The sequence below is a fragment of the Streptomyces sp. NPDC001339 genome (assembly GCF_042895955.1).
Classification (GTDB): domain Bacteria; phylum Actinomycetota; class Actinomycetes; order Streptomycetales; family Streptomycetaceae; genus Streptomyces.
On sequence record NZ_JBIAWT010000005.1, the window covers coordinates 284346 to 342016 of the forward strand.

Sequence of the window (57671 nt, forward strand, 5' to 3'; positions counted from 1 at the left end):
CTACGCCGGCCCCGGCATCACCATCGGCGTCAACATCGGCATCAACAGGCGAACGATCGACGGAAGTGGCCTTGCGCCGGGGCAACTTGCCCTGGGTGACAGCCAGCGCAGCACCCGCGAGCAGGACCAACGCCCCTATGCCTGGCAGCAGCCCGAAGGACTCACCGAGGACGAGTGTGGCGCACAGGGTGTTGACCACCGGGACGGCCCGCGCACGGCGCGTACGTGGTGGCACGCAGCGGTTCGATGCCGGACAGGACCCGGGAGCCCGCCAGCGGCATCCCGCTGGCGCAGGCCGCTGTCTCCACCGGCTTCTCCGACCAGGCGCACTTCAACCGCTGGTTCAAGCGCACGTACGGCATTACCCCAGGCACCTTCCAACACGCTGCTGCGGGTATGTCGATGACGCCGTCGTAGGGCCGGGCATGTCAGGCGAGGGCCGACCAACGGGTCACCGTTCCCAGTACTTGGCCACCGCCTGCGCGTACGCGACCCGATGGTCGAGCCTGTCGCCCCGGACACGGAACCGGCCGCGCACGGACTCGGTCAGGGCCGCTCGGCCGACGAGCCTGCCCGGCCGCTTCCAGGCCGTTCGCAGAGGGGAGCCGATGCCGTCGAAGGGGACGTCGGAGAGCGCCAGGCCAACCAGGTAGAGCAGGACGAACGGCAGCAGCACCAGCCACAAGAGCAGGGATGGCACCGTCCCCTCCCGTCCGCGCAGCACCGTCCCATCGGGCAGGAGGATCTCGCACACGGGCCGCCACCGCTTCTTCCGCGGCGGCAGGAGCAGTTCAGCCAGGTGCTCGTGGTCAGGGGTGAGCACGGCGAGGCGCCCGCCGTGCTCACCCCTGACCACTACGGCGAGCGGCTCGGCGCCGGCAGGGTCGGCAGCGAGGGTGAAGCGTGGCTTGCACCCGTCGGGAAGGGGGTGGCCGTTGGGGGCGCCACGGTGCACGTGGACGGGGGCCGCGCCCCGGGGGCGCAGTTCGTAGCGCTTGGCGTCGGGGTGCCGGGTGAAGGTGAGCGTCATGGAGTGTCTCGTCTCGTCATGTCGGATCTCCTCACCGAACACCGCGCGCATGTCGCCGGCCGCCGGCGTCTCCGGAAGGTCGTCCGCCCGTATCAGGGCCCGATTTTCACTCCGACCGCGTCCAGGTTCAGTCCGGCGGTGACCGGGCGGCGGCCGGTGGCGATCAGCAGTTGCTCGGCGCTCAGTTCGACGTCCGGTCCGCCGCTGCCGTTGCCGTGGGTGGTGACGGTGCAGCCGGCCTGGTCACGGCGTACTGCTGTCAGGGAGGTGGATGTGTGCACGGTGATGTCCTCACCGTCGAGGACGGCTCCGAGGGCGGCGGAGATTTCGGGTTCCTCGAACGGGGCGAGGCGGTCCAGGACTTCGATCACGTGACGGTGGTGCCCAGGCGGGCGAAGAGCTGGGCCTGTTCCAGCCCGACCGCGTTGCCGCCCACCGCGATCATCGACTGGGGCAGGTGGTTCAGCTCCATCGCGGTGGTCGAGGTGAGGTACCCGGCTTCCGGCAGGCCGTCGACGGGGCGGAGCCGATGGTGATCAGGTAGTGGGCGGCCTCGATGCGCTGCCTCCCGCCGCCGTTCAGGGCTACTGTCAGGGCGGGCCCGGCAGACAGCCTGCTGGCCGTGCGGATCGCAGGTCAGCGGACCGCCGTATCGAGGACGGCGGCGAGCTTTGTGGGCGCCGAGAGCATCGGCCAGTGGCCGGTGGGCAGGTCGAAGCGGCGCCATGGTGCCTCGTTGAGGAAGGCCAGCATCGGCACGCCGCTGTCCAGCAGGGCTGTGAAGTCCTTGCAGGCCACCATGACGCGGTCCACCTCCGGGCCGGGCTCGACCGGCCCGGAGAGGCGCTGCTCGTACGTACCGAACGGCTGCGGGGTGGCGTTCTCGCGCATCAGCTTCCGCTGCTGCTCCCCGAGCCCGTCCAAGCTGCCGCCTGCGCCCAGCGCATCGAAAGACGGCATCGGCAGCCCCCACCCGTCACCGGATGAGGCCACTTGCCGGCGCAGCTCGTCCACCTCCTGCGGCGGCAACAGATCGAGCAGACACATGCCCTCGGTGAACGGGGCGCTGTCCACATAGACCACGCGTGCCAGCCGTTCGCCGAGGCGCCCGGCGGCGCCGGATACGGGGGCCGCCGCGTAGCTGTGCGCGACGAGCGTGACCTCGCGCAGATCGTGCTGTTCGACGAAGCGCGTGATGTCTGCGATGTGGGTGTCGAGGTCCGTGCCGGGGCCGCCCTGTTCCGTACGCTCGCCCAGCCCCGTCAGGGTCAGTGGCAGCGCCGTGTGGCCGTGCTCGCGCAGGGCGCGGGCGGTGTCCTCCCAGGCCCAGCTGCCCAGCCAGGCCCCGGGAACGAGTACGAAGACAGCCATGTGATCTCCCTGAATTGAGGTGTCGTAGGGAGCGTAGAATCGATACAGGACAGATTCCGCCCGGTATTGTGGCGGTGAGACCGGAAATGCCAAGTGATCCATGTCGCATCCCCTGACACGTGTGCTCACCCTCCTGGAACTCCTCCAGTCACACGCCGGGCTGACCGGTGCCGAGCTGGCCGACCAGCTGAGTACCGACGTCCGTACCATCCGCCGCTATACCGCCCACCTGCGCGAGCTCGGTATCCCCGTCGAGGCCGAACGGGGCCGCTATGGCGGCTACCGGCTGGCCCGCGGATATCGGATGCCCCCACTCGTCCTCAGCAACGATGAAGCCCTCGCCGTTGTCCTCGGTCTACTCGCCGGGGAGCAGCTGGGGATGAGTACGACCGCCCCCGCCGGCGCTGGTGCCCTGGCCAAGATCGAACGCGTGCTGCCGGACGCGTTGCGCGCACCGCTCGCCGCCATGCGCGAGGCCCTCTTCTTCACCGCCAGCGCGGTGACCGCGCAGGCACCCGAGACCGGCATCCTGCTGGCGCTGGCCCAGGCGTCCCGCGCGGGCACCACCATCGGCATCGGATACCGCTCCCGGCAGCAGGACGAGACCGAGCGTGATGTCGACCTGTACGGCGTGGTCTTCCACTCTGGTCGCTGGTACGCCGTCGGTTACGACCACCTCCGCGACGCCCTACGCACCTTCCGCATCGACCGCATTACTTCCGCCACGCCGCGGACCGGCACCTTCACTGTCCCCGACGGCTTCGACCCGGTTGCCCACCTCACGGCGAATCTCGGCCAGGGCCGCTACCACTGGCAGGTCGAGGTGCTCATCCACGGCCCCCTGGAGGAGGTCGCCCGCCGACTGCCACGCTCGGCCGTCACCCTCACCGCCCAGCCCTCCGGTGCCCTGATGCGGACCCAGGCCGACCGCCTGGATGGCACCGCCCATCTCCTTGCCTCCCTGGAGTGGCCGTTCACGATCCAACGGCCGGACGAGCTACGCGAGGCTGTCAAGGAGCTGGCCACGCGGCTCGTCACGGCAGCCGAACGGACGGCCGAACTCTCCTGAGGTGGCCCGGAATCATCGAGGCACGGCGGGCTCAGGCGCCGTCGCGTCCGGCAGGGACGGGACCTCGGCCGACCGGGCGGTACGCAGTAGACGCAGGGCGGGCGTCGTCACCACGGTGGTGACGAGGGCCATCAGCACCAAGACAGAGAACAGGTCCGGGCCGATGACCCCCAGTTGCAGGCCGACGTTCAAGATGACCAGCTCGGTGAGGCCACGGCAGTTCATCAGTGCGCCCAGCGACAGCGCATCCTGCCAGGATTGACCGCAGGCGCGGGCCGCGACGGCGCTGCCGCCCACCTTGCCGAGCATCGCCACAGCGAGTACGGCCGCCACCCACCACCACTGCCCGGACACGGCACCCAGAGCCCCGAAGTCGGTGTGCAACCCGGTGCGGACGAAGTACAGCGGAACGAACAAGGTCAGCACCACGGCTTGCAGCCGGGCGGCACAGCGCTCGATCGCGGGCACCCCACGTGGGGTGATGGCGCCGAAGGCGAACGCACCGAACAGGGCGTGCACGCCGATGTGGTCGCTGACCAGTGCGGACAGACACAGCCCGGAGAACAGCACGGTCAGCAGCAGCCCGTCCCGTTCGCCGTCGCGGTCGGGGGTGCGGCGCACCCAGCGGGCGAGCAGCGGGCGGACGACCACGATCAGTGCGGCGACGAAGGCGACCGTGAGGGCGCCGGTGGTGGCCGCGTCCAGCGGCGAGCCGCTGGACGCCAGGGCGACGACGGCGGCCAGCAGACACCAGGCGGTGACATCGTCGACGGCGGCGCACATCATGGCCAGCGTGCCGAGCCGGGTGCCGCTCAGGCCCTGGTCGGTGAGTACCCGGGCGAGGACGGGAAACGCGGTGATGCTCATGGCCACCGCGATGAACAGAACGAACGGCGGCCGCGCCACGCCGGGCGGGGCGAACGGCTCGTACATCGCCAGCGCGAGCAGCCCGCCCAGCAGCAGCGGCAGCACCACACCGGCCTGACTGACCACCGCGGCGGTACGGCCGGCGCGGCGCAGCGCACCGGTGTCCAGTTCCAGCCCGACCAGGAACATGAAGGCGACCAGCCCGAGTTGGCCCAGCGCGTCGATGGAACCGGTCACGCCCGGTGGAAACAGCGTGGCGTGCGCCTGAGGCCATAGCCAGCCCAGGAGTGTGGGGCCCATCAGGATGCTGACGATGATCTCCCCTACCACTGGCGGCTGGCCCAGACGCCTGAACAGCGTGGCACCAGCGCGGCACCCCAGGATCACCGCGGAGAGGGTCAGCAGTAGCTGCGGGAACGGAGCGAGGCCGGTCATCAGCGCTGCCCTTCCCTGACCCCGTCCGGCGCCGGGGCCGCCACGGCATCGCTCCAGCGGGCGTACCGGCGCTGCCCGTACAGCAGCGGCTGCCGCTCGTCGTGGAGGGTGACGTGGTGGACGGTTGCGAACAACGCGGTGTGGTCGCCGACGTGGACGGTATGGGACACCGCACAGTCGGCGATGGCGTGGGCGACATCGTTCAGATGCGGTCCCGCGGCACCCGGCGGCATCCCCCACGCCACCTTGTCGAAGCGGTCCGGGGCTCCGGAGGCGAACAGTTCCGAGACCCAACTGGCCTGATCATGCAGGAGGTTGAGGGTGAATCCGCCGTGCACCAGGACCGCCTCAAGGGTGGGGCTGACCGAGCGCAGGCACACCACGAGGGTAGCCGGACTGAGCGCGACGCTGCACAGCGAGCTGCACGTCATTCCGCGCGGCGCCGAGGTCTCGTCCAGGGTGGTGACGACGGCGACGCCGCTGGGAAACCCAGCCATCAACGGGCGCAGATCTGCGGGGGCCATGGGCGAGGCCGTATGGGCGGAGAGGGAAGGGAGTGGGGTGGCGCGGGACATGGGCGTTCCTGAGGTCGGTGGAGAGCGGGCAGGTGCGCGCTACGGCCCGGCTGCCGGTGGCGACGGGCAGCCGGGCCGTAGAGGGGTCCGCAGTGCAGCGGCGTCCGTGGCCGGGCCTCAGCCGTGCAGTTGCCGCAGGTAGTCGTAAGCGCTCGGCAGCGTCTCCAGCAGCTCCCGCTGGGTCCGCTTGACCTCCTCGAACAACGGCTCCGCGCCAGCCACGGACTCGGGCTTGTGAGCGAGCACCGGCAGTGGGGCATCCGGCTCCAGACCCAGGCCCGCGAAGATGCAGTAGTAGCTGCCGTTGGTCCAGAAGTTGCGGAATTCCGCCTCGAAGTTTCCGTAGTACGTGCTCTCGTCGGTAATCGGCGAGTTGATCGGCAGCCCGGCCTGGTACGCGGCGATCTTGTCCTGGATGTTTTTCGGAAGGGTCAGTTCCTTGTTGGCCCGCCAGAACGGGGTGTCGTTGCGCGGTGCGTAGTAGAAGTGCGCCTGAATGAAGTCCCGGGTGTCGTCGAACATCACCTCTATCTCGTGGTTGAAGCGGTCGATCAGTGCCGGGTTGAACGTACGGTCCGGGAAGTGCTTGGCCAGCTGGTAGATCGCGGCGGTGATGAAGTAGATGCCCGTCGACTCCAGCGGCTCCAGGAAGCAGGACGAAAGACCGATGCTGACCACGTTCTTCACCCACGCCCGGCGGTTGCGGCCTACCCGGAACCGCACGTGGTTGAACTGCGTCTGTTCCGGGTCCAGGTCCCACAGCTCACAGAATTCCGCGGTTGCCTCTTCCTGTGAGGCGAACTTGCTGGAGTAGACATAGCCGGTGCCGAAGCGTCCCAGCATCGGAATCTTCCAGGTCCAGCCCGACGACATGGCAATGGCGGAGGTGTACGGCTCCACACCGTTCTTCTCGTCGTCATGCGGTACGGCGGTGGCCACCGCGCTGTCACACAGCAGATGGTCGCTCATGTCGATGAACGGCTCGGCCATCGCCTTGTTGATCAACAGCCCGCGGAAGCCGGAGCAGTCCACGAACAGGTCGGCGTCCAATGTCGAGCCGCTCTTGGTGTGCAGCGCTGTCACATAGCCCCGCTCGTCCTGCTCGACGCGCACCATCTCGTCCTCGACGTGGCGCACCCCCTGCTTCTCAGTGGCGAAGCGGCGCAGGAAGTCGGCGACCAGCTGTGCGTCGAAGTGCCAGGCGTACCGGGTGGCCGGGCGGCCGTCCAGCCAGCGCGGCGCCTTCATGGCGTCCATCACCGGGGGCTCTCGGAAGCAGGCGTAGTCGAACGGCTCGGTGGTCAGTCCCTCGTGCTTGCGCTTGAACCAGTAATGGGACAGCGGTGTCTGGTCGTGGTCGGGCAGCAGCCCGAAGGGGTGGTAGAAGTGGTCCGGTCCGCCCTCGGGAAGCGTCCTCGCGCCCGCCTCGCCTGTGCCCTCGGTGCGCCAGTTGACGAACCGCACCGCCATTTTGAAGCTGGCGTTGCACTCGCGCATCCACTCTTCCTCAGGGATGCCGAGGTACTGGAAGAACGCTCGGTGCAGATTCGGCACGGTCGCCTCACCCACGCCGATCCGCGGAATGGACGGCGCCTCCAAGACGGTGATCTCCACTGAGTCCTGCAGCGCCTTGCCGAGATACGCAGCCGTCATCCAGCCGGCCGTACCGCCGCCGAGGATGACGACCTTGCGTACACGGTTGTCAGTGTTGGTCATTGACGGACCCTCATTTCAGACACGGCCGAGGCCGGGCACGGATACGTATGGCCCAGTGTCAGGCGGGCCGCCTATCGGGCACCTACAACCGCCAGGGGGCCGAACTATAGAAACGCGCAAGACGGAGCCGTGAGACTTTCCGGACGATGTGGTGCTCAGGATTCGGCCCACAGCCCCGGAATTGCAGGAGGCAGGAATGACCGCCACGGTGAACGAAGCGGTTCGACGCCGGGTGGAAATCCAGTTCCTCGGCGCGTTCTCCGTCACCGTGGACGGCGTCCCGGTGCGCCGCTGGCGGGCGGGAAAGGCCCGGCAGCTCTTTCAGTACCTGGCCCTGCACCAGGACCGTATCCTCACCCGCGAGCGGCTGTATGAGGTGCTGTGGCCCGAGGCGGAGTGGTCGGCCGGCCGCAGCTCCCTCAAGGTCGCCGCACACGCCTTGCGGCAGGTGCTTCAGGCCCGCCCGGAGCAGCAGGAAAGCTGTGGCATCCGCCTGGTGCACCGGGACTTCGGCTATGTGCTGCACATGGACGACGCCACCAACGACGTGGCGCGGTTCCAGCGGCTGGTGACCGCGGGCCTCGCCTCCGCCCGTGACGGCCGGGGCGCGGACGCCGCCGACGCGCTACGCGGCGCTCTCGCCCTTTACCGCGGGGAGTTCCTGCCCGGCGAGCAGGCCGACTGGATCATCGAACAACGCGAGTACCTCAAGTGCCTCGCCCTGCGCGCCCTCGCGGAGCTGCGGTGCCAGGCGCGCGCCCGCGAGGACTTCCCCGGGCTCATCGAGCTGTGCCGCCGCACGCTGGAGATCGACCGGCACCACGAGGAGACGTACCGGGAGTTGATGGCCGCGCACGGCAGCCGCGGCGAACTGGTGCAGGTGCGCAACTGGTACGAGCTGTGCGCACGCCGGCTCCGCGAGGAACTGGGCGTCCCTCCGGCCCGTGAGACACAGCGCCTACTGGGCTCTCTGCTGCAGTCCCCCGATCACCCCGCCCGGCCCGCTGCATCCGCCGGACCGGGCATGCACCGGGCCCGGCGGGCGTACCCCGCCGTACACGGCCCCGCCCTGGCCTCTCACACGCCTCACTCCTCCCTCGCCTACAGGTAAGGACCGCCCATGACCGAGCCGACTGCGCCCGCCGTTCCGTCCACTACCGGTCCCGTCTGCCACACCGACCAGTGGATCGGCGGCCGGTGGACCGCGTCCCTGGCCACCGAGCAACTGGCCGTCACCGACCCCAGCACCGGGCAGCTGCTGGCGACCGTGCCCAGCGGCTGCGCCGCCGACGCCGACCGGGCGGCCCGCGCCGCCGCTGACGCGTTTCCCGTCTGGTCCACCACCCCGATACGGCAGCGCCTGGCCGCGCTGGGTCGGATCACCGCCGGACTGGAGCGGCACGCCGAACAGCTCGCCGACACCATCACGGCCGAGGTCGGCGCCCCGGTGCGGCTGGCCCGGCACACTCAGGTCGGGCTCGCCATCGGCATGGCCGCGCACAGCGCCCAGGTCCTCGAAACCTTTGCGTTCGAGGAGCGCGTCGGGCACTCCCTCGTGGTACGCGAACCGGCCGGTGTGGCCGCCTGCATCACACCGTGGAACATGCCGTTGCTGCTGACCGTGCAGAAGGTGCTGCCTGCGCTCGCCGCTGGCTGCACCGTCATCCACAAGCCCAGCGAACTCACACCGCTGCACGCCCGGTTGTTCGCCCAGATCATGGCCGAGGCCGAACTTCCGCCCGGCGTGTTCAACATGGTGGTGGGCACCGGCCCTCAGGCGGGGGCGGCGTTGGCCGCGCACCCGGCCGTCGACCTGGTCTCGCTCACAGGTTCCGTCCGGGCGGGGCGCGAGGTTTCGGTCCTGGGCGCTGACACCGTCAAGCGCGTTCACCTGGAGCTCGGTGGCAAGGGCGCCAGCCTCGTCCTGGCCGACGCCGATCTGGAAGCGGCGGTGCGCGAGACCGTCGACCGTGTGTGTTTCAACTCGGGCCAGGCGTGCTTGCAGTGGAGCCGGCTGCTGGTGCCGCGCGAGCAGCACGACGAGGCGGTGCGCATCGCTGACGAGGCCATGGCCCAGTACGTGGTCGGCGACCCGCGGGATCCCGCGACCGACCTCGGGCCGCTGGTATCGGAGGCCGGGCGCGACCGCGTCGCCGGCTACCTCCGCGCAGGCGTGGACGGCGGCGCCGACCTCGTACGCGGTGGCACCGAGCGGCCCGTGGGCCTGGAACACGGCCACTACGTCACCCCCACCCTGTTCGCGGGGGTCGATCCGGCCTCCTGCATTGCCCAGGAAGAGATATTCGGCCCGGTGCTGTGCGTGATACCGCACGACGGGGAGGACGACGCGGTACACATCGCCAACGACACCCGTTACGGCTTGCACAGCGGTGTCTGGGCCGGTGACGACGCCCATGCCGTGCGTGTCGCCCGTCGGCTGCGTACCGGAGTCGTCGACATCAACGGGGCGGGCTTCAACCCGGCCGCGCCCTTCGGCGGCTTCAAGCAGTCCGGCATCGGCCGCGAATGCGGGGCCGCGGGCCTGGCCGGATACCTGGAGACCAAGTCGCTCCAGCTGCCCCAGGAGAACACCGGGCCGCTCACCGGCCCCCGTCTGAAGGACACCACCGCACCGGCGCCGGCGCGGGAAGCAGAGAGGAACGCTCGATGACCGACGAGGCATACCCCCTGGGCATCCTGCGTGCCGTGGACCGCGGGCGCCGCGAACGGCCCGCCGACACCGCGGTACAGGCCAGTGACACCACCCTCGACTTCGTCGGACTCGCCGAGCGCAGCGAGCAGCTGGCCGCGCTGCTTGCGGCGCACGGGGTGCGTGAGCACAGTCCCGTCGGGCTGCTGCTGGGCCGCACCGCAGACAGCGTGGCTGCCCTGCTGGCCGTCTGGCGGCTAGGCGCTACCGCCGTGCCGCTGGACCCCGGGCACCCGGTCGAGCGGCTGGCGTATGCGCTGCGAGACGCCGGGGTACGCACCCTGCTGGCCCCACAGGTCCCGCAGGAACTGGACATGGACGGGATCGAGCTGGTGCGCCCGGTGCAGGCGGTGCCGATTGCCGCCCCGGTGGCGCCCGTGATCCCCCACCCGGAAGCCTGCTCGTACATCATCTACACCTCCGGAACGACCGGTCGCCCCAAGGGAGTCGAGGTCACCTATCGCGGCCTGGATACCTTCACCGACGCCCTCGGCACCCTGGGCCTGGCGCCCGGCGGGCTTGGCCTGAACGCCGTCTCCCCGGCCTTCGACGGCTGGCTGTGGTGCACCCTGCTCTACCTCCTGCACGGCCAGGGTGTCGCCTTGGCCGACCTGTCACTGGAGGGGCTGCGCAGCGCCGACGGCGATGCCTCGCCGCTGCCGCCCGGGCTGCGCACCGTATCGCTGACTCCCTCGCTGCTGGCCGCGCACGGCGACGGCCTGGACGCCGCTGAGGTCGTGGTGGTGGCTGGCGAGGCATGCCCGCCTGCCCTCGCCGAGCGCTTTGCCGCCGGTCGGCGCTTCCTGAATGTTTACGGGCCCACCGAGGCCACCATCGCGGCAACCTGGGCGGACAGCGCCCAACAGGACGACGTGCGGACCATCGGCCGCCCGCTGCCCGGCTACCGCGCCTACGTCCTGGACGCCCGGCTGCGGCTCGTCGCCCGAGGCGAGGAAGGAGAGCTCTTCCTCGGCGGCCCGGCGCTGGCCCGCGGCTACCGTAACCAACCCGGCCTGACCTCGGCCCGCTTCGTCCCCGACCCGTTCGCGGGCGGCGGGGCACGCATGTACCGCACCGGCGATCTGGTGGCGCTGCGCGCGGACGGCACGCTGGAGTACCGCGGGCGCCGCGACGACCAGGTCAAGATCCGTGGACACCGGGTCGAACTGGGCGAGGTGGACCGCGTCGCCGCCGCGGTCCCCGGCGTCGAGGCGGCCGCCGCGTACGTCACCGGCTCCGGAGACACCCTCGGCCTGGCCGTCGTGGCGGCCCCAGGGGCCGGCGAGGTGTCCACGGCCGTGCTGGCCCGCTGCGCCGACCTGCTGCCCACCGCCGCCGTCCCGCACACCGTGCGCACGGTGCCGGTCCTGCCGACGCTGGCCACCGGCAAGGCCGACCGCGCCGCGCTCGCCCGCGATCTGGCCGACGCCGCACAGGTCGTCGACGCCCCCGCGGCGGACCTCACCGACCGGGAACGGCAGGTGCTACAGCTGTGGAACGAGCTGCTCGACCGCGAGATCACCGACCCCGACGCGGACTTCTTCGCGCTGGGCGGCCACTCCCTGCTCGCCGCCCGCGCCGTCGCCGAGCTGCGCCGCCGAACCGGGGGCCGGGTCACGCTGGCCCAGCTGCTGGCCCATCCGACCGCCGCCGGGCTGGCTGCCGAACTCGACCGGACCCTGTCGGCCGATGCCGGTGCCCCGGCCGCCGGACCTGTCACCGGAGGTGTGCGGTGACCGGCGGCGCATGGATCTCGACCTGGCCAGAGCCTGGCGGCACCCCTGTTCATGACTCCCGGCCGGTGCTGCTGTGCCTGCCGCCCGCCGGGGCAGGCTGCCACCAGTTCCGGGCCTGGCAGCGCCCGTTGGCAGACAGTGCGCAGGTCTGGGGTGTGCAACTGCCGGGCCGGGAGAACCGGTGGCGCGATCCCATGCCGGACACCTTCGACGAGGCCGTCGACGCCATCGCCGACGAGGTGCGTGCCCGGCTCGCCCCCGGGCACCCCCTGACGATCTTCGGGCACAGCTTCGGCGGCCTCATCGGCTACGAACTCGCCCGCCGCCTCGGGCCTGCCGCCCTCGTCGTCAGCGGCTGCCGCCCGCCCAGCCACTGGGACGGCGCGGGCCGCGGCATCGTCGAGGACGACGAGGAGCTCAACAAGCTGCTGGATGCGGGCGGCCCCGGTGCGGCCCTGCTGGATCCGGATACTCGCACCCTGATGCTCGACATGCTGCGCCGCGATGCCCAGCTGTCCAGCAGCTACGCCCACACGCCCGGTGCCCGCCTGGACATCGAGATCCACGCTTGGGGCGGCACCGCCGACGAGACCGTCACTGCTCACCAGCTCGACGGTTGGGCCGAGGCCACCACCCGCGCCGCTCACCGCATGGACTTTCCCGGCGGCCACCACGCCGTGCTGCGCAACCCGGAGCTGATCCTGCCCCGGCTCGCCGACGTGATCCGCGCCGCCTCCCGGCCGGCCGCCCCCACCCACCTGTAAGGACGCCACCAGCGATGCTCGCCGACCCCGCACCCCACTACCAGGTCCTGGTCAACCACGAGGAACAGTACGGGCTGTTCCCTGCCGGCCTTCAGATCCCGGACGGCTGGCAGGCCGTCGGACACCAGGACACCGAAGCTGCCTGCCGCGCCTATGTGGACACCGTCTGGCATGACACTCGCCCGCTGAGCCTGCGTCGGGCACTGGAGCACTGAGAGCGATGCACATCGACCTGCTGGACCCCGCGCCGTTCGCCCGCAACGACTTCTGGCCCACCTTCGCCTGGCTGCGTGCCAACGCCCCGGTGCACTGGCACCCCGAGCCGGACGGCGGCGGCTTCTGGGTGCTCAGCCGCCACCGCGACATCGTCAAGGTCTACGCCGACAGCGACACCTTCAGCTCTGCCCAGGGCATGCGGCTGGGCAGCGACCCGGCGGCGGTCGCGGCGGTGGCCAACCGCATGCTGATCGTGTCGGACGCGCCCCACCACACCCGCCTCAAGCGGGCCCTGCACCAGGCATTCGCCCCCGACCGGATGCCCCGCATCGAGCGGCTCGTCACCGAGGTCGTCCGCGACCTGGTCGAGGAGGCCGTCGAGCGCGGCGAACTCGACTTCATCGACCTCGCCAAGCAGCTGCCCAACCGCGTGGTGTGCGCCCTGATGGGTATTCCCCGCGCGGACTGGGCGTGGATCGGCCGACTGACCACAGAGGCATTCGACTCACCGGACGAGGAGGTGCGCTCCAGCGCGCACTCCGAGATCTTCCTGTACTTCATCGAGCTGCTGAGCCGGCGCCGCGCCGAGCCCGGCGACGACCTCGTCAGCGAAATCGCCCACCAGACCCGGGTCGACGAACGGGACGGCACGGGGCGCCCGCTGACCGACGAGGAGATCGTCTTCAACTGCAACGGTGTGCTGTCCGGCGCCAACGAGACCACCCGCTACTCGACCGCCGGGGCGGTCCACATGTTCGCCCGGCAGCCCGAGCAGTGGCAGCTGCTACGCACTGGAGGTCCAGCGGCCATCGGCCCGGCCGTCGAGGAGATCCTGCGCTGGACCACCCCCGGCGTGCACGCGCTGCGCACCGCCACCCGCGACACCGAGATCGGCGGTGTGCCGATCGCCGCGGGCGAGCGGGTCACGCTGTGGAATGTCTCAGCCAACCGCGACGAAGAGGTCTTCACCGATCCCGACCGCTTCCTCGTCGACCGCCGTCCCAACCGGCACATTGCCTTCGGTCACGGCCGTCACCTCTGCCTGGGTGCCCGCCTGGCACGCTTTGAACTCGCAGCGCTGCTGCAGGAGTTGACGCCGCTCCTGGAGGGCTTCGAGCTCGCCGGTCCGGTGGTGTTCAACTCCTCCAACTTCACCTGGGGAATCACCAGCATCCCGGTGCGACTGCTGCCCACGGGCCTGCCCGCCCGGGCGGCATAACCGGTACGTCACCGGCCGCCGCTTGACTCTCTCCGAACCGCAAGGAAAGGCCCGTCCGTGAGTGCTGTCCCCCTGTCCGAGCGCCACCGGCAGATGGTGGAGTGGAACCGGACCCAAACGCCCTGGCCCGCCACCGGCTACGCCCAGCTACTGGCCGAGCAGGTCGCCCGTACCCCCGAAGCTCCGGCCCTGGTCCATGGGGAGCGCTCGTGGACGTTCGCCGAGCTGGAGGCGCAGACCAACCGGCTCGCCCACCATCTGATCTCCCTCGGCGCGGGCCCCGGCACCCGGATCGGTCTGTGCTACCCGCGCAGCGCCGAGTACGTCATCGGCTCGCTGGGAATCCTCAAGACCGGCGCCGCCATCGTCGCCCTCGACCCGGTCAACCCCGATGGCCGGCTGGCCGCCATGGTCGAGGACGCGGCCCCGCTGACGGTCCTGGTGCCTGACGCCCAGGCGGCGCGGATCCCCGACGGCGTCGCCCGGCTGTCCGTTGCCGACGCCGGCGCCTCGGGCTCCGACGGTCCCACGAACGTGCCCACCACCCCGGACACGGTCAGCCACCTCATCTACACCTCCGGCTCGACCGGCACACCCAAGGCCGTGCTGGAGCGCCATTCGGCCCTGACCAACCTCGTGCACTGGACCGGCCGTGCCTATGGTGTACGCCCCGGCGACCGTGCTTCGTGGCTGTCCACTCCTGGCTTCGCCGTTCAGATCATGGAGTGGCTGCCCTACCTGCCGCTGGGCGCCGCGGTGCACATCCCCGCGGCCGGTCAGGCCCAGACCCCCGAGCAGATCCGCGACTGGATGGTCGCGAGCGGTATCACCCACTGCATGCTGGTCGCCGCGCTCGCCGAGCCCGCCTGGGGCCTTCGGTGGCCTGCCCAGACCCAGCTGCGGATCATGGTGACCACCGCGGAGCGGGTGCATAGCTGGCCGCCTGTCGACACCCCCTTCCGGGTCGTGATGACCTACGGCACCACCGAGACCACCAATGTGTTGTCCTGTCTGGACTTGGGCGTCGGGATCGATCACACCAGCCAGGGCACGCCGGAGACGATCCGGCGCAGCCGCCCGGTGCCGGTCGGTCGCCCCATCGCCAATCAACGCGTTTATATCCTCGACGACCAGCACCGCCCGTTGCCCGTCGGCGAGGTCGGCCGACTGCACGTGGCCGGGGCCGGGGTTGCCGCTGGATACCACGACCGGCCCGAGCTGACCCGGACGAAGTTCCTCGCCAACCCGCTACCGGAGGAGCCGGACGCGGTGCTGTACGACACCGGCGACCTGGCACGGTTCCGTTCGGACGGCGCCGTGGAGCTGCTGGGCCGTGACGACTCCCAAGTCAAGATCCGGGGATTCCGGGTGGAGCTCGGCGAGGTGGAGACCGCGGTAGCACGCCTCGACGAGATTGCCGAGGCCGTGGTCGTGATGCGCGAGCTCACGGCCGGGGACAAGCGGCTGATTGCCTATGTCGCCCCCGCACTCGGCGCGGACGTGGCTGCCGACACGGTGCGCGCCCAGGTCGCCGCGACTCTGCCGTACTACATGGTGCCCAGCGCCATCGTGGTGCTGCCGGAACTCCCCCGGCTACCCAACGGCAAGGTCAACCGCACCGTGCTGCCCGAGCCCCCCAACGCCCGGGACGCGATCAGCACCGGCTACGAGGCGCCGCGTACCGAGACCGAGGACGGCCTGGCCCGGCTGTGGGGCGAGATCTTCCGCACCCCGACCGTTGGCATCCACGACAACTTCTTCGACCTGGGCGGTCATTCGCTGCTGGCTTTCCGGCTGATCGATGCTGTGCGCGGGGCGTACGGGGTCGAGCTGAGCCTGTCGGAGCTGTCCCGCATGCCCACTGTCGCCGAACTCGCCGAGCATCTGACCACCCGGCGCACCGCCGGCGCCACCGGGTTCGGCGGGCTGCCCGCCATCGTGCCCGACCCCGTCGAGAGGTTCGCGCCGTTCCCGCTGACCGAGAGCCAGCAAGCCATGTGGATCGGCCGCGGTAACCTCGTCGAGCTGGGCAATGTGGGCTGCCACGGCTACTTCGAGTGGGAGAGCGACGACCTGGACCTGCCGCGCTTCGACCGGGCCTGGCGCCGTCTGGTCGAGCGGCACGATGCGCTGCGCACGGTCATCCTGCCCGACGGCACCCAGCAGGTGCTGGAGGAGATCCCCGCCTACGACATCCCCGTGCGCGACCTGAGCGATCGCGCCCCCGAGGCGGCCGACAAAGAGCTCCTCGCGCTGCGCGAGGAGTTGTCGCACCAGGTGCTGGACGCCGACACCTGGCCACTGTTCGATGTGCGGATCACGCTGCTGCCCGCCGCCGAGGGAGCCCCCAGGAACGCGGTCCGTGCCCGCATCCATCTCTCGCTGGACTTCCTGATCGCGGATGCCTGGAGCTACTTCCAGGTCCTCGTCCCCGACCTCGTGGCGTTCTACCGCGACCCCGCGCATACGCCCGAACCGCTGGAACTCACGTTCCGCGACTACGTCCTGGCCACTCGTGAGCCGTTGCGTCAGACCGAGCTGTACCGCCGCTCGGCGTGGTACTGGCGCGACCGCCTCGCTACCTTGCCCCCGGCGCCCGAGCTGCCCGCCCGGCCTGCCGACGCGCCCGAGCGGACGATGCGCTTCGAGCGGCGCAGCCACCGTGTGCGCCCCGAGCTGTGGTCGCGCATCCAGCGCCTTGCGCACGAGCACGAGGTCACCCCCTCCGGTGTGCTGGCCGCCGCCTATTCCGAAGTGTTGGCGGCCTGGAGCGGGCAGTCGAGATTCACCATCAATTTTCCGCTATACAACAGGATTCCGCTGCATCCGCAGGTCAACCAGCTTATTGCGGACACCACCACCACGCTACTGCTGGCCGTCGAGCGCACCGGCTCGACCTTCGCGGCGCGCGCCCGCGACCTACAGCGCCGCCTGTGGACGGACCTGGAACACCGCTACTTCAGCGGAGTGCAGGTCCTGCGTGAACTCACCAAGCTCCGCGGGTCCCTGGCCCCGGCCATGCCCATCGTTATGACGAGCCTGGCCGGACACCCGCCGCAGTATGAGGAGACGGAACTCGGTGCCCCGGTATACGGGATCTCCCAGACCCCCCAGGTGTCTTTGGACTTCCAGATCTTCGAGAAGGCGGACGGTCTCACCTTCAACTGGGACTACTTGCCTGCCGTTTACCCCGACGGCCTCATCGAGGAGATGTTCGACGCCTTCTGCGGCGTACTGGATTCCCTGGGCGAGGAGGAGACATGGCAGCTGGCTGCGTTCCCGCTGTCGTCCACCGTGGTCGCCGAGCTGACCACGGCAGTCGACACCGAGAACGCCGGCCCCGCACAGGTCGTCGAGCGCGATACCAGCGACGCCTGGGAGCGCTACTGGGCGGGTATCTCCCGCACCGGACGCGGCGGCGATGTGCTGTGGGATGCGGACAGCTCCGAAGAGTTCGCCTGGTGCATCGAGCAGGCCCAGGCGCACTTCGATCCCCAGCTGCCGCTGATCGACCTCGGCTGCGGCAACGGCCGCTACAGTCGCGAGTTCGGCGCCCACTTCCCGCACGTGATCGGTGTCGATGTGTCCCGCAGTGCCATCGAGCGGGCCAGGGCTGAGTCCGCAGGACTGGCCAATGTCTCCTACCAGGCGCTGGACATGACCGATCCGCGGCAGGCCAGGGCGCTGGGCAAGGGCCCGTACAACATCTTCATCCGCGGCGTCTTCCACGTCCTGGACGACGCCGGGCGGGCCCGGCTGGCCGAGGTCGCCGAGCGTCTGATGGGACCCGGCGGCGCACTGATCGTCCACGAACCCGATTACTCCGCCGACTCGTTCGGGTTCGTCGGATTCGTCGGTGGCGCCAAGGGACGGGCCGTCGACCTGGTCGCTCCGCTGGAGGCGGCCGGCGTGCGGCACTCTCACCGCTTCGCCCGGGCCGAGCTGGAGCGGGCCTTCGACGCCGAGCGCTGGGAGCTGGTCGAGGACGACGCGGTACAGCTGCACGCCATCGACCCCGAGAGCGACGCCGACGCGCTGCGGCTGCCCGGCTACTACGCGGTGTTGCGCCGCCGCGGCTGACGCCTGGCCGCCACCGGCCGCGCCCGTCCTACACACTTCACACAGGAAATCTCCGGCCGCACGGGGCCCAGCCGCGTGCGGCCGGAGCTGATCGCGCACACCGAGCCGGCCGTGAGGCCGGGGGAATGGACAGCACAGTGGAACAACGGCTCACCCGCATCCGGCGTGCCGGCGCTCAGGCAATCGGCGGCGGTATCCGCTGCGGATCGGTGACCGAAGCGCTTACCCGCGTCGTCGGCGTACAGGCCCAGGACGTCCAGGCCGCCGCACTGGGGCTGCGGGCGCGCATCGGTGGGCTCAGCGCTGATGACGTGTGGCGGGCCACCGGCCAGGAGCGCACGGCAGTGCGTGGCTGGTTCATGCGCGGCACGCTGCAGCTCGTCCCGGCCGGTGACGCCCGCTGGCTGCTGGCCCTCCTCGGACCCGTCTTCCGTAAGCAGAGCGAGCGGCGGCTGCGGGAGCTGGCCGTGGACCCCCAGCTGTGCGCCCGGGCCGAGCGGCTCATCGGCGAGGCACTGGCCGCTGAGGGGCCGCTGACCCGGGAAGAACTGACCGAGCGGCTGGCCGGCATCGGCGTGCCTGCCAAGGGGCAGGCAGCCTTCCACCTCATCCGCTATGGCGCATTGTCCGGGCAGCTGTGCCACGGCCCGGACCGCAACGGCCGGGCCACCTTCGTCCCGCTGGATGCCTGGCTCCCACAGGACGGCCCGCTCCCCTGGCAGGGGGAAGCGGCTGTGGTGGAGCTGGCCCGCCGCTACCGGGCCGGCTACGGGCCAGCCACCGCCCAGGACTTCGCGACCTGGTCGGGGCTGACGCTCTCGATGGCCAAGCGGGCCTGGCCCTACGTCCCGGACCGGGACCACGACGACGTTGCGGGCCTGGGCACCGAGGCCGAGGTACCGGACGTGCGGCTGCTGCCCGCGTACGACAACTACCTGACCGCCTACCGGGGCCGGGAGCTGTCCGTGCCCACCGCGCACGAGCGCCAGGTGTGGCCGGGCGGCGGCCAGCTGCGCCCCACCGTCGTCGTGGACGGCTGGGCGGTAGGAACCTGGAACCTGGCGGCACGCGGCACCGAGGTGAGGGTGAGCCCGTTCGCCGAGCTGTCCGGCGCAGTCAGGGACGGCATTGCCAAGGAATCCGCGGACATCGCGCGCTTCGGGAAATTCGTAACCGGGCAATAACCCGGGCTCCCTACCTTCGCCGGCATACGACAAGTCCTGTCCCGATCAGAAAAGGACTCCCCATGTCTCTCGGCCGGCACGCCGACTTCAACAAACTATGGTTCGGCCAGACGATCAGCAATTTCGGCGACAAAATCTCCGTGCTGGCGCTGTCGACCCTCGCCATCGTCATCCTTGATGGCGGAGCCCTGGAAGTCGGTGCGCTGGGCGCGCTGCGGTTCCTGCCGTTCCTGCTGCTGGCGCCGGTCGCCGGTCTGCTGGCCGACCGGATGTCCCGTCGCCACATCATGATCGTCGCCGATGTGGGCCGCTGCCTGGCCCTGGCGTCGATCCCGCTGGCCTTCACCTTCGGCGAGCTGACCATGGCGCACGTCTACGTCGTCGCGGGCGTCGTGGGCACCCTCACCACCTTCTTCGAGGTCGCCTACCAATCCTGGCTGCCGCAGCTGATCGGCACCGAGAACCTCGTCGAGGGCAACACCAAGCTCCAGATCAGCCGCAGCCTGGCCGAAGCGGTCGGCGCCGGGGCGGGCGGCGCGCTGATGCAGCTGCTGGGCGCGGCGCGCGCCATCACCGTGGATGCCGTCACCTTTCTGGTCTCTCTGGTTGCCCTGCTGCTCATCCGCCACCGTGACGACCGCGAGCGGCTCGAGGAGCGCAAGGCCAACGCCAAGGAAGAGATGAAGGAGGGGCTGCGCACGCTGTTCGGCACGCCCATCCTGCGCAGCCTGTTCACCGCCAATGTCGTGGTCAACATGGGTGCCGCGATGGGCGATGCGCTGCTGATCGTCTACGCGTACCAGGAGCTCGACCTCAGCCCCGGCCAGGTCGGCGCAGCCTTCGCCGTGATGTCGGTCTTCGTCATCGTCGGTGCCGTGCTCTCCGAGCAGGTCGCCAAGGTCCTCACGCTCGGTCGCACCATGATCCTCACCGCCGTGGTGCTGGGCCTCGGCTATCTGCTGGTCCCCTCCGCCGGTGCGCTCGGCGGCTTCATCGGCTTGCTGGTCGTCCAGGCCGTCATCGGCTTCGTCAGCCCGATGTTCGACATCCACGTACTGAGCCTGGTGCAGGGCGTGACGCCCAACGAGCAGATGGGCCGGGTCAGCGGTACCGCGCTGTCCGCCGTCTACGGCGCGCTGGCCTTGGGCTACGCAGTCGGCGGTTCGCTCGGCGACCTCTTCGGGCTCACCGCGGGACTGGCAGTGGCCGGTGCGCTCACCGTCATCGGCGGTCTGTCGCTGCTGGCCGGCCCCGTGCGCTCCATCAAGGAGCAGCCCAGCAGCCAGGACAAGGCGGACGACACCGACGACGACAACGCGGCGGACGCCGAGCCGCCGCTCGCGAAGGTCTAGGCCGCGGTGCGGCGGGGCGGTGCCCGCACCGCCCCGCCGGTGGCACCCCACTTACTTGAACAGGCACGGAGGCTCCAGGTGAGAGACAAACTCGCCGAACGTATCGCCGCGCTACCGGCCGGTCGCCGGGCGCTGTTCCAAGCGCTCACCGGTCGGCCCGGGCGCACCACCCCCCAGCGGGACCAGGACGACCTGGTCCCCCGGGACCCCGCCCAGCCGGCGATGATGTCCTTCGCCCAGCGCCGCCTGTGGTTCATCGACCAGCTCCAGCCCGGCAGCCCTGCATACAACGTGCCGGTGGCCACCCGCATCCGAGGCCCGCTGGACGTGGCGGCGCTGCGCGATGCGCTCCAGCAGATCGTGGACCGCCACGAAGTGCTGCGCACCGTCTACGCCCCGAGCGGTACCGAGGCCGTGCCGCACCCACTGCCCGGGTTCCGCCTTGACCTGCCGGTCACCGACCTGGCGGACGAGTCCGAGGTGCAAGTCTTCTACGCCGCCGACGCGGCCGGCCCGTTCGACCTGGCGGCCCACGCCCCGGTGCGCGCCCGCCTGGGGCGGCTGGCCGTCGACGACCACGTGCTGGTGCTGAACCTGCACCACATCGTCACCGACGGCTGGTCGATGCGACTGCTCTATACCGAGTTGGAGCGCTGCTACGCGGCCCGGATCGAGCGACGCGACCCGCGACTGCCCCAACTTTCCCTCCAGTACGCGGACTTCGCCGCATGGCAGCGGCGTCGGGTCAGCGGCGAGCGGCTGGCATCGCTGACCGCATTCTGGCGCGGCGAGCTGGCCGGCGCCGCCCCCGTGGATCTGCCCACCGACCGCCCCCGCCCGCCGGTCTTCGGCCACCGCGGCGACTCCCGGTACCTGGACATTCCCACCGAACTCGTAGCTCGGCTACGGGAGTTTGCGCCGGGTGAGGGTGCAACCCTTTACATGACTCTGCTGGCCGGCTTCGCCGTCACCCTGCAGCGCTGGACCGGGCAGGACGACGTGGTGGTCGGCACATCCGTCTCCGGACGCGATCACCTGGCCGTCAGCGACCTCATCGGCTTCTTTGTCAACACCTTGCCGCTGCGGATCCGCACGGGTGGCGACCCCACCTTCCGCGAGCTGGTGCGCGGCACTCGCGCCACCACCCTGCAGGCGTACGCGCACCAGGAGCTGCCGTTCGACCTGATCGTGGATGCTGTGGGGCTGCCTCGCGACCCCAGCCGCCCCCCGTTGACCTCGGTGATGTTCCTGCTGGACGAGACCGCGGACGCGGCCCCGGCACTGGCCGGAGTACGCACCGAGCAGCTGGACTTCAGCTCGCGCGCCACCAAGTACGACCTGATGGTCAGTGTGCACGACACCGGTACCTCGCTACGGGCCCTGGTGGAGTACCCCACGGACCTGTTCGACGCGGCCACCGTCGACCGGCTGCTGGGCCACTTCCTCACCGTGCTCGAAGGCGCCGTCGCTGCCCCGGACACCCCGCTGTCCGCGCTGCCGCTGCTCAGCGCCGCCGAGCGGCGGGCCGCGCTGTATGACTGGAACGCCACCGGTGCGCCGTTCCCCACCGACGCCTGTCTGCACCACCTCTTCGAGGAGCACGCGGACCGACGGCCCGACGCACCCGCGGTGATCTGTGGCGGTATGGGCGGCTGGGCGGTGACCTACCGGGAGATCGAGGAGCGTGCCAACCGCCTGGCCCACCACCTCGTCGCGGCCGGCGTGGGACCGGACCGCACAGTGGCGCTGTGCCTGCGCCGTGGCCCGGACCTGGTGACCGCCATCCTCGCGGTCCTCAAGGCGGGCGGTGCGTATGTACCGCTGGACCCGGACTATCCGGCCGAGCGGCTCGCCTTCCTCGTGCGGGAGGCCGTGGCACCGGTCCTGGTCAGCAACGCTGACCTGGTCGGCCGGGTGCCGGTGGCCGAGGACACCACCCGCATCCTGCTGGACACCGACCGGGCGCGGATCGCCGAGCGCCCGGCCAGCCGGCCGGTCACCGCGGTAACCTCCCGTGATCTGGCGTACGTCATCTTCACCTCAGGATCCACCGGCACGCCCAAGGGCATCGCCCTGGAGCACCGCGGCGTGGTCAACAACCTGCTGGACCTGAATCGCTCCTACGGGGTGCGGCCGGGCGACGCGGTGCTGGCGCTGTCCTCCCCCAGCTTCGACATGAGCGTGTACGAGGTGCTGGGCATGCTCGGTGCGGGCGGCACTCTCGTGCTACCCGATCCGGCCGCAGCCAAGGACCCGGCCCACTGGGCGGAGCTGATGACCCGCCACGGCGTGACGGTGTGGAACTCCGCACCCGCGCTGCTGGAACTCCTCATCGACCAACTGGAGTACGCCGCTGGACCGCACCTGCCGCAGCTCAAGGCGGCGTTCCTGGGAGGCGACTGGATTCCGGTGACCCAGCCGGACCGCATCCGCGCCTTCGCGCCGAACCTCGCGTTCGCCGCGCTGGGTGGTGCCACCGAGGCATCCATTCACTCCATCGAGTTCCCCGTCAGCACTGTGGATCCGTCCTGGGACAGGCTGCCGTACGGCCGTCCGATGGCCAACCAGCGTGCGTACATCCTCGACGGGCGGCTGCGCCCGGTGCCCGTGGGCGTGCCCGGAGAGCTGCACCTGGCCGGCACTGGCCTGGCCCGCGGCTATCTGAACCGGCCGGAGCTGACCGCCGAGAAGTTCGTGGTGGCCGAGCTGGAGGCCGGGCTGACTGAGCGGCTGTATCGCACCGGCGACCTGGCCCGCTACCGCGCCGACGGCGTCATCGAGCTGCTGGGTCGCACCGATTTCCGGATCAAGCTCAACGGGCTGCGCATCGAGCCGGGCGAGGTGGAAAGCGCGCTGCGCGAGCGCCCCGGTATCCGCGACGCCGTGGTGGTGGCCCGCAACGACGGCGGCTCGGACCGGCTGGTGGGATATGTCGTGCCCGGGAGCGAGGAGGCGGTGCTCGACCCAGCGGCCGAACGGGTCGCACTCGGGCAGGTGCTGCCGCCGCACGCCGTACCGGCCGAGATCGTGGTGCTCGACCGGCTGCCGCTGAGCCCCAACGGCAAGGTGGACCGTCGGGCGCTGCCCGCACCGCACGAGGCCCGCGCAGTCGCCGCCCCGGAAGCGTCGGCGGCAGCGCCCGTGGAGGAGCAGCCTCCGACTCGTCCGACGGCCGTTGCCGTCCCGGTCTCTCCGGTTGCCCCGACGCCAGGGGACGACGGGCTGGCCGAGCGGATAGCCGCCCAGTGGGCCGAGGTCATAGGCATCCCGTCCGCCGGTGTTGACGATGACTTCTTCGGGCTCGGCGGGGACTCCTTCGCCGCCGTCCGGGCCGCCCGGGTTCTCGCCGAGGAGCAGGGACGCGACATCCGCGTCGTGGAGATTTTCAGTCACCCCACTCCTCGCCAACTCGCCGACCGTCTCCGGGAGTCAATGTCGGCGCGCGATACCCGACCGGCGGCTCATCGGTTGCTGCACCGGCTCACCCCGCAGCGCGGCGGCGAGCCGGCGGAGCTGACGCTGGTGTGCTTCCCGCACGGCGGCGGCGACGCCATCGCCTACCAGCCGCTGGCCGGGGCCCTGCCGCCGCACCTGGAGCTGTGGGCGGTCTCCCCGCCCGGCCACGATGTGCTCGACCCGGCCCCCATGGTGCCGGTCGCCGACTTCGCGCGGACCGCCGCCGAGGAGATCGCCCGCACCGTGCGCGGCCCGTTCGCCGTGTACGGGCACTGCGCCGGGGTGGTCGCCGCGCTGGAAACCGTACGCAACCTGGAGGAGATGGGGTGTCCGCCCATCGCCCTGCACCTGGCTGCGGCGTTGCCCGAGGAGGACCCGGAGTTCTCCCTGGAAATGGAGCGGCGCTCCACCGACGAGGACCTCAAGGCCCACCTGTCGGCCATGGACGGCTTCGACGGTGTCCTGGACGAGCGTGACCTGGCCGCTGTGATGCGCATGGTCCGCCACGACATGACCGAGGCGGCCCGCTTCTTCGCCCGCACTCCCGACGGCTACCAGAGGCCGTTGGCGACCCCCCTGGTGTGCATCATCGGCGACGCCGACGAGGCCACCGCCGGCTATGAGACCGGCCACCTTGACTGGGGCCGCTACGCCTCCCGCATCCACCTCGCCCTCATCCCGGGCGCCCGCCACTACTTCGCCAAGCACCTGCCCGAGCGCCTCGCCGAGCTGCTCGCCCAGATGCACCCCACCCGCCGATCCGCTTCGGCCGGGACGAACGGAGGAACCTCATGAGTGATCTCGCAGAGCGGCTCGGTCGGCTGCCGCAGGACCAGCGCTCCCGACTGCTGGGCCGGATGCGCAACCAGATGTCGGGTGGTGCCCGCCGTGGCGCACAGCTGGTGCGCGGCAACCACGAGGGCCGGGTGCGGGCCTCCTTCCAGCAGGAGCAGATGTGGTTCGTGGACCGGCTGGCCGGCGGCCGGGCCCGCAACCACATCGCGCTGGCCGTCCGCCTCGACGGGCCGCTTGACACCGCCGCCCTGCACGAGGCGCTCAACGGCATCGTCGCCCGCCACCAGGTACTCCGCAGCCGCCTCATCGAGGTCGACGGCACCCCCTGGCAGGAGCCGGTGACCGGCTTCGTGCTGGGCATGCCCGTCACCGATCTGTCCGGTCACCCGGCCTCCGAGCGCGAACTGGACGAGCTGACCCGACAGGTCACCGAGGCGCCCTTCGACCTGGAGACGGCCCCGCCGGTGCGCGCCCAGCTCTTCCGGATGGCGCCGGAGCGCCATGTGCTGCTGTGGGTGGTGCACCATGTCGTCTGGGATCCGGGCTCCACCCGCGTATTCTCCGACGAGCTCACCTCTGGGTACGCGGCGGCGGTGGCGGGGCGCCGCGCGGATCGGGACGAACTTCCGGTGGAGTACGCCGACTTCGCCACCTGGCAGCGGGCCAAGCTGGACCAGGAGCGAACCAAGGAGCTCGCCGGGACGTGGCGCAACCTGCTGGCAGGGGCGCACGCCACCGAGGTGCTGCCGGACCGGCCGCGCACCCCGGACAGCGTGCCAGAAGGGCAGGGCCTGTCCCTGGATCTGTCGCGTGAGCTGCTCGACCGACTCACTCAGGTCGCCGAGGAGAACGGCACCACGGTCTTCACCGCGTTGCTGGCGGCGTTCAACGCCATGCTGCGGCACTGGACGCGCCAGGAGGATGTGGTCGTCGGTACGGCCAGCGCCTCGCGGCCGCACCCCGACCTGGAGCAGCTCATCGGCTGTTTCGTCAACATGATCACGCTGCGCACACAGGTCGCCGACGAGCTGACCTTCCGTGAGCTGGTGGCACGCACCGGCGAGGACGTGATGACGTCCTTCTCCGCCAGCGAGCTGCCGTTCGAGCAGGTGGTGGAGGCGGTACAGCCCGCCCGCGACCCGCTGCGGCACCCGCTGTTCCAGATCGAGTTCACCTCCCTGGGCCGCTGGGGTACCCACCGCGCCGAGGCCGGCGGAGTGGCGCTGGCCATTGAGCAACTCCATGACGGAGCCGCGAAGTTCGACATGAGTTTCCTGGTCAGTGAGGGCGACGGGCTACAGCTCGCGCTGGAGTACAACACCTCGCTGTACCGCCGCGGCACCGCCGTCGCGCTGCTCACCGCCTTCCAGCGGGTCCTCGAGCAGGTAGCCGCCGATCCGGACGTGACCATCGGTGCGCTGACGCTGGTGGAGGGGGAAACCGCTGCCCAGCGCGCCCGGGAGCTGTCCCGCGGTGGCCCGGTCGACGAGGCCGCCTACACCACCACCCTCGACCGCGCCTTCCGCGAGCGCGCTGCCGCAACCCCTGCGGCAGTCGCCGTCCGCGACGCGCACGGCAGCCTCGACTACGCCGCCCTGGACCGCTGGTCCGAGGAGATCGCCCACCGGCTGCGCGAGGCGGGGGTGTCCCCCGGCGACCCGGTTGCGGTCCGTCTGGGGCGCGGCGGGCACGCCGTGGCCGCGCTGCTGGGCGTCCTCAAGGCAGGCGCCCACTACGTGCCCGTCGACCCAGCGGCCCCGGCGGAGCGAACCCGCACCGTGCTCGCGGACGCCGCGGTGCGGTGCCTTCTTCTTGACGACGCCACCGACGCCGAACTCCCCGTCGATGTAACGGCCGTGACCATCGGCCGGTCCGCGCCCGTCCACGCGGTGGCCCCGTTGCCGCCACTGTCCCGGCCCGAGGACCTTGCCTATGTGCTCTACACCTCCGGCAGCAGCGGTACCCCCAAGGGCGTGATGGTCGAGCAACGCTCGGTCACCCACTTCTGCCACGCCATCGCCGAGGCATACGGCATCACCGCAGACGACCGGCTGCTGCACTTCGCCCCGCTGACCTTCGACGTCTCGGTCTTCGAGGTGTTCGCCGCGTTGCTGGCCGGCGCCCAGTTGGTGGTCGCCGACGACTCCCAGCGCCGTGACCCCGGCCTGCTCACCCGCCTGATGGCGGACGAGCAGGTCACCGTCGCCGAACTGCCCCCCGCTTTGCTGCCGCTGCTCGACCCGGCGGCCCTGCCCAGTCTGCGGCTGGTGTCGGTGGGCGGGGAGGCGTTCCCCGGCACTCTGGTCGCCCAATGGACCGCGGGGGACCGGACGTTCGTCAACGGCTACGGACCCACTGAAGCCACCGTCGCCGTCACGCTGATGAACTGCACCGGCTCCTATGACCACAACCCGCCCATCGGCCGCCCCATGGCCGGACACCAGGCGTTCGTCCTCGACGATCGGCTCCGTCCGGTGCCGCCCGGCGCCCCCGGCGAGCTGTGCGTGGCAGGGCCTGGCGTGGCCCGCGGCTACCTCGGTCGACCGGAGCTGACCGCCGAGCGCTTTGTGGACAACCCCTACGCCGACGGCCCGGCCACCGCTCGCCTGTACCGCACCGGCGACCTGGTGCGCTGGCTGCCCGGCGGCAACCTGGAGTTCCTCGGCCGCGTCGACCGCCAGCTCAAGCTGCGGGGCTTCCGCATCGAACCCGGGGAGGTGGAAGGCGTGCTCACCACCCACCCCACCGTCGAACAGGCCGTGGTGACCTGCCGCACCACCGGCTCCGGCGGCGGCCAGGACCGGGCGCTGATCGGCTACGTCGTCCCCGCCCCTGGTGCCCAGGCGGACCCTGCGGCACTGCGCGCCCACGCCGCGCAGCACCTGCCCGGTTACATGGTCCCGGTCGTCGTCGTACTGGACGCGCTGCCGTTGACCCCGCACGGCAAGGTGGATCACTCGGCCCTGCCGCAGCCCACCGACTCCGCCGCACCCGCCGGCACCGCGCCCCGCGACGAGATCGAGGAGCGGATCGCGAATGAGGTGGTGGCGCCGCTGCTGGAGCGCGCCGGCCTCGACGTCGAGGCCGACTTCTTCGCCCTGGGCGGCAGCTCTTTGCAGGCCACCATCGTTGTCTCGCGGGTGCGGTCCCTGTTCGGCTTCGAGATCGCTTTGGCGGACTTCTTCAGCCGCCCGTCCGTGGCCGGCCTTGCTGACCTGGTGCGCGTCGCCCAACAGGAGGCGGCCAGTGAACAGGATCGCCTACTGGCGGTGTTCGAGCAGATCGAGCAGATGAGTGACGAGGACGCCGCCGAGATGCTCCGCTCGTTCCAGTCAGGCCAGGCCGACCCTGTCCCGGGGAGGCCGGTGTGAGCAGCGCGGCCCAGCGCGCCCTGGACCGGCTGCCCGCCCACAAGCGGGAGCTGGCCCGCCTGCTGACGGCCCGCGCCGTCGGCACCGCCCCGGACGCGGCGGCCACGCCGGACGGGCCCGTCCCCCGCGCAGGGGGCGGGCCGGTCCCGGCCACCCTCACCCAGGCCCGACTGTGGCGCTACGCCCGGAGCAGCGATCCTGCCGTGGGCACCGGCTCGCATGCCATACGGCTGCGCGGGCCGCTGGACGCGGCGCGGCTGCGTGATGCGCTGACGACTGTGCTGCGGCGGCACGAGGCGCTGCGCACCCACCTGACCGAACGGCCTGACGGTTCGCTGATGCAGGTGGTGGCGGCCGAGCCGGAGCTGTCGCTGCGGGAACTGGACCTGACCGGTGTGGTGGATCAGGCCGCTGAGGTCGCCCGCCAGGTCACCGACAGCGCTCTGACGCCGCTGGACCTCGCCGCGGGCCAGAGCAGCGCGTTCCGTCTGCTGCGGCTGGCCGACGACCACCACGTGCTGGTCCTGGCGGCGCATCTGGCGGTCTTCGACGGCTGGTCGTCCGGGGTGTTCCTCGCCGACCTTGCCGCCGCCTACCGTGGCGTGGCGGCCACCGAGCAGCCCACGGTGCAGTTCCCGGACTTCGCCGACTGGCAGCACCAGTGGCTCCTCGGCCCTGAAGGCCAGCGGGAAGTGGCCTACTGGCACAAGGAGCTGGCGGGACTGAGGCCGGCCGAGGCCGCCAGCGAGCGCTTCGTGCGCGGGCATCTGCCCGTGGGGCTGGACGTCCAGGTCACCCGACCCGCCTTCGCGGCCTCGGCCGCTCACGGCGCCACTCCGTTCATGGCACTGCTCGCCGCCCTCGCTGTCGTACTCGCCCACCGCACCGGCAACGAGGACATCGTGATCGGCACGCCCACCGCGGGCCGCGCCGCGCCCGGGCTGGAGACGGCTATCGGGCAGTTCACCACGGTCGTGCCGATCCGGGTGGACTGCTCGGGCGGCCCGTCCTTCGCCGAGCTGCTGCGCCGCACCCGCATCGCGGTCGCCCGCTCGCTGGCGCACGGCAGCCTGCCGGTGGACGCGCTGTTCGGTGCCGGTGGGGTCCCGCCGTACTCGGTGCTGTTCGCCCTGCACAACTACCCGAGCATCCCCCTCGACCTGCCCGCTATCGACGTCGAGCAGGTCCCCGGACCCCCTGCCCGACACCTGGAGCTCTACAGCCCTGCCCCGGACGCCACCCTGGCCTGCATCGGCCTGGTGGAGCGCGACGGGCGGATCACTGGCACCGCCGAATTTAACCGCGCCATGGCCTCCCCGACGGACGTACGGGCCTTGATGGCGGGAATCGAGAAGGTGCTCTATCGCGCGGCCTCGCTCCCGTCGGGGGCCCCGGTAGCCCTGTGAATCCACCGAACCTGAGTAACCGCCGCATCCGTGAAACCGTGAAAGGAGGTCCCGTGCCCCGCACTGAGCTCTACCAGGAGCCGCCGGCCACCCCCATGCGCGCCCTTCGCGAGGAGATACGGGAGGTCCTGCGAACCGCCCCCGTGGCCGAGGCCCGCCGCACCCGCGACCCGAGGCCCATCCACCGCGCGCTGGGCGCCGCCGGCGTCCTCGCCCCACAATGGCCCGTGGAGTACGGGGGGCGCGGCGTCAGCCAAGTGGCTGCCGCCGTACTCGTCGAGGAGCTCGCCGCCCACGACGTGCCCGACCTCCTGCACACCCTGACCGTGCAGATCGTCGGCTCGACGCTGCTGCACTGCGCGAGCGAGCACATGAAGGTTCGCTATCTGCCGTCCTTCGCCGACGGCAGCGCGTTCGGCTGTGTTCTGTTCAGCGAGCCGCAGGCCGGTTCGGATCTGAGTGTGCTGTCCACCCGCGCGGTGCGCGACGGGGCCGGCTACCGGCTCTACGGCACCAAGGTTCACTCCCTGTTCGCGCCGCTCGCCGACCGCGGTCTGTGCCTGGCCCGGGACGACGCCGACGCCCTGACGCTGTTTCTGGTGCCGTTGCGTGCCCCTGGCGTCACTATCAAGCCCGTCCCCGGTATCACCGACGACGCCTTCCATGAGATCACCCTCGACGGGGTGGCGGTGTCCGCCGACGACATCGTCGGCAAGCCCGGTCAGGGCTGGGCCATCGTCGTCAAGACCCTTGCCTTCGAACGCACCGGGCTCGACTACTACGTCAAGGCCCTGCGCTGGTATCGCGCAATCGCCGAGCATCTGGAGATCCACCGCGACCGCCTGCAGCCGGGCCAGCACGACCACATCGAGCTCGCCCGCCTGCACACCCGGCTGCTCGCCGCCGGAACGCTGGTGCGCCGGGTGCTGACCCGGCTCGACCGGGGCGAGCTCGGTGAGGAAGAAGCCGCCGCCGCCAAGTGGTATACGACCGAACTCGCCGCCGAAGTCGCCTGGTGGGCAGCCGAGTTCGATGGCGATCAGACCATGATCCTGGGTGACCCGTCCCTGGGCCAGGTTTCCCACCCCCTCGATGCGGCACTGCGGGAGGCGCCCGGCATGCGCATCTCCGGGGGCACCGCCGAAATGATGCTGGAGACTCTGGCGCGGCTGCGTCTTGACTCCGGAGCGGAGGTACGACCGTGATCACCGATGCCCCGACCCTGGTGCCCCGGCAGCGCGAGGACGAGCGCTGGGTGGAGCGCGAGGACGAGGACGCGCTCTTCCGGCAACTGCGGCTGACGGTCCGGCAGAGCCTTGCCGCCGAGGACGCCGCTACGCCCGCCGCCACGCTGGATCCGGCCACTGCCTGGCAGCGCCTGACCGACGTCGGTGCCTGGGAGTTCGCGCTGCCCATCGACGTCGACGGGCTGGACTTGGGCCAGGCGGTGCTGGCGATGGTGTGCGAGGAGACCGGCGCGGCCCGCGGGGCGGTGCCGCTGCTGGGCACGCTCACCGCCTGCGAACTTTTGACCGCGTCGCCCGCTGGCGCCGGGCGAGATACGGCACTCCTGGACGGCATCCGCAGCGGCGAGATCGCGATCGCGGTCCCCGGGCGGCTGCCCGGCCCTGACGGCACCGCGCCCACCGGGCTGGTACGGACCGTCCGCCGCGGTACAAGCACGGTCAGCGGGATCGCGGGCCCCTTCTCGGTGGGCGTCACGCCGGGAGCACTGCTGCTGTTCCTGAACACCGGCCCCGACACCGGCAGCGGTGCCACGGCAGCTGGGCCAGAGCCCTGCGTGGCACTGCTGCCGCTGCCGGCCGAGGGCGTCACCCTGCGCTCGCTGACTGACCACGGCGGTGGACCGTGCGCTACCGCCGAGTTCGCCGACGCCCCGTTGCCGTCGCCACGTGTCCTGCTGGAGGGGGAGGCGGCGCGCACGGCGCTGCGCCGCATCGGGCCACGGGTGGCCGTGCAGCAGGCCGCGCTGCTGACCGGGCTGACCGCCGCTGCGCTGACCGCGGTGGTTTCCCGAATCCGCGAGCGCCGCCAGTTCGGGCAGCCACTGATCAAGCACCAGGCGCCGCGGCTGCGGGTGGCGGGGCTGCTGGCCCGGCTGGACGCGGTGCGCTGGGCAGTCGGCGACGCGGCCCGGGACCTGGATGCGGGGCGGCTGACCCCCGGCGAGGCCGCGGGCCTGACCGCGCTGGCCGCGGAGACCGCGCTGGACGTGACCCGGGACGCCGTCCATCTGCACGGTGCCTCGGGCCTGGCCCGTGACGCGGTGGTGGCCGGCTGCTACCGGCGGGTGGCCTGGGAGGCGCTGCGCTGCGGGCGTCCCACGGCCCTGTGGCAGACGGTGGCCCGTACACCCTGATCTCTGCCCGGCCGGTAGCGACGGAGCCGCGGCCGGTACGGCGCCCTAGGGCGATGTCCGTACCGGCCGCGGTCCTGTGAGATTCCTTTGAGATTCCTTGTGGATCAGCCGAGTTCGAGCCGGACGATCCAGCGGTTGCGCTTGTCGCTCTTGGCCTCGGTCTTCAGGATCTTCCGAAAGCCGGCCCGCTCGAACATGCCCATGGTGCCGACGTGCGCCAGGGTGCTGTTGACCCGCCCGCCCTCGGGGTCGACGGGGTAGCCCTCCACCGCCGGGGCGCCGTTCTCCCGCGCATACTCCACCGCGCCGTTCAGCAGCGCCTCGGCGACTCCCTTGCCGCGGAAGGCCGAACGCACCACAAAGCAGGTCACCGACCACACCGGCGCGGCGTCCACGGCGGGGATGGTACGCGAGCGCACCAGCCGGTCAAGGTTCTTGCGCGGTGCGACATTGCACCAGCCCGCCACCTGCCCGTCGACGTAGGCCAGCACGCCGGGCGCCGGGTCGCAGGAAGTCAGTGACTTGAGGTGGTCGCCGCGCTGCTCGGCGGTGAGCTTGCCGTATTCGCCGGTGGACAGCCGCCAGGCCATGCACCAGCAGGTGTGCTTGCTGGGCCGTGGCTGCAGCACGGCCTTGACATCGTCCCAGCGCGTGGCGGTGGCCGGGCGGATCTCGATGGTCATCAGGGGTGTTCGCTCCAATTCCTCGATGTTGGTGGGAAACTGTGAGTGGGGTGGCAGCATGGTGGTGTCAGGGGGTGTGCTGCTGCTCGGCGAGGGCTTGGGCCAGCACCTCGACGGCCCGTTCACACCCGGCCCGGTCCACATCCAGATGGGTCACCAGGCGCAGTTGGTCCGGGGCGGAGGCGGAGACCTTCACTCCGTGCCGCACCGCCTGCTTGGCGACCGCCTCCGCGTTGGGCACCGCCGCCAGCACGATGTTGGTCTCCGGTTCGGGCACCGTAAAGCCCGCCGCCCGCAGCCCGTCGGCCAGCAGCGCCGCGGCGCGGTGGTCCTCGGCAAGCCGTGCCACATGGTGGTCCAGCGCGTACAGCCCGGCGGCGGCCAGGAACCCGGCCTGCCGCATGCCACCGCCCATGCGGTGCCGCATCCGCCGTGCCTCGTCCAGCCGGTTGCCCGGCAGCAGCAGTACCGAACCCACCGGCGCGCCCAGGCCCTTGGACAGGCACACCGACAGGGTGTCTGCGACAGCTCCGTACTCCGCCAGTGGTACGCCCGTGGCAACATGTGCGTGCCATAGCCGGGCGCCGTCCAGGTGGACAGCGAGCCCGTTTGCGTCGGCCAGCTCCCGGATGCCGCGCAGCGCGGCCAGGGAGTGCACCGAGCCGCCGCCGCGGCTGTGTGTCTGCTCGACCTCGACGGCGCGGGTGCCGACGGTGTACGCGTTGCCGGCCCGCACCAGGCCCGCCAGCGCAGCTGCGGTGAGCAGTCCGCGCGCGGCGGGCACACACCGGGTCTGGATACCGCCGTGCCAGGCCGCCGCGCCGCCTTCGTGGGCGAGGATGTGCGCCTCGGCGTCGCACAGCAGCTCCGAGCCGGGCGGCACCAGCAGCCGCAACGCGATCTGGTTGGCCATCACACCGGAGGGCAGGAAAACCGCGCCGCCGAAGCCGAACATCCCGGTCAGCCGGTCCTCTAGCTCCGCCACTGTCGGGTCTTCCCCGTACATGGCATCGCCTACCTCGGCAGTGGCCATGGCGGCCCGCATCCCGGGCGTCGCCCGGGTCACCGTGTCACTGCGCAGATCCACCACGGTGCCGGTCATCGGTCGTTCCCCTCAAGGGAGTTAACCCGATGCTCGGCGCACCAGTCCAGCAGCGGCCGCACCGCCCGCCAGGTGTCGCGCACCAGCTCCAGCACCTGCCTGGTGTGCAGTGGGCCGCCGGTCGCATACCGGCGGCCGACATCCAGCTTGCGGTGCTTGAGCAGCTCCAGGCGCGGATGGTCCGCCGGGACGCCGCGCGGCCGGGTGCGCAGCCGGTCGCCGCCCACAAGGAACCCGGACCGGCGCAACTCCTCGACGATCCTGGCGAGGTGGCCGCCGCTGTGCTCGTCGTCGACCGCCGCGCGGTAGCGGGCGATCTGCTGCGCGGCGTACGGGTAGAACCGCCCCGACGCGTACAGGCCGTCCGCGTCCAGATGGATCCAGTACCCCAGGCACGGCGCAATGTCGCCCCAGGCCCCCTGGTAGGTCTTGTAGGGGGACTTGTCGTGCGACATACGGGTATCGCGTTGTGGGCGCAGTACCTGCACCTCGCCGAACTCCTCGGACAGCTCCCGGGCCAGCGCCGTCATCGGCGCCTGGACGTCCCGCTCGTAGACGTCCTTGAGCGCCCGGAAGCTCTCCTTGGTGTTGTCGGCCGCGAGGTCTGCGTACAGCCGCGGGCCCGATGGGGGAAAGCCGGAGAAACGCATAGCAGCGGCTGCCCTCTCAGTATCGGTAACCGGGCAGCGGGTACCGGGCGCACAGCTCGGCGACCTCGGCCCGTACCGCAGTTCGTACCGTCGGGTCGAGCACGGCTGCGCCGTCGGGGGCAACGGATGTGGCCGCCATGACCCGGGCGAGCAGGTCCGCGCAGGCCGCGGCCTGGTCCGGGCCCATACCGCGCGCGGCCAAGGAGTTGGTGCCGATGCGCAGACCGGAGGTGACCCGTACCGGTGTGGTGTCGCCGGGCACCCGGTTGCGGTTGACCACGATCCCGCAGGACTCCAGGGCCGCCTCGGCCACATCCCCCGTCAGGTGGGTGCCGCGCAGGTCGACCAGCACCATGTGGGTGTCGGTGCCGCCGGTGACCAGCCGCATGCCGTGCTGCTGCAACCGCTCGGCGATGGCCCGGGCGTCATCTGCGAGGCGCTGAGCGAGCGCCGCGAAGGAGGGACCGGCCACAAAGCCCAGCGCCCTCGCTTTGGCTGCCACCGACGTCAGGTCGGGGGTGCCCTGGGTGGCGGGGAAAACCGAACGGCGCAGTGTGGCGGCGAGCGTGCCGCGGTGTGGCCCGGGGGCGTTCGCTTCGCGACCGAGCAGGATCAGCCCGCCGCGCGGCCCGTACAGCTGCTTGTAGGTGCTGGTGGTCACCGCGTGCGCATGATCGATGGGGCTGGGGTGCAGTCCGGCGGCGACCAGCCCGGCGATGTGGGAGATGTCGGCGAGGAGGTATGCCCCGACCTCGTCGGCGATCTCGCGGAAGCGGGAGAAGTCGATGGTGCGCGGGTAAGCGCTGGCGCCACACACGATCACCTTGGGGCGGTGTGCCCGGGCCAGCTCGCGGACCTGCTCGTAGTCCAGCAGCCCGTCGTCGGTGACGCGGTAGCCGACGGCGTTGAAGTACCGGCCGGTCAGCGACGCGGGGGAGCCGTGCGTGAGATGACCCCCGCAGTCCAGGTCCAGGCCGAGCAGGGTGTCGCCGGGCTCCATCAGCGCGGTGAGCACGCTGAGGTTGGCGGACGAGCCGGAGTGCGGCTGCACGATGGCGGCCTGGGCGCCGAACGCGGACTTGGCCCGCTCGATCGCCAGCCGCTCGATGTCGTCGGCGATGTCACAGCCTGCGTGGTAGCGGGCGCCGGGGAAGCCCTCGGCGGTGAGGTTGCCCAGGGCGGTGCCGCCGCAGGCCAGGACGGAGGGGTCGGCGACGCTGGAGGCGGCGACCATCATCAGGGTGTCGCGCTGCCGGTCGGCCTCGCGGGTCAGCAGGTCGTACAGCTCGGTGTCGTCGGTGCGCAGCCGGCGGGCGGCGTGCCCGGCGAATGCGGCCAGATCCATGGCTGCGGCGCCGGTGTCGGTGGTGTCGGCAGCGAGTCCGCCCGGGGTGGGGGCGGGCAGGGTGAGGCTCATCAACGTCCCTTTTCGGAGGGTCGGTCAGCGGATGCGGCGGTGGTGACGGGCGCACCGGAGGACGCGGGCTCGCCAGCGGTCCCGATGCCATCGGCGGTGTCGGTGTTGGTGTCGGGGTTCATCCGCGACAGTTCCTCGGCGGCGGTGTGAGCCGCCGCGCCGTACTGCGGGTCGGCACCGATCCGCGCCGCGAGTTCGGCCATCACCGGCTGCTGGAAGACGGTCTTGACCGCGACCGGTACCCCCAGCAGCTCGCGCAACAGCCCGGCGAGTCGGGTGCCGCTGAGCGAATCCCCGCCCAGTCGGAAGAAGTTGTCGTCGGGCAGCACCTGGTCCAGGCCCAGGATGTCGGCGGTGGCCAGGCACACCACCAGCGTCAGCGGGTCGGCTGCGGCCTGTACGTCGCGGTCTTCGCCAGGCGCGGGAGAGCCCGCGCCGCGAGTGTGCCGACCCGCGGCCTCGGCCAGCCCGAGGCGGTCCACCTTGCCGTTACGGGTCAGTGGCAGCGCTTCCAGCGCGGTCAAGGCTGCCGGAACCAGATACTCCGGCAGTCTGTCCGTCAGCCGTGCGCGCACCTTCTCGGCCAGGTCGGCCGTGGCACCGGCCCCCTCGACGGGCACGACGTAGCCGTGCAGCCGGCGGACACCGTGCGCGCTGGTCGGTGCGACGACCACGGCCGCCTTCACCGCCGGATCCTGGCGCAGCGCCGTCTCGATTTCGCCGAGCTCCACTCGATGTCCGCGGATCTTGACCTGGAAGTCGTCGCGGCCCAGGATCTCGATGTTCCCATCCGGCAGATAGCGGCCCAAGTCGCCGGTGAGATAGGAACGTTCACCGGACTCGGGCAGGTGCACGAAGCGGGCCTCGGTGCGCTCGGGGTCGTTCCAGTACCCCAGGGCCAGGCCCACGTCGCTGGTGACCGCCATCTCGCCCACCACGCCCACGGGCCGGCCGTACCCGGCCTCGTCGACGATGAAGTACTGCTGGTTGGTGATCGGTTTGCCGTAGGGGATGCTCGTCCAGGACGGGTCCACCTCGCCGATCGGGTAGAACACCGACCAGCAGATTGTCTCCGTCGGGCCGCCCGAGCCCACGACCTGGATGTCGGGGCTGGTGGTGCGCAGCCGGTCGGGCAGCGTCAGCGGGATCCAGTCGCCGGAGAGCACGGCCAGCCGCAGTGAGGCGAGCGGCCGCTCGCCGGTGGTCCGCTCGACGGTCTCGGCCTGCCCGACGAGCAGTTCCATCAGGACCGGCACGGAGTTCCAGATCGTCACCGACTCGGCGGCGACCAGCTTCGCCCACACTTCCGGCTCGGCGTGCTCGAACGGTGGTGGGATCACGACCGTGCCCCCGCGGGTGAGCACTCCGAACACGTCGTAGATGGAGGCGTCGAAGTGCAGTCCGGAGATCGCCAGCAGCCGGTCCTCGGCAGTCACGCCGAACCGCTCGGCGACGTCGCTGATCAGGTTGACCACGCCGAGGTGGTCGACCATCACGCCCTTGGGCTCGCCGGTGGAACCCGAGGTGAAGATGGTGTACGCGAGGTCGGCGGGGATCTGGGCGGCCGGCAGCGGGGCGCTGTCCCCGGTCTCGAAGTCGGTGTCCACACAGTGCCGGTGCACCGTCTGCGGCCACGTGATGCGCTCATCCACCGCGCTCTGCGTCAGAACGGTACGCACCTGCCCCTCGGCCATCAGCCGGTGCAGCCGCTCGTCGGGTGCTGACGCGTCCAGCGGCAGGTAGGCGGCGCCGGAGGCCAGTACGCCGTAGACGGCGGCGTACTGCTCCCAGCCCTTGTCCATCACGATCGCGACCAGCTCACCGGGCTTGGCTCCGGCCTCGCGCAGGGTGTGGCCGATGCGGTGGGCGTAGTCGGACAGCTCCCGGTAGGTGAGCCGGCGACGGTGGTCGACCACGGCCTCGGCGTGCGGGGTGAGCTCCACCTGCTCGTCAAAGAGCTCGTGCAGCACCGCGTAACGGATCTGCCCCGAGGTGTCGTTGACCGTGTGACGCAGAGCGCGCTGGGCTGCCGGGACCAGGTCGAAGCGCTTGGTTTCCCAGCTGTCCGGGGCGTCGGCGAGGGTGCCGATCAGATTGACGTAAGCAGCGAAGGCGTCGTCGACGATGCCCTCGGCGAACGCCCCGTCCACGAAGTCCCAGATGACCCGTAGCTCGCCCTCGAGCTCCCGCAGCTGTACGTCGAGGGAGACCTGCGGGGTCTGCGAGATGGAGTAGACCTCCTCGCCGAGGTCGGACACCGGGCGGCGCACGGAGTGGTCGAGCAGGCTGGTGACCACCACCGGCATCGCGGCGCGTGCCCCGGCGCCGTGGAGCCGGGTCAGCTCGCGCAGTACCGCCACGCCGTTGAAGTCGGCGTGTGCCAGGTCGCGTTCGAGCTGGGCGCCCATGGCGGCGGCCCGGGCTGCGAAGGTCTCACCGGCGCTGGAAGCTTCCAGCAGCACCGCGTTGGTGAAGTCGCCCAGCACCCGGCCGATGTGCTGGTGCACCTGCGGTCGGGGGAAGACGGGGTAGTTGACGGTGAAGTCCGCCGTGGTCGACCAGCACCGCGCCACCTCGGCGAAAGCGGCGGTCAGCACCACGGACGCGGTCAGCCCGGCCCGCTCGGCAGCCGCGCGCAGCCGCTGCCACTGCCCAGCGGGCATACGGTACTCGCGGCGGTCGAAGCGGACCGGCCCGGCACTGCCTGCCCCCGTTGGCAGATCAGGGGCGGGCGGCAGGGTCTGGACCCGATCCAGCCAGTAGTCCCGGGCCCTGCGGTAGCCGTCGGTGTGCGGGAGCACCTCGGTCCGCCAGCGGACGTAATCGGCGAACGTCAGCTCCAGCTCAGGGAGCTGGACCGCCGGGTCCTCGTACAGGTCGATCAGGTCGGGGAAGAGGACCTGGAAGGCGCTGGAGGCGTCCAGGACCTGCAGGTCGATGCCCAGGTGCACTCGGCAGACGCCCCCGGCGAGCCGGACGATCCGCAGGTCGAACAGCGGCCAGGAGCCGACCGGGAAGATGCGGTGGCTCATCTCCTCGCGCAGTCGGGCAAGTTCAGCCGCGGCCGCATCCCCGTCGAGCCCGATCAGGTCCAGCACCGGTATGCCGTACTCGGGCGGGGTGCGCAGGACCTGCTGGTTGCCATCGGGCAGGGCGACGGTGCGCAGCATGTCGTGCCGGTCAACGACCGCCCGCCAGGCTGCGGCGAGCCGCTCGGGCACCAGCCCGGGACGCTCCCATTCGAAGTAGCCGTAGCAGCCGATGCTGCCGAACTCCACGGCGTCGCCACGCCCGATCATCAGCGCTTGCTGGGTCTCGGTCATCGGGAACGGCGCATATCGCTGGTCGGGGTCAGTACTCATGGCGGTGCTTGGGACAGGGGGATGCTGCTGCACGGTGGTCATGCGCTGCTCCGTTGGTAGTCGGTGAGGCGGGTGGGAAGGTGGGGGAACGGACGGTGCGCTGCAGCGCGGTGAGCGGTGAGCGGTGCGGGGACGCAGGTCCGCGGCGCGGCGCCCTCGGGCTCGTCCGGTCCGTCGAGGGGAGGTTTCGCCGGGCCCGGGATGTGGAGGGAGGCGGCGAACAGCTGCACCAGAGGATGCCAGCGGTAGCCGGGTCGGGCAGCGTCAGCGCCGGTGGCCATCGTGGTCTCCAACAGTGCCGCGTCCACCAGTGCCTCCAGCAGCCGTTCGGCCGCCGGTCCCGTCCGGCTGGTCAGGGCTGCGGCCTCGGCCACGGTGAACGGGCTGGTACCAAGTACTGCCAGCCGCGGCAGCGCCGCACGGGCCGCCTCGTCCAGCTGCCGCAGCGAGGCGCCCAGCGTTCGCGCCAGGTCGAGGTCGCCGAAGCTCATCTCGCGCAGCCGGGTGTCGGCGGGTGTCATCCGACGGGCCAGCATCGCGGCGCCGTTGTGCGGGCGGCAGGCCATCCGGGCCCCCGCGATCCGCAGCGCCAGTGGAAGCCCCGCGCAGTACGCGACGATCCGCGCCACCGCGTCCGGCTCTGCGGCGGTGCGCCGCGGCCCGGCGATCGCAGTGAGCAGGTCCAGCGCGGCGTCGTCAGGCAGCGGGGCCAGCGCAGTGGTGTGCTCCCCGGCGAGTGTCGCCAGTGGGGTACGGCCGGTTACCAGCACCGCGGCCTGCGGGCTGCTGGGCAGCAGCGGCCCGATTTGCAGATCGCCGGCGGCGTCGTCCAGCACGAGCAGCAGCCGCTTGCCGGCGGTCAGCGCGCGGTAGAGGTGCACCAGCTCGTCGAGGTTGTCGTGGTCGGCCCCCGCGCCGTCGGACACCGGTCGGCCCAGCGCCCGCAGCAGCAGCGCCAGCACCTCGCACGGGTCCTTGGGGGTGCCGTCGCGGTGCCGCAGTTCGGCATACAGCTGTCCGTCGGGGAAGTGCTCGCGGCAAGCGTGTGCGGTGCGCACCGCCAGGGCTGTCTTGCCGACCCCGGCCATTCCGGTGATCAGCACCCGGCGTGGCCGCCAGGACGGTCCTGCGTCGGTGTCGCCGGGCGTGGTCAGGAGGTGGCACACCTCCGTGAGTTCGCGCTCCCGGCCGAGGAAGACGGTGGTGTCCGGCGGCAGCATGTTCGGCACGGTCCGGGCTGTGGTGGGCGCCGCCTCGGGCCCGAGCCTGCCGTGCAGTACTGCCAGGTAGATCTCGGTGAGCTCCGCGCAGGGGTCCACGCCGAGGGTGTCACTGAGCACGGCACGGCTGTGGTGGTACGCCTGCAGAGCCTCGGCCTGACGGCCACAGCGACTGAGCGCGATCATCAGCTGGCCCAGCAGCCGTTCGCGTAGCGGGAACTGCCCGACCAGGCTGGTGAGTTCACCGGTGAGTTGATGATGGCGGCCGAGCGTGAGATCCGCCTCGATGCGGTTCTCCAGCGTCGCCGCGCGGGCCTCGGAGCACTGCGCGGTCTCCTCGCTCGCGAGGAACTCCGTCACATCCGCCAGCGCCGGCCCCTGCCACAGCCTGAGCGCCTCGCGGAACAGAGCGCTCGCCCGATCGTGCTCGCCACGTGCCAGGTACTCACGACCCAGCCGATCCAATCGCTCGTATTCCAGTAGATCCAGTCGGGCGTCGCCCAACTCGATGCGGTAGCCGGGGGCCGTGCGGATCAGGCCGATGCCGTCGCCCAGGATCTTCCGCAGCCGGGACACATAGGTGTACAGCTGCGCGCTCATGGTGGACGGCGGATTCCAGCCCCACAGCAGATGGCTGAGACGGTCGTCGGAGACGACCTGCCCGCGAGCGAGCAGGAGGGCGGCGAGAACCGTGCGGATCTTCGGTCCGTTGAGCGGGAGTGCTGTGCCGTCCCTTATGGCCTCGACAGGCCCAAGAATGCGGAATTCCACTGACTACGCCCCGTTCGTGATCCATGTGGGTTTCACTGGTCCGCACCATAAGCGGCGGGGTTGTTACGGGGTTATCCAAGACGCCGCCCCCACATATCCGCTCGTTATCCGTGTAGTCACCGGACACCGAGACGGGAATGCGCGGCGGTACGGAAAAACGCCGCCGGCCCCCGTACGGACAATGGTGACCGTATGGGGGCCGACGGCGTAGTGGAGGGGGGAGGCGTTAGGCGGTGACGGACGTCCGCAGCAACGGCAGTCGCTCCGTGGAAACGATCTGCGGCAGGATGAGTTCCCAAGTGCGCCCGAGCCAGTCGGTCACCCCGGCGCGCCCGTCGGCTTGATCGCGTGAGAAGAGCTGGGTGCCGACCGTGAGGGACAGAAGCAGTGCGGCAATGGCGCGGTTGTCCGGTTGCGGCAGAAAACTCCGGTCTTCCACGGCGCGGTCGAGTAGCTCACTCAACGCGTTCAGCCAGACCTTGTAGCAGTCGACCTCAGCCCATCCAGGGGCCGGTTCGCATTCCTGGGCCAGCCGAATCGAGGCCCGGGTGGCCGGGTCGTCCCGCAACTGCCGGGCGAGCATATGGGTAATGTCGATTACGGCCTGCATGGCCGGTACGGGGTGTTCGGTCAGCTCGTTGACGGCTGTGCGGAATTGCTCGCAAACGGTGGCCTGAATCGCGAGCGCCAGCTCAGCCTTGGTGGCGAAATGGAAGTAAAGGGCGCCCTTGGTGACTCCGGCGGCCTGGCTTATGCGGCTCAGGGTGGCGCGCTCGTAGCCGATACGGTCGAACGCATCCGCCGCTGTGCGCAGCAGCGCCCTGCGGGTCCGCTCGGCCCGTGCCTGGTCGGCCATCTGCTCCCCCCTTCGGCTGTCGCTGGATGCCTCAATTAAAACCCATCGTGCGGTTTTGCAGTGCCTCGCACCCGGCTCGGCCCCCCTCCGTCGAACCCGCCGAGCCAGTGTCTTGCGGCCATATCCCGTCTGTGTCCGGCGAGTTGGCATCTCACTCTCGTCGTGCACCGGGCCCGACCATGCGCCCCGTGCTCCATGCGGGACGGACTTGACATACCGGCTGGCTGGTTTTCTAATTTAGATGACTCTTTACTTATGTAAAGAATCTCGGCTCCCCCCCGGCGTGGGGAGCCGAGATCGCGGCAAGGCATGGTGGCACTGCCCACCGTCAGGAAGTGGGGGAGGACAACGGGTGGAAGACCAGCTGGAGTTCGGCGTTCTGGGGCCGCTGCGAGTCACGCTCGGTGGCCGGGAGGTGGCCATCGCGGGGCCGCGCCAGCGCACGGTTCTGGCGATGCTGCTGCTCGCCCCCGGCCAGGTCGTCTCGGTGGACCGACTGGTCGATGTGGTGTGGGACGGTTGCCCGCCCGCCACCGCTCGCACCCAGATCGCCATCAGCGTCGCGCGGCTGCGCAAGGCGTTCAAGGCCATGGGGTACGACAACGACGTCATCGTCACCGCACACCCCGGTTATCTGCTGCGCACCGCTTGCTGCCGGATCGACTCGGTGGATTTCGCTGCAGCGGTGGGCCAGGCTCAGGTGGCTGCCAGGGATGGCCGGGCGAACGACGCTGAGGTCGGCTACCGCCGGGCGCTCGGGCTGTGGCGCGGCCCCGCGCTGGAGGGGGTCGCGGGGCAGCTGGTGGAGGATGAGGCCGCGCGTCTGGAGGAGCGCCGCTACGCCGCTCAGGACGAATGGACCGCGCTGCGCCTGGAACTGGGGCACCACCAAGAGCTCATTCCGGAGCTGCACGAAACCGTCCTGGCCCACCCGCTGCGCGAGCGGCCCCGGGGCCAGCTGATGCTCGCCCAGTACCGGGCGGGCCGCCGCGCCGAGGCCCTGAAGGTGTTCCAGGATGGGCGGCGGCAATTCACCGAGGCGCTGGGTATAGAACCGGGCTCCGAGCTGCGCCGACTGCAGAGCGCGATCCTGCGCGACGACCCGGATCTGCTGCCCCGTGACGGCGTCGGGCAGGCGGACGACGAGCATGTGGTCCCGGCCCAGCTTCCTTTCCCGCCACGGATCTTCGTCGGCCGGCAGGAGGAACTCGCCGCGCTGGACGCCCTGCTCCACAATGGCGGGCTGCACCCCGCCGGAGCGCCGGTGGTGGGCTGGATCACCGGCGCCGCCGGATCCGGCAAGACCGCTGTCGCGGTGCACTGGGCGCACCACCACGCCGTCGCGTTCCCCGACGGCCAGCTCTACGCCGACCTCGGAGGCAATGGCGGAGAGGGCGAACCGGCCCACCCCGGCGACATCCTCAAGGGGTTTCTGAGCGCCCTGGGCGTGCCCGGCGACCGGATCCCTGCGGACGCCGGCGAGCGTGGTGCGCTCTACCGAAGCGTGTTGTCCGACCGGCGTGTCCTGCTCGTCCTGGACGATGTGCGCTCCTTCCGGCAGGTCCGCCCGCTGCTGCCCGGCGGCGGTCACTGCCGGGTGCTGGTCACCGGCCGGGGCCGCGGCGACGACCCCGCTGCCGAGTGCAGCGCGGTCCGTGTCCGCCTCGGTGCCTTGGCGGAACCCGACGCGGTCCGGCTGCTCGGCGAGCTCGTGGGCGAGGGCCGCATCGCCGCGGAGGCCGGCCAAGCCGAACGCCTCGCCCGGCTGTGCGAGCGGCTGCCGCTCGCCCTGCGCATCGCCGCAGGGCGCCTGGCCGGCAAACCGCACTGGACCGTTGCTCAACTCGCCGCCCGGCTGTTCGACGAACGCTCCCGGCTGGATGAGCTCAGCCAGGGCGAGGTGGACCTGCGGGCCGTGCTCACCGCGGGTTATCACCGGCTTTCCCAGCCTGCCCGGGTGCTCTACCGCAGGCTGGGCCTGCTAGCCACCGCGGACTTCGCCGCCTGGGCGGGCGCGGCCCTCGTCGGCACCAGCGCCGGCGAGGCGGAACGCCTGCTGGAGCAGCTGGTCGACCTCCAGCTGCTGACCGTCGCAGGCGTGGACGCGGACGGCCGGACACGGTACACCTTTCCCTTCGCGGGACTGCTGCACCCGCACGCCCGGGAGTGCGCCGAGGCCGAGGACGGCGCGCAGGAGCGGTGGCGGGCCCTGGAACAGGTACGCACCGCTTGGGCGTCACACCCCGGCGAGCCAGACCCGGCGGGCCGCAGCCCGCACGGGCACGGCATCGATCGGCCGGTATGTGCCGGAGGTCAGCGCGAGCCGGGCGCGATTTACCGTCCGCGCCCGCCGGCCTGGCGCCGTGGCGCGGTCTTGCGGGGGCGGTGAGCGGCGGGTGGCTGCGCGGTGCCCCGGGCCCCCGAGGTCTCGGTGCCCTCGGGCTTGAGGTGCGCCAGCGCGCCGGGGGCGGCGATGCCCGGCAGGAGATACCGCCAGAGCTTGGTGATCCGCTCCGGCAGGTCGACCCGTCCGGTCAGCACCTGCGACAGCAACTGAATGCCGGTGAACGAGCCGACCAGCAGCTCGGCGACCTCCTCCGGAACCACCTGCGGCAGCACCTCGCCGCGGTCCTTACCCTCAGTGAACAGCTCGACGCAGCGCTGTGACCACGCGTGGTACGGAGCGGGCACAGGACTGTCGAACGAGCCCTCGATGGTGAGCCGGATGCCGGCCTGGAGCAGGACATCGTGCCCCAACGCGTGGGCGACGTCATGCGTCAGATCGATCGCGGCCTGCAGGCCCTTCTCGGTCGGCGAGGGCGCGGAGCGGTGGGTCTGCTCATTGATGACGGCCAGCGCCAGCGCTTCCTTCGAGGGGAAGTGGAAGTAGAGCGCGCCCTTAGTGACCCCAGCGCGCTTCAGGATCTCGGCCAATGAGGCCCGCTCGTACCCGTACTCGCCGAAAACTGCCGCGGCTGCCTCCAAGACGGTGCGCCGGGTCTGGATCGCCCGTTCTTGTGTTGCCACGAACTTGTCTCGTCTTTCTCTGTGGTGGTTCACCGCTGCGCAGGTGGTCGCCGGACGGGCGTGCCTTGAGGCGATGGCCGTGAGGTCCTGGATGGCTCTCCGAGCCGCCGGCCCGGTCATGCCGACCGACCACCCCGATTCGTGGACCGCATAGCACAGTCTAGGGGCATTGATGAAAATCCGACTCCGTAGCGCCGGGGGCTGATTCGCCCCACCGGACAGTAGTGATCACGGAAAACCATCCAGCTGGTATCTTATTGCCGTCAGGCGGTTCATGAGCCCATGGGGGGTTTGCGTAAATGGCCGGATTGCTTGCTATAAATAACAGTTTCACTGTTGATGCGGCGCTGGACGAAAGAGCCTTCGATCAGCCCGTACCGCGCCGGCTGGTGCACCGGTCGGCCAACGCTGAGGTGTTTCTCACCCACTCCCGGCGGGTCGGCGACGGCGTTTTCACGGTCGCCGCGCAGTGGCCCAGAGCACACCCCTTCTTCATTCGCGCCGACCGCCGCTACGACCCCATGCTGGTCGCCGAGACTCTGCGGCAGAGCGGACTGCTCGTCACTCACCGCGAGTTCGGCGTCCCGCTCGACCAGCGGTTCCTCATGCACGAACTGCGCTACCAGCTATCCGAACCCGACCTGCGGATCGGCGACGCCCCCGCCGCCGTGGCGGGCGAGGTCGTCTGTCGCGACATCAGACGGCGCGGTCGGTCCGTCGTCGGCATGCGCTTGACAGTGGAGTTCCACCGCGACGGCCAGCACCTGGGGCATGGAGAGAGCGTCTTCGAATGCGTCTCGCCCACGGTCTACGGACGGCTGCGCGGTCCGCTCCAGCACGCCTGGGCCGCCTCGGCCACAGTCCCGCTGCCCGCCCCCATCGACCCACGCCTGGTGGGCCGGGAACGGGACGACGACGTCCTGCTCAGCCCCAGCGGGCGGCCCGGACTCTGGAAACTGCGCGTCGACCGGCGCCACCCGGTCCTCTTCGACCACCCCGTGGACCACTTCCCGGGCATGGCCCTCCTCGAAGCGCTGCGGCAAGCCGCCCAACTCGCTGTTGCCGATCCCTTCGCCACCCCGCTCGCCTGCGACACCGCCTTCCACGGCTATGTCGAGTTCGATCGCCCCTGCTTGATCTCCACATGCCCGGTGACCACCGGCCCGGCCCCGGTGGTGCGGGTCACGGCGGAGCAGGACGGGCGGGCCGCGGTGACCGCCGAGCTGCGGATGGCCACGGCAGGCGCGGCATGAGCGCCCGGCGGATCCTGCTCACCGGCGCTACCGGTTTCATCGGCTCGGCCACCCTGCGCACCCTGCTCGACGGACCGCTCGCCTGCGCCGCCCACTCCGGGTCGACGACGCTGACCATGCTGACCAGGAATCCCCCCGCTGGCGCCGACCCCCGTGTGGACTGGATCCGCGCCGATCTCACGGACCCCCGCTCGCTGCATGGCGTGTGCGAGGGTGTCGACACCGTCGTTCACCTGGCCTCGTACGTCGGCGGCGACGCCCACACCTGCGAGGCCGTCAACAACCACGGCACCCGCGCCTTGATCGCCGAGGCCGCCCGCGCGGGCACCGATCACTTCCTCTATCTCAGCACCACCGCCGTCTATGGTGCCGGACCGCATCGCGGCTTGACGGAGGACGAGATCACCCCCGCCCCCGTGTCACCCACCAGCCGTACCCGGCTCGCTGCGGAAGCCGCCGTTCGTGCAGCCGGTGGCACTGTCCTGCGCGCCCCGCTGGTCTACGGCATCGGCGACGTCTGGGTCGTCCCCGTCATTACCGAACTTCTCCGCCGAGTCCCCGCCTGGGTCGACGGCGGCCGCGCCCTGCTCTCCCTCGTCGCTGTCGACGACCTCGCACGTCTCCTTGCGACCCTGGCCCTGACCGCGGTAGACGCCGCCTTGCCAACCGGCGTTTACCATGCCGCACACCCGGATCCTGTTCCCTTCAGCGAGCTGCTCACACTCCTCGCCCGGCACACCGGCCTCCCCCTGCCAGCCGACGACCTGACCTACGACGAGTACGTCACCCGCCTCCACCAGGTCCCGGGCCGGGCCACCGAACGCCAGCTCTCCCTCATCGCCCAGGACCACTGGTACGCCAGCGCCCACGTCTGGCAGCAGGCTTTCTGCCCCCCGGGCCCCGGCCCCGCCACCCGCATTCCCGAAAGTGCGGCGTGGTACCGCTGTCGCCTGGATTAGCCGCACCGCTTGGCTCGGCACGCCGTGGACCGGAACGGACGGGTGTGCGGACCGTTCGCCGACCTCGCCGCGAACGTCGCACGCGATCTCGTCGAGCGGTACAGGAAGGCCTGCAGGGACAGCAAGGCGTTCATCCGCGAGGCCAAGCCCCCCGCGCCCACCCCCTGGAGCAGGGCGCACGGCTTCCTTTAGGACCTTGCTGAGGCGCTTCAGCGCTCCATGATCACCTGGAGATGTGGACTCGACACTGATTCGGACCACGAAAATGACCCCTTGCTCGATTAAAGAAGGGGTCAAATTCATGGTCTGGCCTGCGCAGATGCAGTGCCCCCGGCAGGATTCGAACCTGCGACACCCGCTTTAGGAGAGCGGTGCTCTATCCCCTGAGCTACGGAGGCGAGGGATTTGTCGCTGTCGGAAAACGTGTCTGGAACCCGGGTGAATGGTGCGGCCGGGGTTCAGGCAGAGTGCCGGCAGTGTTGCGGCGGCTTCGCTTGTGAGGGCTGGGCCACCGCGGACAGTGTAGCGGGTGGGTCCTGACCGGCATCGGGGCTGGGTTGTGGAGGGGGTCGGGAGTGGGTTGTGGAGGGGGTCGGGGGTGGGGGCTAGCCGGCTCGTCCTGGTGTGTGGGGGTGGCTGGATTCTGTTGCGTAGAGGCGGAGGAACGTGTCTACGCCGCTTGTCACGATGGCGGCTGTTTCGGGTTCCGGCATGGGGAGGGCGCCGTAGAACGTTCGCTGGTTGACGTGGGTGATGGTCAGCAGGTTGAAGTGGTTCGCGGCTTCGTCGGCGTCGTCGAAGGTGAGCAGGCCGCGGTCGGCGATTCGCTGGAGGTAGGGCGCGAGTCGGAGGTGGGCCGACAGGGGGCCGGCTTCTTTCCAGGCCTCCAGTAGGGCGGGCGGGATGCGCGTGACTTCTGCTTCGAGTGTCCGGACCAGTGCGAAGTGGTCGGGGAAGTCCGTCACCGCCGCTGCACGCTCCATGGCGAAGGAGATGAGGTCGTCCCGGAGGTTTGCGATCTTCCGCAGGTGGCGTTCCATGATCTCCGCGATGGCCTCGGACACCTGGTGTGCGCCTTCCAGGGCCACCGAGTGGAACAGATGCTCCTTGTCGGTGAAGTGGTTGTAGATCGTCCGCTTGGAGACACCGGCCTCAAGGGCGATGGCGTCGACGCTGGCGCGGGAGTAGCCCTCGCGCCCGAAGACGACGCGGGCCGCCTGTGCGATCGCGCTGCGCTTCTCCGGCATCCCGCGTCGTTGTCTCGGGTTCTCGTTTTGCATGCCTTGCCCTTGCCCTTGCCCTTGCCCTTGCGCTGTCTCTCTCGTTCAGGGTTCCCGAGGTCAGATTACACCGTGTGGTTTACTCGTTGCACTGCACGGTGTAGTTTCCTGTTTCCTGTTTTCGGTTTGGTTTGGCTCCCGTTGTGACGACTTGAGGAGGTACTGATGGCGCATGTGGATGGGTATGGCGCGGTCGTCGGGTCGAAGTCTCTTGAAGGTGAGGGGAGTTCATCGCCGTCCGGTGGTGCGGTCCCGGAGCCGGAGCCGGACCCGGGGGCGTCTTGTGTGCGGCGGCGGGCCTATGGGGTGCCTGCGCTCTTACTCGGGCTGCTGGCTACGCCCGCCGCGCTGAGTGCCAACAGCGTGACGATGGCGCTTCCGGAGATCGGCGAGGACCTTGGCGTCTCGGTGGGCTCGGCGACGTGGATCGCCACGGTCTTCGGGCTGCTGATGGCTGTGTGCACCCCGTTGATGGCGGCGCTGCTCAAGCGGAGGGGCGTACGGGCCGTCGTGCTGGGGTGCGCCGTGCTGGTGGCCGTCGGCACTCTCCTGGTTGTGGTGGCCGGGGCGATGCCGCTGCTGATCGCCGGGCGTGGCGCACAGGCCATCGGCGGCAGCGGACTGGTCACCACGGCCATCAATCTCGCGGGTACTCCGCGCCGTATGGGCGTGGTGACCGCCGGCAGCGGCATTCTTGGCGCCCTCGGCCCGCTCGCGGGGTCCCTGCTCACCGCGCAGGTGTCCTGGCATGCGGCGTTGTCGCTGTCCGCCCTCGCCCTGGCGGCCGTGCCCGGCGTCCTGCGCGCCGCGCCGGCGCTCCCCGAGGAGGACCCGCGCAGACCCTTCGACGTGGTCGGGGCCGTCGTGCTGATGCTGCTGGTCAGCGCCCTGGTGTTCATTCCCCGCTTCCCGCTGCCGGCGCTCGTGTGCGCCGCGGTCATCGCCGCGGTTCTGGCGGTGCGTGTCCGCATCCGTCCGGACGGCTTCGTTCCCGTGGCCGTCCTGCGCGCCCCGGTCTTCCTGAGCGCGAGCGTCGTCGTGTGCGCCCTGTCGACCTCGTACTTCTCGCTGCTCTACATCGTTCCCCGGATTCTGGAGGGAGGGGAGGGCTGGGACGCCGGACTCGTCGGGACGGGAACCCTTGTCGCGCTGATGGCGGGCTCGGCCGCGTCCTGGCTGCTGGCGGCGTTCTCGACGCGGATGAGCCGCCGCGCGCTCCTTGTGGTGCTCCTCGCCCTGGGCGCGCTCGCACCCGTCATGGCGGCCGTCGCGCCCTGGGCGGCGCTGATGCTCGTCGCGTCCGGGGTGTCGGTCTTCGTCAGCTCTTCGGGGCAGGCGACGCTCTCGGTGTACGCCGCCCACTCCGTCCCTGACACTCAACGGCCCACCGCTATCGGGCTTTTCACCCTTTGCTATCAACTCGGTGGAGCCTTCGGGCCTGCCCTGGCTGCCCTTCTCGTAGCAGCCTGATGGCATCCCCCCACAACGGACGTCCTCGTCAGGAGCCGCCTAGTCGTCCAGTCGTACGGGGGTCTCCTTGGCCGCGGAGGTGAAGAGTGCCTCGATGACGCGGGCCTGTTCCACGGCGTCCGTGCGGCCGTAGGGGAAGGGGGTGCCGGTCGCGATCGCCGTCGACAGGGTGTCGAGCTGGATGCGGGAGACCGCGTACGGGTCGCCGCAGCGGTAGGCGTCCTCCGGGTCGATGTCCACGTACTCGCTGACCGGGTCCAGGTGTGGGGGCGGGCCCTGGCGTTGGACCTCGAGGCGGGTGGCGTCGCGGCAGAACCACGGGTCCTGGAAGACCAGGCGCCCGGTGGTGCCGACGACCTCCAGGGCGTCGCCCCGGCACACCTCCTGGCCCACCTCGAACTGGGCCAGTACGTCGCCCGGCATCCGCAGCGTGGCCGCGAAGTTGTGGTCGCAGGCGCCCTCCCGGCGGACCTCCTCGGCGTAGACCCGCTCGGGGGTCCCGCCGAACAGCCGGATCGCGGTCAGGGCGAAGGAGCCCAGGTCCAGCAGTCCGCCGCCGCCGCGCTCGGGGAAGCGGCGGAAGTAGTCGGCCGGCAGGGTGGCGGTGCAGGCGGCGTAGATGTAGCGCAGTTCGCCGATGTGGCCCTCGGCCACGAGCTTCTTGGCCAGCAGGAACTGCGGGTGGTGACGGGGCATCACCCCTTCGACGCACTGCCGCCCCGCGGCCTCGGCCGCGTCGAAGACCCGCTCGGTGTCGGCGGTGCCGAGTGCGAACGGCTTCTCCACCAGTACGTGCTTGCCGGCCTCCAGGGCCCTGACCGCCCACTCGGCGTGGTCGACCGGGTCCAGGGCGACGAAGACGGCCTCCACCTCGTCGTCCTTCAGCAGCTCCGCGTAGCTGCCGTACGACCGGGGGATGGCGTGGGTCTCGGCGTAGGCGCGGGCCGTCTCCTCGTCGTCGTGTGCGACGGCGACGAACTCGGTGGTGGTGGAGGACGTCTTGGCCTTCATCGCGACGTCGGCGTAGCCGCCGGTGACCAGCAGGCCCCAGCGCACCTTTCTCATGCCTGTGTGGCTCATGCCCATATTGCTACTCATCTTGCTTATGCCCGTGTTCCTCATGCCCGTGTGCCTCATGCCCGTGTTCCTCACGTTCGTGGTTGCTTTCCGGGGCCGGGTCCCTCAGCCGCCCGGCCCGAGCAGCAGGGAGCGGGCCTCGGCGAAGAGGTCGTACTGGTCGAGGGTGTCGGCGCCGAAGGGCACCAGCACGATGGTTCCGGCGCCCGCGTCCGCGTACTCCCGCAGGCGCTCCGCCACCTGTCGCGGGCTGCCCCCGAGGGCGACCGCGGCGGTCTGTTCGCGGTCGATCCCGTACGCCGTGGAGAGGTAGCCGGCGATCTCCGCGGCGGCGTTCGTGCCGGGGCGTTCGGAGACCCTGGTGAAGACCAGGATGCCGGTGCGCGGTGCGGGGACGCCGCGTTCGGCGGCCAGTTCGGCCAGCCGTGCCGCGCCCGCCGCCAGTTGTCCCGGCGTCTTCATCGCCGCCAGCCAGCCCTGTCCGTGGGCCACGGTGCGCCGCAGCGCCGCCTCGCTTCCGCCGCCGATCCAGACCTCCGGCATCGGCACCCGGGGCGTCAGCGTGACCGGGGCGCCCCGCGGTGCGTCGGTCAGCGTGGTGGGCTGCCCGGAGAGCAGGTGGGGCAGCGCCTGGAGGAACCGGTCGGTGCGGCGGCCGCGCTCCTTCGGGGGGACCCCGGCCGCCGCCCATTCCTCCCCCGCGCCCGACCCCACGCCCACGCCTAGCAGGACGCGGCCGCCGGAGAGGTGCTGCAGGGTGCCGATCTGTTTGGCCGCCCAGGCCTGCGGCCGCAGGGCGGGCAGCAGGACGCCGTAGCCCACCCCGATCCGCCGGGTGGCGGCCGCGGCGGTGGCCAGGACCAGCGAGCTGTCCAGGACGGGGAAGCCGGCGGACAGGTGGTCGCCGGTCCACACCGACTCCAGGCCCACCTCCTCGGCGTGCCGGGCCACCCGTGCGAGGTCGACGTCGTCCCGGTAGCCCCGGGCGGAGTTGACCGGGAGCTGGGCGCCCACGTGGACGTGGAGTGTCATGGGCCGCCTCACCGGGCCCTGTTGAGCGCGACGGCGAGTTCCCGCTCCAGGCGGTCCAGGTCCCTCGCGTGGCCGTGGGCGGCGATATGGCCGTCCGGGCGGACGAGGTGGTAGCCGGGGCGGTGGCAGCCGGTGTCGGCCGCGGCGTCCCGCCGGGACATCGAGACGACGCGCACCCGCTGCCGCAGCGCCGCGATGTGCTCGACCTGGGTGATCCACGTGGTGTCGTGCGCGGGCTCGCTGACGGCGACGGTCCAGGCGAGCGGGTCGGCGCCGGGGCCCGAAACGCCGTACGCGAGGGCCAGTTTGCGGGGGAGGAGGCCGCCCGGCCGCACGCCTCCGGGGATCCTGCCGAGAGCCTGGCAGGGGGCCAGGCCCGACGGCGACTGCGTGGCGCGCCCGGGGGTGTACGACTGGCGCCGCCCGGCCAGGACGGGGGCGTAGAAGCGGGCCGCCCCGCCGGTGAGGTCGGCGAGCCGGAAGCCGGCGTCGCGGGCCCGTACCTTGGCCCGGCCGCTGACCATCCAGGCCCGGGTGTGCAGGTCGGTGTCGCGCACGGTGCGCCGGGTGGCTTCGGCGCGCTCCGGCCCGTACGTGGCCAGCAGCGCGGACGGCGAGACGCCCTGGAGCACCGAGGCCAGCTTCCAGCCGAGGTTGTGGGCGTCCTGGAGGCCGTTGTTCATGCCCTGGCCGCCGGCCGGGCTGTGCACGTGGGCGGCGTCGCCGATCAGGAACACCCGGCCCAGCTGGAAGTCGGCGGCCAGCCGGGCGTGCACGCGGAAGACCGTGGTCCACACCGGCTCGGTGAGGCGGATGCCGCGGGGGCCGCGCTCGTCCACGATCTCCTGCATCATCGCGACGCCCGCCGAGCGCGAACCGCTGGGCAGTACCGACATGAAGCGGAAGACACCGTTCGGCTGCGGCACCACCGCCAGCGTGCCGCCGGCCCCCTGGTAGTAGAGGATCTCCTCGGGCGACAGGTCGCCGTCCGCCTTCGCGTCGACCAGCGCGAACTCCAGGCCGTAGGTGGAACCTTGGAAGCCGATGCCCAGCTGTCCGCGCACGGCGCTGCCCGCCCCGTCGGCGCCGACGACGAACGGTGCGAAGGCCCGCTCGACCGTGCCGTCCGCCGTCTCCAGGACGGCGGTCACGCCGGAGGTGGCCTCGATCCCGCCGGAGAAGTCCACGCCCTCCAGGGCCAGCAGGCGGATACCGCGCTCCACCTTGCCGCCCAGGGACTCCAGCTTCTCGGTGAGGATGCGCTCCGTCTCGTACTGCGGCAGCACCCGCGGGGCGTGCTCGGCGGGCAGGCGGAACGAGGCGAGGTGGTTGCGGTCGGAGAAGTAGCTCAGCGTGCGCACGGTGCCGGACACGTCGAGCACCTCCTGCCGCAGCCCCCGGTCCTCCAGGATGTCGAAGGCCCGCGGGTAGACCGACAGCGCCCGGGGGACCCGCATCGGCTCGGGCAGCGCGTCGACGATCCGGACCCGGACCCCGCGGTCGAGCAGCTCGCAGGCGAGGAGCAGACCGGACGGCCCTGCTCCGACGACGAGGACATCGAAAGCCGCATCGGATGGTGTGCTGTTCTTCATCGCCTTCAACTTTCAGGAAGCTCGACGTTTTCAGGAAGGTCGACGTTCAGAGAACTCGACGTTCAGGAAGCTCGGGAAGCGGTGGCCGCCGGCATCGGGGGCAGCTCGGGCAGCTGGTCCAGCACGATGCCGAACCACCGCTCGACGGCGGCGGGGAACGCCTCGTCGTCGAGCACCTCCTTGATCCGCTCGCCGTTCTCGTAGCGGGTGAGCGTGCGATCCAGCAGGGAGGCGCGGCCCTCCGGCCGGACGAGCGAGGCCCAGATGGTGCCGCCGGTGACCGGCGAGTCCGCGGAGGTGCAGAACCACCACATGGTCGGAAGGAAGTCGCTGATGTCGCGCACCCGGGTCTCCAGCCGGACCCGGTGGACCCCGTCGTGCACGACCTCCACATCGCCGTCGGGCGTATCGGCGAGGCGGTACACGCCGTTCGCGTCCTCCTGCGGCCCGCGCTCGGCGAACCGCAGCGGAGCCCAGCTCGCCCAGCGGAAGCCGACGTCGACGAGCCAGAACTCGCCGTCGATCTCCACCCGCAGCATCATGTGCCCGAAGAAGGCGCCCAGCCGCGACTCCTGGCCGTTGTGCAGGCTGCGCCCTGCCAGCAGGCTCACCTTGTAGCCGAGTGCCGTCAGGAGCGCGGCGAACGAGGTGTTGAGCTCGTAGCAGCCGCCGCCCCGGCGCCGGTCGACGATCTTCTCCACCGCGCCCTCGCCGATCCTGACCGGCACGCCGAGATTGAAGTCGAACGTCTCGAAGGGGACGGACCTCAAGTGCCGTTCCTGCAAGTACGCCAGGGCCTCCAGGTCGGCCTTCCCGGGGCGCTCGGCCCCGATCCGCTCCAGGTAGGCGTCCACATTGACTGCGGTCATGTCTCCCGTTGCTCCCTGCTGTTCTTCACTCTTCGCCGTTCTTCGCTCTTCTTCGCTCTTCTTCGGTTCTTCTGCTGCTCTTCCGCTGCTTGTCCGCTGCTCTCGCGATCTGGGTCCGCGCCCCGGGCGGTGGGGGCTCACCAGTCGATCAGGACCAATCCGAAGGTGAATCCACCGCCGAAGGCGGCGAGGAGGACCTTTCCGCCGTCCCGCAGGGCCCCCGTTCGCGCCGCGTCGTCCAGCGTGACGGGGATCGACGCGGCGCCGGTGTTCCCGTAGACGGCCACCGTGGTGTGCATACGGGCCCGGGGGAGGGCCAGGTCCTGCTCCAGGGTGCGCAGCATCATGCCGTTGCCCTGATGCGGAACGAGGTGCGCGATGTCCTCCTTGGACACCCCGGCCTCGTCGAGGAAGTCGGACAGCAGGCCCGGCAGCTTCGCGCGGACGATGTCCACGACCCCGCGGCCGTCCATGGCGAAGTAGTGCAGCCGGTCGTCGAGGGTGGCGTGCGAGGTGCCCAGCCGGGTGCCGCCCGCCGGGACCTTCACCAGGTCCAGGCCCTCGCTGAAGTTCAGCAGCCGCGTGGCCACCACCCGTCCCGGGCCCGGGGACGGTCCGATGACGACGGCGCCCGCCCCGTCGCCGAGGAGTACCCGGGTCCGGCGGTCGGCGGGGTCGGTGTACCGGCTGTACATGTCGGCGCCGATGACGAGCGCGTGGCCGCCGTCGGCGGCCGCCATGCGATGGGCCATGGCGAGCGCGTAAGTGAAGCCGGCACAGACGGCGTTGACGTCGAAGGCGGCGGCGGTGGGGGGTGCGTCGAGGTGGTGCGCCACGTGCGCCGCCGTGGCCGGCTGCGGGGAGTCGGGGGTGGACGTCGCGACGATGATCTGGGAGAGCTGCGCGGCGCGTATGCCCGCGTCCTCCAGCGCGTTGCGGGCCGCCATGACCGCCATGTCGGAGGTGGCCTCGTCGCCCTTCGCGAAGCGCCGTTCGCGGATGCCCGTCTTGCGCGTGATCCACTCGTCGTCCACGCCGGCCGGCGCGCCGATCTCGTCGTTGGTCACCACGTGGGAGGGCAGGTAGGAACCGGTGCCCAGGATTGCCACGGCCGGCGTATCCGGGCCGGACCGGCGGGGGGAGTCGATGCCCATGTGCGGCTCCTTGGTTCTGCGGGCTGGTGGGGGGGTGATGCGGGGGGAAAGGGAGGGGATCAGGAGCGGCCGAGGACGCGTGCGACGGTCTCCTGGTCGAAGTTGACGGCGCTGCACCAGCCGCCGGTGGTCAGCTCGAACCAGATGTCGCTGACGATCACGCCCTTGGGGTTCTCGCCCTCGACGACCTCGTCGCCCGTGGTCCAGGCCACGGCGTCGTAGCCGGTGGTGCCGTCGGGCAGGAGGAGCTGCTGGACGGGGCTGTCCAGGGAGGGGCCGGAGCGGACGTTGGAGTCGCGCCAGATGGGGCCGATGGCGAAGGGCTGGGCGGTGGTCATGGAGTGCTCCGTCGTGGTCGTGGTCGTGATCGTGGTGGTCGTGGGGTGGGGGAATCGCCGGTGGTGTCCGGCGGGTTACAGGGCTGCCGGGGCCGGGACCGGGGCCGGGGCCGAGGCCAGGGTGAGGACCTGGCCGAGCATCGCGAGCATGCGTTCGCGGTGCTCCGGGTCGGCCGGCAGATCGCCCGGCAGCAGGGCGTTGGCGTGCGGGATGACGACGCCCAGCGGGGTGGGCCAGGCACGCAGCGCGTGGCTGATCGTGCGCAGGGTGGCCAGGGTGGAGGCGGTGCCCTGGGTGCCGGCGCCGACCGCGACGCAGCCGACGGTGCGGCCGTCCAGGAAGGGCCGTGGGCCGTCGAGGTCGTTGATGTAGTCCAGGGCGTTCTTCAGCAGGCCGGAGACCGTGCCGTGGTAGGTGGGGGAGACCAGGACGACACCGTCGGCGCGGCCGAGTTCGTCGAGGAAGTCCCGCAGGGCGGGGTGGGTCGCGGACATGCCGGGGCGGTAGAACGGGAAGTCGATCTCACCGCCGGTGAAGGTCCGGGTGGTGGTTCCTCTTTCCTGGAGTTGCTCGGCGCACCAGAGGGCGACGCGGTCCGATGTCGATCCGGCGCGGAGTGAACCGCTGATCAGCACGGTGTGTGGGGTGGGCACGGGTCCGGCGACCTTCCTTACGGTGTGGGCTGGGGGTGCTATCCGGCGGCGAGCAGAGGGGAGTTGCCGGCAACGGCGTCGTCCAGGCGGATGTCCTCGGGCGTCCAGGCGACGACATCGAGGATCGCCTCGTCCTTGCGGCCGTGGGACTTCATGAAGTCGTTGCGGGCGCGCTCCTCGGCCTGGCTGGCGCCCTGGTCGAGCGAGCCCTGGCGGCGCGAGTGGAGCACGACGGCGGAGGCGCGCTCGATGCGCGCCCGCTCGTACGCCTTCAGGGCGGCGGGCACCTCGTCCGGGCCCGGGTGGGCGCGCAGGGCGGCGGCCAGGACCACCGCGTCCTCCAGGGCCATGTTCGCGCCCTGGCCCAGAGCCGGGACCATCGGGTGGGCGGCGTCGCCGAGCAGGGCGACGCGGCCGTCCGTCCAGTACGGGGCCGGGTCGCGGTCGTGGATGTCGGTGACGGCGACATCGTCCGGGTCGGCCTCGCGGATCAGGCCGGCGAAGGGGGCGTGCCAGTCGGCGAGCCGCTCCAGCAGCGTGCGCAGCGCCGTCTCGCGGCCCATGGCGGGCCACTCCCCGGCCTCCGCGGTGATCTTCGCCGCCCAGTACAGGGTGCCGTTGCCGACCGGGGCGACGAAGAGCTGGATACCGCGGCCGTTGGCGACGAACGGCTGGGGATAGAGCGCGGAGCCGGTCGTGCGGCCGCGCACGGAGGTGTAGCCGCGGTACCGCGGCGGGCCGTCGCCCAGCATGCGCTGCCGTACCGCCGACTTGATGCCGTCGGCCGCGATGAGGAGGTCGGCGGTGCGGGTGGTCCCGTCCGACAGGCGCACGCTCACGGACGCGTCGTCGGCGGTGTAGTCCTCGACCGCGGTGTCCAGCAGCACCGTCGCTCCGGCGGCGGCCGCCTCGTCGAAGAGCGCGTTCTGCAGGGCGGTGCGGAGGAGGGGGATCTGGGGGGCGCCCAGGCGCGTGCCGACCTCGCCGATCGGCTCCTCGGAGAGCACGGCGCCGGTGGAGTCCATCAGCAGCCGCACCGCGTCGTCCGGGGTGACCCAGCCGTCGGTGCGGATGCGCTCACCGAGGCGGGCGCCGATCGCCCCGGCCGCCCGTACGCCGTTCGCGTACAGCATCAGACCCGAGCCGACGTCGTTGATGCTCGGGGCGCGCTCG

44 protein-coding genes and 1 tRNA gene (1 of these 45 only partly in view) are annotated in these 57671 nt (G+C 71.1%); 21 read left to right on the forward strand and 24 right to left on the reverse strand.

The annotated features are described in order from the left end of the window. Window positions 1-246: 246 nt before the first annotated feature. Window positions 247-417 carry a helix-turn-helix domain-containing protein gene (locus ACFY12_RS16655; protein WP_390716492.1) on the forward strand — a complete coding sequence of 57 codons (171 nt, stop codon included), beginning with the start codon at window positions 247-249 and terminating at the stop codon, window positions 415-417. Window positions 418-451: 34 nt separating this feature from the next. Here the strand turns inward: ACFY12_RS16655 and ACFY12_RS16660 are convergent, their stop codons facing one another. The 3 genes from ACFY12_RS16660 to ACFY12_RS16670 form a co-directional block, all read right to left on the reverse strand. Next, window positions 452-1030: a hypothetical protein gene (locus ACFY12_RS16660; RefSeq protein WP_390716493.1), complete on the reverse strand. Its 579-nt coding sequence runs from the start codon at window positions 1028-1030 to the stop codon at window positions 452-454. Between the two features lie 92 nt (window positions 1031-1122). Beyond that, complete coding sequence (locus tag ACFY12_RS16665) at window positions 1123-1401, reverse strand: FAD-dependent oxidoreductase (protein WP_390716494.1); 279 nt, start codon at window positions 1399-1401, stop codon at window positions 1123-1125. A gap of 265 nt (window positions 1402-1666) precedes the next feature. Further along, window positions 1667-2401, reverse strand: coding sequence for an alpha/beta fold hydrolase (locus ACFY12_RS16670; RefSeq protein WP_390716495.1), 735 nt, complete (start codon window positions 2399-2401; stop codon window positions 1667-1669). 100 nt (window positions 2402-2501) lie between these two features. On the opposite strand from ACFY12_RS16670, the gene ACFY12_RS16675 reads away from it, so the two are divergent. Further along, complete coding sequence (locus ACFY12_RS16675; RefSeq protein WP_390716496.1) at window positions 2502-3470, forward strand: helix-turn-helix transcriptional regulator; 969 nt, start codon at window positions 2502-2504, stop codon at window positions 3468-3470. 12 nt (window positions 3471-3482) lie between these two features. Here the strand turns inward: ACFY12_RS16675 and ACFY12_RS16680 are convergent, their stop codons facing one another. The 3 genes from ACFY12_RS16680 to ACFY12_RS16690 all read right to left on the reverse strand — a co-directional run bounded on the left by ACFY12_RS16680 (window position 3483) and on the right by ACFY12_RS16690 (window position 7063). Next, entirely contained in the window at window positions 3483-4772 is a 1290-nt protein-coding gene (locus tag ACFY12_RS16680) for a cation:proton antiporter (RefSeq protein WP_390716497.1), read from the reverse strand. Beyond that, complete coding sequence (locus ACFY12_RS16685) at window positions 4772-5296, reverse strand: flavin reductase family protein (protein ID WP_390716498.1); 525 nt, start codon at window positions 5294-5296, stop codon at window positions 4772-4774. The genes ACFY12_RS16680 and ACFY12_RS16685 overlap by 1 nt, the downstream gene beginning before the upstream one ends. Window positions 5297-5464: 168 nt before the next feature. Next, on the reverse strand, window positions 5465-7063 hold the full coding sequence (locus ACFY12_RS16690; protein ID WP_390716499.1) for a tryptophan halogenase family protein: 1599 nt from the start codon (window positions 7061-7063) through the stop codon (window positions 5465-5467). 196 nt (window positions 7064-7259) lie between these two features. Between ACFY12_RS16690 and ACFY12_RS16695 the strand changes: the two genes are divergently transcribed. From ACFY12_RS16695 to ACFY12_RS16760, 14 genes are all read left to right on the forward strand, one after another. Beyond that, window positions 7260-8174 carry a BTAD domain-containing putative transcriptional regulator gene (locus ACFY12_RS16695; RefSeq protein WP_390716500.1) on the forward strand — a complete coding sequence of 305 codons (915 nt, stop codon included), beginning with the start codon at window positions 7260-7262 and terminating at the stop codon, window positions 8172-8174. 9 nt (window positions 8175-8183) lie between these two features. Further along, a complete protein-coding gene (locus tag ACFY12_RS16700; protein WP_390716501.1) occupies window positions 8184-9734 on the forward strand; it encodes an aldehyde dehydrogenase family protein in 1551 nt (516 codons plus the stop codon). Then, window positions 9731-11509 (forward strand): non-ribosomal peptide synthetase, encoded by a 1779-nt coding sequence (locus ACFY12_RS16705; RefSeq protein ID WP_390716502.1) that lies wholly within the window; start codon window positions 9731-9733, stop codon window positions 11507-11509. Before ACFY12_RS16700 ends, ACFY12_RS16705 begins: the two co-directional genes overlap by 4 nt. Continuing rightward, window positions 11506-12273 carry a thioesterase II family protein gene (locus tag ACFY12_RS16710; RefSeq protein ID WP_390716503.1) on the forward strand — a complete coding sequence of 256 codons (768 nt, stop codon included), beginning with the start codon at window positions 11506-11508 and terminating at the stop codon, window positions 12271-12273. Before ACFY12_RS16705 ends, ACFY12_RS16710 begins: the two co-directional genes overlap by 4 nt. Window positions 12274-12287: 14 nt before the next feature. Beyond that, window positions 12288-12488, forward strand: coding sequence for an MbtH family protein (locus tag ACFY12_RS16715; RefSeq protein WP_390716504.1), 201 nt, complete (start codon window positions 12288-12290; stop codon window positions 12486-12488). Between the two features lie 5 nt (window positions 12489-12493). Next, entirely contained in the window at window positions 12494-13708 is a 1215-nt protein-coding gene (locus ACFY12_RS16720) for a cytochrome P450 (RefSeq protein ID WP_390716505.1), read from the forward strand. A gap of 57 nt (window positions 13709-13765) precedes the next feature. Next, window positions 13766-17788, forward strand: a complete 4023-nt coding sequence (locus tag ACFY12_RS16725; protein WP_390716506.1) for an amino acid adenylation domain-containing protein — start codon at window positions 13766-13768, stop codon at window positions 17786-17788. Between the two features lie 125 nt (window positions 17789-17913). Next, a complete protein-coding gene (locus ACFY12_RS16730) occupies window positions 17914-18972 on the forward strand; it encodes a winged helix DNA-binding domain-containing protein (protein ID WP_390716507.1) in 1059 nt (352 codons plus the stop codon). A 62-nt stretch (window positions 18973-19034) separates the two neighbouring features. Further along, window positions 19035-20324, forward strand: coding sequence for an MFS transporter (locus ACFY12_RS16735; RefSeq protein WP_390716508.1), 1290 nt, complete (start codon window positions 19035-19037; stop codon window positions 20322-20324). Window positions 20325-20402: 78 nt separating this feature from the next. Further along, complete coding sequence (locus tag ACFY12_RS16740; RefSeq protein ID WP_390716509.1) at window positions 20403-24575, forward strand: amino acid adenylation domain-containing protein; 4173 nt, start codon at window positions 20403-20405, stop codon at window positions 24573-24575. Next, window positions 24572-27946 carry an amino acid adenylation domain-containing protein gene (locus tag ACFY12_RS16745; RefSeq protein ID WP_390716510.1) on the forward strand — a complete coding sequence of 1125 codons (3375 nt, stop codon included), beginning with the start codon at window positions 24572-24574 and terminating at the stop codon, window positions 27944-27946. Before ACFY12_RS16740 ends, ACFY12_RS16745 begins: the two co-directional genes overlap by 4 nt. Beyond that, window positions 27943-29352, forward strand: coding sequence for a condensation domain-containing protein (locus ACFY12_RS16750; RefSeq protein WP_390716511.1), 1410 nt, complete (start codon window positions 27943-27945; stop codon window positions 29350-29352). Before ACFY12_RS16745 ends, ACFY12_RS16750 begins: the two co-directional genes overlap by 4 nt. A 53-nt stretch (window positions 29353-29405) precedes the next feature. Then, the gene (locus ACFY12_RS16755; RefSeq protein ID WP_390716512.1) at window positions 29406-30557 is read left to right on the forward strand and encodes an acyl-CoA dehydrogenase family protein; all 1152 of its coding nucleotides are present in this window, start codon (window positions 29406-29408) and stop codon (window positions 30555-30557) included. After that, a complete protein-coding gene (locus tag ACFY12_RS16760) occupies window positions 30554-31732 on the forward strand; it encodes an acyl-CoA dehydrogenase family protein (protein ID WP_390716513.1) in 1179 nt (392 codons plus the stop codon). Before ACFY12_RS16755 ends, ACFY12_RS16760 begins: the two co-directional genes overlap by 4 nt. A gap of 104 nt (window positions 31733-31836) precedes the next feature. Here ACFY12_RS16760 and ACFY12_RS16765 read toward each other — a convergent pair whose 3' ends face one another. The 7 genes from ACFY12_RS16765 to ACFY12_RS16795 all read right to left on the reverse strand — a co-directional run bounded on the left by ACFY12_RS16765 (window position 31837) and on the right by ACFY12_RS16795 (window position 41793). After that, window positions 31837-32433, reverse strand: a complete 597-nt coding sequence (locus tag ACFY12_RS16765) for a GNAT family N-acetyltransferase (protein ID WP_390716514.1) — start codon at window positions 32431-32433, stop codon at window positions 31837-31839. Window positions 32434-32482: 49 nt separating this feature from the next. After that, the gene (locus tag ACFY12_RS16770) at window positions 32483-33517 is read right to left on the reverse strand and encodes a threonine aldolase family protein (protein WP_390716515.1); all 1035 of its coding nucleotides are present in this window, start codon (window positions 33515-33517) and stop codon (window positions 32483-32485) included. Further along, entirely contained in the window at window positions 33514-34167 is a 654-nt protein-coding gene (locus tag ACFY12_RS16775; RefSeq protein WP_390716516.1) for a DUF2461 domain-containing protein, read from the reverse strand. The genes ACFY12_RS16770 and ACFY12_RS16775 overlap by 4 nt, the downstream gene beginning before the upstream one ends. Before the next feature lie 16 nt (window positions 34168-34183). Next, entirely contained in the window at window positions 34184-35584 is a 1401-nt protein-coding gene (gene glyA / locus ACFY12_RS16780) for a serine hydroxymethyltransferase (RefSeq protein WP_390716517.1), read from the reverse strand. After that, window positions 35584-38946 (reverse strand): amino acid adenylation domain-containing protein, encoded by a 3363-nt coding sequence (locus ACFY12_RS16785; protein ID WP_390716518.1) that lies wholly within the window; start codon window positions 38944-38946, stop codon window positions 35584-35586. Before ACFY12_RS16785 ends, glyA begins: the two co-directional genes overlap by 1 nt. 38 nt (window positions 38947-38984) lie before the next feature. Next, window positions 38985-40937 (reverse strand): BTAD domain-containing putative transcriptional regulator, encoded by a 1953-nt coding sequence (locus tag ACFY12_RS16790; protein ID WP_390716519.1) that lies wholly within the window; start codon window positions 40935-40937, stop codon window positions 38985-38987. Window positions 40938-41163: 226 nt separating this feature from the next. Next, on the reverse strand, window positions 41164-41793 hold the full coding sequence (locus tag ACFY12_RS16795; protein ID WP_390716520.1) for a ScbR family autoregulator-binding transcription factor: 630 nt from the start codon (window positions 41791-41793) through the stop codon (window positions 41164-41166). 352 nt (window positions 41794-42145) lie between these two features. On the opposite strand from ACFY12_RS16795, the gene ACFY12_RS16800 reads away from it, so the two are divergent. Beyond that, window positions 42146-44182 carry a BTAD domain-containing putative transcriptional regulator gene (locus ACFY12_RS16800; protein WP_390716521.1) on the forward strand — a complete coding sequence of 679 codons (2037 nt, stop codon included), beginning with the start codon at window positions 42146-42148 and terminating at the stop codon, window positions 44180-44182. On the opposite strand, the gene ACFY12_RS16805 is transcribed toward ACFY12_RS16800, so the two are convergent. After that, entirely contained in the window at window positions 44128-44820 is a 693-nt protein-coding gene (locus ACFY12_RS16805) for a ScbR family autoregulator-binding transcription factor (RefSeq protein ID WP_390716522.1), read from the reverse strand. The genes ACFY12_RS16800 and ACFY12_RS16805 overlap by 55 nt on opposite strands. A gap of 299 nt (window positions 44821-45119) precedes the next feature. On the opposite strand from ACFY12_RS16805, the gene ACFY12_RS16810 reads away from it, so the two are divergent. Genes ACFY12_RS16810 through ACFY12_RS16820 form a run of 3 tightly spaced genes read left to right on the forward strand, consistent with a single transcriptional unit; the run spans window position 45120 to window position 47224 of the window. Beyond that, complete coding sequence (locus ACFY12_RS16810; RefSeq protein WP_390716523.1) at window positions 45120-46073, forward strand: ScbA/BarX family gamma-butyrolactone biosynthesis protein; 954 nt, start codon at window positions 45120-45122, stop codon at window positions 46071-46073. Beyond that, window positions 46070-47032: an NAD-dependent epimerase/dehydratase family protein gene (locus ACFY12_RS16815; RefSeq protein WP_390716524.1), complete on the forward strand. Its 963-nt coding sequence runs from the start codon at window positions 46070-46072 to the stop codon at window positions 47030-47032. Before ACFY12_RS16810 ends, ACFY12_RS16815 begins: the two co-directional genes overlap by 4 nt. A 9-nt stretch (window positions 47033-47041) precedes the next feature. Further along, window positions 47042-47224 carry a hypothetical protein gene (locus tag ACFY12_RS16820; protein ID WP_390716525.1) on the forward strand — a complete coding sequence of 61 codons (183 nt, stop codon included), beginning with the start codon at window positions 47042-47044 and terminating at the stop codon, window positions 47222-47224. Between the two features lie 133 nt (window positions 47225-47357). Here the strand turns inward: ACFY12_RS16820 and ACFY12_RS16825 are convergent. Beyond that, a tRNA-Arg gene (locus ACFY12_RS16825) sits at window positions 47358-47430 on the reverse strand. A 207-nt stretch (window positions 47431-47637) separates the two neighbouring features. Further along, on the reverse strand, window positions 47638-48279 hold the full coding sequence (locus tag ACFY12_RS16830; protein ID WP_390716526.1) for a TetR/AcrR family transcriptional regulator: 642 nt from the start codon (window positions 48277-48279) through the stop codon (window positions 47638-47640). 339 nt (window positions 48280-48618) lie between these two features. Between ACFY12_RS16830 and ACFY12_RS16835 the strand changes: the two genes are divergently transcribed. Continuing rightward, window positions 48619-49782, forward strand: a complete 1164-nt coding sequence (locus ACFY12_RS16835) for an MFS transporter (protein ID WP_390716527.1) — start codon at window positions 48619-48621, stop codon at window positions 49780-49782. Between the two features lie 39 nt (window positions 49783-49821). Here ACFY12_RS16835 and ACFY12_RS16840 read toward each other — a convergent pair whose 3' ends face one another. The 8 genes from ACFY12_RS16840 to ACFY12_RS16875 all read right to left on the reverse strand — a co-directional run. Then, window positions 49822-50862, reverse strand: a complete 1041-nt coding sequence (locus ACFY12_RS16840; protein WP_390716528.1) for a Gfo/Idh/MocA family protein — start codon at window positions 50860-50862, stop codon at window positions 49822-49824. Window positions 50863-50964: 102 nt separating this feature from the next. Further along, on the reverse strand, window positions 50965-51891 hold the full coding sequence (locus ACFY12_RS16845) for an LLM class flavin-dependent oxidoreductase (RefSeq protein WP_390716529.1): 927 nt from the start codon (window positions 51889-51891) through the stop codon (window positions 50965-50967). Window positions 51892-51899: 8 nt separating this feature from the next. Further along, complete coding sequence (locus ACFY12_RS16850) at window positions 51900-53483, reverse strand: FAD-dependent monooxygenase (protein WP_390716530.1); 1584 nt, start codon at window positions 53481-53483, stop codon at window positions 51900-51902. 62 nt (window positions 53484-53545) lie between these two features. Then, a complete protein-coding gene (locus ACFY12_RS16855) occupies window positions 53546-54352 on the reverse strand; it encodes an arylamine N-acetyltransferase (RefSeq protein WP_390716531.1) in 807 nt (268 codons plus the stop codon). 137 nt (window positions 54353-54489) lie between these two features. Further along, window positions 54490-55506, reverse strand: coding sequence for a 3-oxoacyl-ACP synthase III family protein (locus tag ACFY12_RS16860; protein ID WP_390716532.1), 1017 nt, complete (start codon window positions 55504-55506; stop codon window positions 54490-54492). A gap of 59 nt (window positions 55507-55565) precedes the next feature. Next, window positions 55566-55844: a hypothetical protein gene (locus ACFY12_RS16865; RefSeq protein WP_390716533.1), complete on the reverse strand. Its 279-nt coding sequence runs from the start codon at window positions 55842-55844 to the stop codon at window positions 55566-55568. Window positions 55845-55919: 75 nt separating this feature from the next. After that, entirely contained in the window at window positions 55920-56498 is a 579-nt protein-coding gene (locus ACFY12_RS16870; protein WP_390716534.1) for an NADPH-dependent FMN reductase, read from the reverse strand. A gap of 38 nt (window positions 56499-56536) precedes the next feature. Beyond that, on the reverse strand, window positions 56537-57671 hold the 3' portion of the coding sequence (locus ACFY12_RS16875; protein ID WP_390716535.1) for an FAD-dependent oxidoreductase. The gene runs 98 nt beyond the window's last position; 1135 of the gene's 1233 nt are visible here — the last part of the coding sequence; its start codon lies beyond the right edge, outside the window — the gene reads right to left on this strand; it ends in the stop codon at window positions 56537-56539.

What these genes read in the sequence shown, in the direction of transcription:
- ACFY12_RS16655 (WP_390716492.1), top strand. Translation starts at nt 247, where the DNA reads ATGCCGGACAGGACCCGGGAGCCCGCCAGCGGCATCCCGCTGGCGCAG.
- ACFY12_RS16660 (WP_390716493.1), bottom strand. Translation starts at nt 1,030, where the DNA reads ATGACGCTCACCTTCACCCGGCACCCCGACGCCAAGCGCTACGAACTG.
- ACFY12_RS16670 (WP_390716495.1), bottom strand. Translation starts at nt 2,401, where the DNA reads ATGGCTGTCTTCGTACTCGTTCCCGGGGCCTGGCTGGGCAGCTGGGCC.
- ACFY12_RS16675 (WP_390716496.1), top strand. Translation starts at nt 2,502, where the DNA reads ATGTCGCATCCCCTGACACGTGTGCTCACCCTCCTGGAACTCCTCCAG.
- ACFY12_RS16680 (WP_390716497.1), bottom strand. Translation starts at nt 4,772, where the DNA reads ATGACCGGCCTCGCTCCGTTCCCGCAGCTACTGCTGACCCTCTCCGCG.
- ACFY12_RS16685 (WP_390716498.1), bottom strand. Translation starts at nt 5,296, where the DNA reads ATGGCCCCCGCAGATCTGCGCCCGTTGATGGCTGGGTTTCCCAGCGGC.
- ACFY12_RS16690 (WP_390716499.1), bottom strand. Translation starts at nt 7,063, where the DNA reads ATGACCAACACTGACAACCGTGTACGCAAGGTCGTCATCCTCGGCGGC.
- ACFY12_RS16695 (WP_390716500.1), top strand. Translation starts at nt 7,260, where the DNA reads ATGACCGCCACGGTGAACGAAGCGGTTCGACGCCGGGTGGAAATCCAG.
- ACFY12_RS16700 (WP_390716501.1), top strand. Translation starts at nt 8,184, where the DNA reads ATGACCGAGCCGACTGCGCCCGCCGTTCCGTCCACTACCGGTCCCGTC.
- ACFY12_RS16705 (WP_390716502.1), top strand. Translation starts at nt 9,731, where the DNA reads ATGACCGACGAGGCATACCCCCTGGGCATCCTGCGTGCCGTGGACCGC.
- ACFY12_RS16715 (WP_390716504.1), top strand. Translation starts at nt 12,288, where the DNA reads ATGCTCGCCGACCCCGCACCCCACTACCAGGTCCTGGTCAACCACGAG.
- ACFY12_RS16720 (WP_390716505.1), top strand. Translation starts at nt 12,494, where the DNA reads ATGCACATCGACCTGCTGGACCCCGCGCCGTTCGCCCGCAACGACTTC.
- ACFY12_RS16730 (WP_390716507.1), top strand. Translation starts at nt 17,914, where the DNA reads ATGGACAGCACAGTGGAACAACGGCTCACCCGCATCCGGCGTGCCGGC.
- ACFY12_RS16735 (WP_390716508.1), top strand. Translation starts at nt 19,035, where the DNA reads ATGTCTCTCGGCCGGCACGCCGACTTCAACAAACTATGGTTCGGCCAG.
- ACFY12_RS16745 (WP_390716510.1), top strand. Translation starts at nt 24,572, where the DNA reads ATGAGTGATCTCGCAGAGCGGCTCGGTCGGCTGCCGCAGGACCAGCGC.
- ACFY12_RS16770 (WP_390716515.1), bottom strand. Translation starts at nt 33,517, where the DNA reads ATGACCGGCACCGTGGTGGATCTGCGCAGTGACACGGTGACCCGGGCG.
- ACFY12_RS16775 (WP_390716516.1), bottom strand. Translation starts at nt 34,167, where the DNA reads ATGCGTTTCTCCGGCTTTCCCCCATCGGGCCCGCGGCTGTACGCAGAC.
- glyA (WP_390716517.1), bottom strand. Translation starts at nt 35,584, where the DNA reads ATGAGCCTCACCCTGCCCGCCCCCACCCCGGGCGGACTCGCTGCCGAC.
- ACFY12_RS16785 (WP_390716518.1), bottom strand. Translation starts at nt 38,946, where the DNA reads ATGAGTACTGACCCCGACCAGCGATATGCGCCGTTCCCGATGACCGAG.
- ACFY12_RS16795 (WP_390716520.1), bottom strand. Translation starts at nt 41,793, where the DNA reads ATGGCCGACCAGGCACGGGCCGAGCGGACCCGCAGGGCGCTGCTGCGC.
- ACFY12_RS16810 (WP_390716523.1), top strand. Translation starts at nt 45,120, where the DNA reads ATGGCCGGATTGCTTGCTATAAATAACAGTTTCACTGTTGATGCGGCG.
- ACFY12_RS16815 (WP_390716524.1), top strand. Translation starts at nt 46,070, where the DNA reads ATGAGCGCCCGGCGGATCCTGCTCACCGGCGCTACCGGTTTCATCGGC.
- ACFY12_RS16830 (WP_390716526.1), bottom strand. Translation starts at nt 48,279, where the DNA reads ATGCCGGAGAAGCGCAGCGCGATCGCACAGGCGGCCCGCGTCGTCTTC.
- ACFY12_RS16840 (WP_390716528.1), bottom strand. Translation starts at nt 50,862, where the DNA reads ATGAGCCACACAGGCATGAGAAAGGTGCGCTGGGGCCTGCTGGTCACC.
- ACFY12_RS16845 (WP_390716529.1), bottom strand. Translation starts at nt 51,891, where the DNA reads ATGACACTCCACGTCCACGTGGGCGCCCAGCTCCCGGTCAACTCCGCC.
- ACFY12_RS16850 (WP_390716530.1), bottom strand. Translation starts at nt 53,483, where the DNA reads ATGAAGAACAGCACACCATCCGATGCGGCTTTCGATGTCCTCGTCGTC.
- ACFY12_RS16855 (WP_390716531.1), bottom strand. Translation starts at nt 54,352, where the DNA reads ATGACCGCAGTCAATGTGGACGCCTACCTGGAGCGGATCGGGGCCGAG.
- ACFY12_RS16860 (WP_390716532.1), bottom strand. Translation starts at nt 55,506, where the DNA reads ATGGGCATCGACTCCCCCCGCCGGTCCGGCCCGGATACGCCGGCCGTG.
- ACFY12_RS16865 (WP_390716533.1), bottom strand. Translation starts at nt 55,844, where the DNA reads ATGACCACCGCCCAGCCCTTCGCCATCGGCCCCATCTGGCGCGACTCC.